The 57,671-nt window shown below is 44.7% G+C and carries 47 protein-coding genes, 1 tRNA gene and 3 pseudogenes (1 of these 51 only partly in view); 18 read left to right on the top strand and 33 right to left on the bottom strand.

Going from position 1 to position 57,671, the window contains the following annotated elements; genetic code table 11:
• Both CS022_RS14805 and CS022_RS14800 read left to right on the top strand, forming a co-directional pair.
• On the top strand, positions 1-3,502 hold the 3' portion of the coding sequence (locus tag CS022_RS14805; protein WP_129122945.1) for a Calx-beta domain-containing protein. Its footprint begins 1,346 nt before the window's first position; the window shows 3,502 of its 4,848 coding nt (coding positions 1,347-4,848); the start codon falls outside the window, past its left edge; its stop codon occupies positions 3,500-3,502.
• 29 nt (positions 3,503-3,531) lie between these two features.
• On the top strand, positions 3,532-3,873 hold the full coding sequence (locus CS022_RS14800; RefSeq protein ID WP_129122944.1) for a hypothetical protein: 342 nt from the start codon (positions 3,532-3,534) through the stop codon (positions 3,871-3,873).
• On the opposite strand, the gene CS022_RS14795 is transcribed toward CS022_RS14800, so the two are convergent.
• Entirely contained in the window at positions 3,870-4,334 is a 465-nt protein-coding gene (locus tag CS022_RS14795) for a GNAT family N-acetyltransferase (RefSeq protein ID WP_129122952.1), read from the bottom strand. The two genes, CS022_RS14800 and CS022_RS14795, sit on opposite strands and share 4 nt — an antisense overlap.
• Positions 4,335-4,506: 172 nt before the next feature.
• Here CS022_RS14795 and CS022_RS14790 point away from each other — a divergent pair, with 172 nt between their 5' ends.
• Positions 4,507-4,857: a DUF2750 domain-containing protein gene (locus CS022_RS14790; protein ID WP_129122943.1), complete on the top strand. Its 351-nt coding sequence runs from the start codon at positions 4,507-4,509 to the stop codon at positions 4,855-4,857.
• 144 nt (positions 4,858-5,001) lie between these two features.
• Here CS022_RS14790 and CS022_RS14785 read toward each other — a convergent pair.
• The 7 genes and pseudogenes from CS022_RS14785 to CS022_RS14765 form a co-directional block, all read right to left on the bottom strand.
• Positions 5,002-5,092 (bottom strand) — tRNA-Ser (locus CS022_RS14785).
• Between the two features lie 192 nt (positions 5,093-5,284).
• Positions 5,285-6,037: a phosphate ABC transporter ATP-binding protein PstB gene (gene pstB / locus CS022_RS14780; protein WP_235869529.1), complete on the bottom strand. Its 753-nt coding sequence runs from the start codon at positions 6,035-6,037 to the stop codon at positions 5,285-5,287.
• Positions 6,038-6,214: 177 nt separating this feature from the next.
• Entirely contained in the window at positions 6,215-7,468 is a 1,254-nt protein-coding gene (pstA, locus tag CS022_RS14775; protein WP_235869524.1) for a phosphate ABC transporter permease PstA, read from the bottom strand.
• The gene (locus CS022_RS28155) at positions 7,461-7,601 is read right to left on the bottom strand and encodes a hypothetical protein (protein WP_235869523.1); all 141 of its coding nucleotides are present in this window, start codon (positions 7,599-7,601) and stop codon (positions 7,461-7,463) included. The genes pstA and CS022_RS28155 overlap by 8 nt, the downstream gene beginning before the upstream one ends.
• A gap of 50 nt (positions 7,602-7,651) precedes the next feature.
• Positions 7,652-7,747 (bottom strand): hypothetical protein, encoded by a 96-nt coding sequence (locus CS022_RS28150; RefSeq protein WP_235869528.1) that lies wholly within the window; start codon positions 7,745-7,747, stop codon positions 7,652-7,654.
• A gap of 623 nt (positions 7,748-8,370) precedes the next feature.
• Positions 8,371-8,823: pseudogene (locus CS022_RS28145) on the bottom strand (phosphate ABC transporter permease family protein); the annotation flags it as partial.
• A 91-nt stretch (positions 8,824-8,914) separates the two neighbouring features.
• Entirely contained in the window at positions 8,915-9,955 is a 1,041-nt protein-coding gene (locus tag CS022_RS14765) for a substrate-binding domain-containing protein (RefSeq protein WP_129122942.1), read from the bottom strand.
• A 982-nt stretch (positions 9,956-10,937) separates the two neighbouring features.
• Here CS022_RS14765 and CS022_RS14760 point away from each other — a divergent pair.
• Complete coding sequence (locus tag CS022_RS14760) at positions 10,938-11,558, top strand: HAD-IA family hydrolase (RefSeq protein WP_129122941.1); 621 nt, start codon at positions 10,938-10,940, stop codon at positions 11,556-11,558.
• A gap of 36 nt (positions 11,559-11,594) precedes the next feature.
• On the opposite strand, the gene CS022_RS14755 is transcribed toward CS022_RS14760, so the two are convergent.
• Entirely contained in the window at positions 11,595-12,281 is a 687-nt protein-coding gene (locus CS022_RS14755; RefSeq protein ID WP_129122940.1) for a nitroreductase family protein, read from the bottom strand.
• A 333-nt stretch (positions 12,282-12,614) separates the two neighbouring features.
• Here CS022_RS14755 and CS022_RS28140 point away from each other — a divergent pair.
• The 5 genes and pseudogenes from CS022_RS28140 to CS022_RS14730 all read left to right on the top strand — a co-directional run.
• Positions 12,615-12,751 (top strand): annotated as a pseudogene (locus tag CS022_RS28140) (LysR family transcriptional regulator); the annotation flags it as partial.
• 15 nt (positions 12,752-12,766) lie between these two features.
• The gene (locus CS022_RS14745) at positions 12,767-13,471 is read left to right on the top strand and encodes a LysR family transcriptional regulator (protein WP_129122938.1); all 705 of its coding nucleotides are present in this window, start codon (positions 12,767-12,769) and stop codon (positions 13,469-13,471) included.
• A gap of 447 nt (positions 13,472-13,918) precedes the next feature.
• Complete coding sequence (locus CS022_RS14740; RefSeq protein ID WP_129122937.1) at positions 13,919-14,557, top strand: 2OG-Fe dioxygenase family protein; 639 nt, start codon at positions 13,919-13,921, stop codon at positions 14,555-14,557.
• Positions 14,532-15,776, top strand: a complete 1,245-nt coding sequence (locus CS022_RS14735) for a cysteine desulfurase-like protein (RefSeq protein ID WP_129122936.1) — start codon at positions 14,532-14,534, stop codon at positions 15,774-15,776. The genes CS022_RS14740 and CS022_RS14735 overlap by 26 nt, the downstream gene beginning before the upstream one ends.
• Before the next feature lie 375 nt (positions 15,777-16,151).
• Positions 16,152-17,018, top strand: coding sequence for a helix-turn-helix domain-containing protein (locus CS022_RS14730; RefSeq protein ID WP_129122935.1), 867 nt, complete (start codon positions 16,152-16,154; stop codon positions 17,016-17,018).
• Between the two features lie 46 nt (positions 17,019-17,064).
• Here CS022_RS14730 and CS022_RS14725 read toward each other — a convergent pair whose 3' ends face one another.
• From CS022_RS14725 to CS022_RS14715, 3 genes are read right to left on the bottom strand one after another with little or no spacing between them, the layout of a single operon-like run.
• On the bottom strand, positions 17,065-18,432 hold the full coding sequence (locus tag CS022_RS14725; RefSeq protein WP_129122934.1) for an MATE family efflux transporter: 1,368 nt from the start codon (positions 18,430-18,432) through the stop codon (positions 17,065-17,067).
• Positions 18,429-18,911 (bottom strand): hypothetical protein, encoded by a 483-nt coding sequence (locus CS022_RS14720; protein WP_129122933.1) that lies wholly within the window; start codon positions 18,909-18,911, stop codon positions 18,429-18,431. Before CS022_RS14720 ends, CS022_RS14725 begins: the two co-directional genes overlap by 4 nt.
• Positions 18,851-19,330 (bottom strand): Gfo/Idh/MocA family protein, encoded by a 480-nt coding sequence (locus CS022_RS14715; protein ID WP_129122932.1) that lies wholly within the window; start codon positions 19,328-19,330, stop codon positions 18,851-18,853. The genes CS022_RS14720 and CS022_RS14715 overlap by 61 nt, the downstream gene beginning before the upstream one ends.
• 970 nt (positions 19,331-20,300) lie before the next feature.
• Between CS022_RS14715 and CS022_RS14710 the strand changes: the two genes are divergently transcribed.
• Positions 20,301-21,569: an O-acetylhomoserine aminocarboxypropyltransferase/cysteine synthase family protein gene (locus CS022_RS14710; RefSeq protein ID WP_129122931.1), complete on the top strand. Its 1,269-nt coding sequence runs from the start codon at positions 20,301-20,303 to the stop codon at positions 21,567-21,569.
• A gap of 111 nt (positions 21,570-21,680) precedes the next feature.
• Here CS022_RS14710 and CS022_RS14705 read toward each other — a convergent pair whose 3' ends face one another.
• Together CS022_RS14705 and CS022_RS14700 are read right to left on the bottom strand one after the other, a co-directional pair.
• Complete coding sequence (locus CS022_RS14705) at positions 21,681-22,130, bottom strand: MAPEG family protein (RefSeq protein WP_129122930.1); 450 nt, start codon at positions 22,128-22,130, stop codon at positions 21,681-21,683.
• Between the two features lie 6 nt (positions 22,131-22,136).
• Entirely contained in the window at positions 22,137-22,613 is a 477-nt protein-coding gene (locus tag CS022_RS14700; protein ID WP_129122929.1) for an RDD family protein, read from the bottom strand.
• A 273-nt stretch (positions 22,614-22,886) separates the two neighbouring features.
• On the opposite strand from CS022_RS14700, the gene CS022_RS14695 reads away from it, so the two are divergent.
• Genes CS022_RS14695 through CS022_RS14690 form a run of 3 tightly spaced genes read left to right on the top strand, consistent with a single transcriptional unit; the run spans position 22,887 to position 25,722 of the window.
• Positions 22,887-23,903, top strand: coding sequence for a DUF1800 domain-containing protein (locus CS022_RS14695; RefSeq protein ID WP_201746292.1), 1,017 nt, complete (start codon positions 22,887-22,889; stop codon positions 23,901-23,903).
• Positions 23,904-23,941: 38 nt separating this feature from the next.
• Positions 23,942-24,418, top strand: a complete 477-nt coding sequence (locus CS022_RS25445; RefSeq protein WP_408057248.1) for a DUF1800 family protein — start codon at positions 23,942-23,944, stop codon at positions 24,416-24,418.
• Complete coding sequence (locus tag CS022_RS14690) at positions 24,415-25,722, top strand: DUF1501 domain-containing protein (protein WP_129122928.1); 1,308 nt, start codon at positions 24,415-24,417, stop codon at positions 25,720-25,722. Before CS022_RS25445 ends, CS022_RS14690 begins: the two co-directional genes overlap by 4 nt.
• 97 nt (positions 25,723-25,819) lie before the next feature.
• On the opposite strand, the gene CS022_RS14685 is transcribed toward CS022_RS14690, so the two are convergent.
• The 3 genes from CS022_RS14685 to CS022_RS14675 form a co-directional block, all read right to left on the bottom strand.
• Positions 25,820-26,281 (bottom strand): hypothetical protein, encoded by a 462-nt coding sequence (locus CS022_RS14685; protein ID WP_129122927.1) that lies wholly within the window; start codon positions 26,279-26,281, stop codon positions 25,820-25,822.
• Positions 26,282-26,539: 258 nt separating this feature from the next.
• Positions 26,540-27,475: an AEC family transporter gene (locus CS022_RS14680; protein WP_129122926.1), complete on the bottom strand. Its 936-nt coding sequence runs from the start codon at positions 27,473-27,475 to the stop codon at positions 26,540-26,542.
• Positions 27,476-27,608: 133 nt separating this feature from the next.
• The gene (locus CS022_RS14675; RefSeq protein WP_129122925.1) at positions 27,609-28,571 is read right to left on the bottom strand and encodes a nucleoside hydrolase; all 963 of its coding nucleotides are present in this window, start codon (positions 28,569-28,571) and stop codon (positions 27,609-27,611) included.
• A gap of 253 nt (positions 28,572-28,824) precedes the next feature.
• On the opposite strand from CS022_RS14675, the gene CS022_RS14670 reads away from it, so the two are divergent.
• Entirely contained in the window at positions 28,825-29,562 is a 738-nt protein-coding gene (locus tag CS022_RS14670) for an EAL domain-containing protein (protein ID WP_129122924.1), read from the top strand.
• A gap of 81 nt (positions 29,563-29,643) precedes the next feature.
• On the opposite strand, the gene CS022_RS14665 is transcribed toward CS022_RS14670, so the two are convergent.
• Entirely contained in the window at positions 29,644-30,828 is a 1,185-nt protein-coding gene (locus CS022_RS14665) for a sensor histidine kinase (protein ID WP_129122923.1), read from the bottom strand.
• Positions 30,825-31,499 (bottom strand): response regulator transcription factor, encoded by a 675-nt coding sequence (locus CS022_RS14660; RefSeq protein WP_129122922.1) that lies wholly within the window; start codon positions 31,497-31,499, stop codon positions 30,825-30,827. Before CS022_RS14660 ends, CS022_RS14665 begins: the two co-directional genes overlap by 4 nt.
• 370 nt (positions 31,500-31,869) lie before the next feature.
• Here CS022_RS14660 and CS022_RS14655 point away from each other — a divergent pair, with 370 nt between their 5' ends.
• From CS022_RS14655 to CS022_RS14645, 3 genes are all read left to right on the top strand, one after another.
• Positions 31,870-32,808: a Gfo/Idh/MocA family protein gene (locus CS022_RS14655; protein WP_161569649.1), complete on the top strand. Its 939-nt coding sequence runs from the start codon at positions 31,870-31,872 to the stop codon at positions 32,806-32,808.
• Between the two features lie 36 nt (positions 32,809-32,844).
• A complete protein-coding gene (locus CS022_RS14650; RefSeq protein WP_235869522.1) occupies positions 32,845-33,435 on the top strand; it encodes a glutathione S-transferase family protein in 591 nt (196 codons plus the stop codon).
• A 303-nt stretch (positions 33,436-33,738) separates the two neighbouring features.
• Positions 33,739-33,978, top strand: coding sequence for a hypothetical protein (locus CS022_RS14645; protein WP_129122920.1), 240 nt, complete (start codon positions 33,739-33,741; stop codon positions 33,976-33,978).
• 108 nt (positions 33,979-34,086) lie between these two features.
• On the opposite strand, the gene CS022_RS14640 is transcribed toward CS022_RS14645, so the two are convergent.
• A complete protein-coding gene (locus tag CS022_RS14640; protein WP_161569648.1) occupies positions 34,087-35,307 on the bottom strand; it encodes a transglycosylase SLT domain-containing protein in 1,221 nt (406 codons plus the stop codon).
• Between the two features lie 595 nt (positions 35,308-35,902).
• Here CS022_RS14640 and CS022_RS14635 point away from each other — a divergent pair.
• Positions 35,903-38,551, top strand: coding sequence for a PKD domain-containing protein (locus CS022_RS14635; RefSeq protein ID WP_129122918.1), 2,649 nt, complete (start codon positions 35,903-35,905; stop codon positions 38,549-38,551).
• Between the two features lie 43 nt (positions 38,552-38,594).
• On the opposite strand, the gene CS022_RS14630 is transcribed toward CS022_RS14635, so the two are convergent.
• The 13 genes and pseudogenes from CS022_RS14630 to CS022_RS24905 form a co-directional block, all read right to left on the bottom strand.
• Complete coding sequence (locus tag CS022_RS14630; RefSeq protein ID WP_129122917.1) at positions 38,595-39,233, bottom strand: hypothetical protein; 639 nt, start codon at positions 39,231-39,233, stop codon at positions 38,595-38,597.
• A gap of 168 nt (positions 39,234-39,401) precedes the next feature.
• Positions 39,402-41,345: an ATP-binding cassette domain-containing protein gene (locus CS022_RS14625; protein ID WP_129122916.1), complete on the bottom strand. Its 1,944-nt coding sequence runs from the start codon at positions 41,343-41,345 to the stop codon at positions 39,402-39,404.
• 88 nt (positions 41,346-41,433) lie between these two features.
• A complete protein-coding gene (locus CS022_RS14620) occupies positions 41,434-43,185 on the bottom strand; it encodes an EAL domain-containing protein (RefSeq protein WP_161569647.1) in 1,752 nt (583 codons plus the stop codon).
• Positions 43,186-43,235: 50 nt separating this feature from the next.
• Positions 43,236-43,691 carry a hypothetical protein gene (locus CS022_RS14615; RefSeq protein WP_129122914.1) on the bottom strand — a complete coding sequence of 152 codons (456 nt, stop codon included), beginning with the start codon at positions 43,689-43,691 and terminating at the stop codon, positions 43,236-43,238.
• The gene (locus CS022_RS14610) at positions 43,684-44,157 is read right to left on the bottom strand and encodes a hypothetical protein (protein WP_129122913.1); all 474 of its coding nucleotides are present in this window, start codon (positions 44,155-44,157) and stop codon (positions 43,684-43,686) included. The genes CS022_RS14615 and CS022_RS14610 overlap by 8 nt, the downstream gene beginning before the upstream one ends.
• 3 nt (positions 44,158-44,160) lie before the next feature.
• Positions 44,161-44,931 carry an HlyD family efflux transporter periplasmic adaptor subunit gene (locus tag CS022_RS14605; RefSeq protein ID WP_235869526.1) on the bottom strand — a complete coding sequence of 257 codons (771 nt, stop codon included), beginning with the start codon at positions 44,929-44,931 and terminating at the stop codon, positions 44,161-44,163.
• The gene (locus tag CS022_RS14600; RefSeq protein ID WP_129122911.1) at positions 44,874-45,398 is read right to left on the bottom strand and encodes a hypothetical protein; all 525 of its coding nucleotides are present in this window, start codon (positions 45,396-45,398) and stop codon (positions 44,874-44,876) included. Before CS022_RS14600 ends, CS022_RS14605 begins: the two co-directional genes overlap by 58 nt.
• Entirely contained in the window at positions 45,398-46,474 is a 1,077-nt protein-coding gene (locus CS022_RS14595) for a hypothetical protein (RefSeq protein ID WP_129122910.1), read from the bottom strand. Before CS022_RS14595 ends, CS022_RS14600 begins: the two co-directional genes overlap by 1 nt.
• A gap of 456 nt (positions 46,475-46,930) precedes the next feature.
• Positions 46,931-47,155: an Ig-like domain-containing protein gene (locus CS022_RS25440; RefSeq protein WP_235869521.1), complete on the bottom strand. Its 225-nt coding sequence runs from the start codon at positions 47,153-47,155 to the stop codon at positions 46,931-46,933.
• Positions 47,156-47,196: 41 nt separating this feature from the next.
• Positions 47,197-53,646, bottom strand: a complete 6,450-nt coding sequence (locus CS022_RS14585; RefSeq protein ID WP_129122908.1) for an Ig-like domain-containing protein — start codon at positions 53,644-53,646, stop codon at positions 47,197-47,199.
• Positions 53,647-53,664: 18 nt separating this feature from the next.
• Positions 53,665-53,829: pseudogene (locus CS022_RS28135) on the bottom strand (Ig-like domain-containing protein); the annotation flags it as partial.
• Positions 53,781-57,461 carry an Ig-like domain-containing protein gene (locus CS022_RS14580; RefSeq protein WP_129122907.1) on the bottom strand — a complete coding sequence of 1,227 codons (3,681 nt, stop codon included), beginning with the start codon at positions 57,459-57,461 and terminating at the stop codon, positions 53,781-53,783. The pseudogene CS022_RS28135 and the gene CS022_RS14580, both read right to left, overlap by 49 nt.
• Positions 57,462-57,472: 11 nt before the next feature.
• Positions 57,473-57,634: a hypothetical protein gene (locus CS022_RS24905; protein WP_161569645.1), complete on the bottom strand. Its 162-nt coding sequence runs from the start codon at positions 57,632-57,634 to the stop codon at positions 57,473-57,475.
• Between the last annotated feature and the right edge of the window lie 37 nt (positions 57,635-57,671).

The raw sequence follows: 57,671 nt of genomic DNA, 5'->3' as shown, positions 1-57,671 counted from the left end.
TGGCTCGGCGTTGGGCGGCAACGTTGACCATTATGAAACACTTTATGTGGATTTTAATGATGGCAATGGCTGGCAAAACAAAGGGAGCTTTGCTTCAGGCCAGTGGCTGAGTGTCCCCGCCAACACGTCAAGCTTTAGTGTAAAAGTAGGCAGTGTAGATAATTCAGTAAATGAAGCCACGGAGAGCTTCACCATCAGGGCAAATGCAGAGAACCAATCACCCGTTATTGGCACAGTCACCATCAACGATAACGATCCGATGAGTGTCACGAGTGTATCAAACTTCACGGTGGCCGAGGGCGGTTACGCAGAGCCTGTTACCGTTACACTCAGTACAACCTCGACACAGACAACACGCGTTGAAATTAATCTAGATAATGGATCTGCGACAACAGCGGACGGCGATTACTCCGACAGTGAATTTTGGGTTCGCTACCCGGCTGGCAGTTGGCAAAAATATACGGCCGATGTTGGAAGCGGATATATTATTGACGTCCCTGCCGGTTATTCATCTTTCGAACTCAGCTTAAAAACACTGAATAACAATGTTTTTGAAGGCAACGAGAACTTTTCAGTGTGGGCAAGAGTTGAGGGTGAATCTTGGACCGGGAGCAAGCACAAAGGCGTTATAACGCTCACCGATGATTCTGATAAACCCACTGTTTCGTCTGTATCCAGCACCACAGTCACCGAAGGTCAAGACGCCTCTGTTACCGTTACGCTCAGTAACACCTCAACCAGCGCAACATCAATATGGCTCGATGCCTGGAATGGCTCGGCGTTGGGCGGCAACGTTGACCATTATGAAACACTTTATGTGAATTTTAACGACGGCAATGGCTGGCAAAACAAAGGGAGCTTTGCTTCAGGTCAGTGGCTGAGTGTCCCCGCCAACACGTCAAGCTTTAGTGTAAAAGTAGGCACTGTAGATAATTCAGTAAATGAGACCACGGAGAGCTTCACCATCAGGGCAAATGCAGAGAACCAATCACCCGTCATTGGCACAGTCACCATTAATGATAATGACCCGATACATGTCAGCAACGTGTCAAACGTGTCTGTCACCGAGAATGGCTATGCCTACCCTGTTGTCACTCTCAATAGGTCTTCAGATCAAACAACACGCGTTCAGATTGATCTTGACTCGGCATCTGCCGCAGCAGGCAGTGATTTTTCTGAGAGTGAGTTCTGGGTGCGTTTTGGTAGTGGAAGTTGGCAACACCATACTGGCAACATCGGGAGCGGCTACACAATAGATGTACCCGCTGGCCATTCCTCGTTTGACCTAAGCTTCAAAACACATGACGACAACGTTTATGAAGGCAACGAAACCTTTTCAGTCTGGGCGCGTGTAGAGGGCGATAGCTGGAATTCATCGTCAGGTAAAGGCGTTGTGACTATCAGTGATAATGATTCAGCGCCCGTACTGACATCAAACCTCAGTAACATTAACGCATGGGAAGGACATACCCCCTTCCACACGTTCACAATGAGCAGTCAATCGGCCAACACAACTAATGTCACTCTTCAGTACCAAAACGGCACTGCAAGTGCGGGCTACGATTTCAACAGCCAACTCAAGTATCGTGTGAGTGGGACATCCTCCTGGTCTAACTATACGTCGTCCGGCATTAACCTTGCGGCTAATACAAATTCCTTTGATGTATTGGTAGAAACGTATGAAGACAGCCATTACGAAGGCGGAGAAAAATATACCCTCAAGGCGTCGACACAATACCAAAGTGGTTGGGCATCTGCTGGTGTCACCATCTTCGATAATGACGCCGTAACGCGAAATAGCGAGGGGCTCTGGGATCTCAATGGTGTCAAACAACTACAAATCAGAATGCAAAATCTCTGGAATGGCGGTTGGCCGAAAATGCAAAGTAGCCTTGGCTACTATGTGATGGACAACAATGGAAACATCATTGATGTCGAGGTCATGATTTCAAGAATTGCCGACTACAATAACGGCAGCAAAAACGTCACCGCCTACGTCAATAATGCGGCATCCATGGGGCTGTTTCTAATTCCAGATGGTGCCAACTTCGGTTACACCACAGGCGATGCATCAATTTCACTGACCAATGACGGCGCAAAAATAACCCAAGGCAATAAAACTCACTATGTTCTTCTTTCCGAAGGATACAAAAATCATGGTGGTTTTGATAATGAGTTGATTTCAGGCACAGAATCAAAGTGGGAAGATATACCCGGCGGGTGGTTTACAATGCCTTGGCCCTTACCAGCCCTTGGTCCTGATTACGCGGACGTTAGCCTGAATGTTGAGGTGAAAGCGTATGACTTTGTTACACCGATTGTCATCGACCTCGATGGGGACGGCATTCAGACCTTGTCATCAGATGTTTCACACATTCATTTTGATTTAAATGCCGATGGTGTATCCAGAATCACTGGCTGGGTCAGTAACAGTGACGCCTTTCTCGTGTGGGATAAAAACCGGGATGGTGTAATTAATGACGGCAGTGAAATGTTCGGTGAAGGAACCCTACTCAGCAATGGCGAAAGGGCGCAGGACGGTTTTCAGGCACTTCGAGAGCACGATGTAAATGCAGATGGAAAAATTGACATTACAGATGCAATCTTCCCGAAACTGAATGTCTGGGTTGATAAAAACACCAATGGATTAACAGACGTTGGAGAACTTATCTCTCTTGCTGAAGCGAACATTGCTTCTCTCAACCTCAACTTAGAAACTTCGAATACGGTAAATAACGATAACCTCATTAGTTTAATCGGCAGCTACACAACAATTGACGGGAAAGAATATGAGTATGCCGACGTTTGGTTCCGACAACGCATGCCGGAGATTTCCGCCTCAGAGACTGCTGACACTTCGTCGACAGATGACACTGCACAAACTGAATTCGCTTCCCCTGATCTACAAAAAAATGCGCCAGTAAGCGGGTTTGTGCCTGATGATTTCTTTGCCAAGACCGAGAAAGACATACAAAGCATTGATACTGTCATTAATGCAACGGAAAGCCCCCGCATGTGGCCATATCCAGCTTTGGAAGAAGAACAGCAAGCGCTGGCGATTTTAAATGGTGCAACGCAGTCACGCGTCACTCTCCCACCAACGACCAGCTACCTTGAACCGCAAACCGTTCAGATTGCACGCCCAATGTTTGAGGGAAAAGCATCGGCAGGAGCTGAGGTCTCTATTGAGCTGCTCGAACAACAGCTACACACTCATGCCGACGATAACGGCGACTGGGCATTTACCCTGCCAGCAGGTATTTCATTGGCTGAAGGCGGAAATGATTACACTCTGTCTATCCAGCAACGCGATGGTTCCAGCGACATTATGTATGGCCGAGTTATCTTCGATCGTGAAGATTTCACCAACACAAAAAGCAAGAAGACAGGTTTTGCTGCGCCCGTTCATAGCAAAGCACCGTCGTTAGACATACCTGAAAATGCCGAAGTCGTGAGTGACCCCTACCCACTCTTTTATGGCGATACTGAACCAGGAGCGTAGTACAACTCTTTATGGGTGACCGGAATTACATGACCCGTTCAGATGTGGATGGCGACTGGAACATTAAAATACCCTGGACAGAGCCTATACCACCGGGGAACCACGAATACAGTATTGAAATTACGCTTGGTGACGGCAGCACTGACAAGCGTTCAGGGATAATTTCTTTCTCAGACAATACGCCTGAGATTAATCTCAAAGAATCAGAATCATCGAGAAACGCGGCTGAAGCAGACATCACGAGAGTGGAAGAAAGCGACGGCCGCACATCTGACACAACAGAAATGGATACTGTTTACTTCTCAACCTCTGATACCTACCTCGACGCTATGCGTGAGCAAGAAAATTCACGCACGGATGATGGCTTCTAACTCACCTTTTCCATCACGAAATTGTTCAACGACACACCACGAACCTCTACCTCATTGTCTCTAACAACATGAAATCCCATTCGCTCAAAGAATGGTCTGGCAGTGATGCTTACAAGGGAATGAATGCGGTCAATACCCCGCGCTTCCGCCAATTCGAATATATGGTTCATCAATGCCTGACCAACCCCCTGCCTCTGAACTTGCCAGTGGCAAAAGAATTGGTCAATCAAACCGTCGTCCTGAAGATCAGAGTAACCCACAATCTCATTTTCAATGATCGCAACAAAAGGTTGGTTGTGTTTACACATCGCCATCAGTTTATCTGCGTCATAGCTTTCAACGGCCCATGCCTCAACTTGTTGTTGACTGTAGTGCTGAATACAAACATTGCGTACAGAGTGAAAAAACACCTCGCGAATTTTTATTTCTTCACCCTGTCGGTAGGGCCGGATTTGAATCACTGACATCTCGCTTTCCAAAACTTTACTCTCTCAGCCACAATAGCCGCACTCGCAGAAAAGGCTTATTAGCCACACCGCGGAAAGACTTTCTCGCTAAACATTGAAAATGTCATGAGTCTTCACGCCCTGCCAATGGTATCCTGTGCGGAAAGTTTACAAAGAGAAAAAAGAAATGACTAAATTAACGGCTGACATTCAGGCAAACCTTTTGTTATTTGTCGAAGAAACGCAAAAATCACGCGTCGTTTGGAGCCTTGAAAATGAAGAAGGCTGGTTGGCTTGTGATTCTACTGAATTTGAAAACAGTGAAGTCATGCCTTTTTGGTCTTCAAAAGAAGATGCGGCCTTCCATAATGTTGAGGAGTGGGCTGATTTCGAAGTAAAAGAAATACCGCTGGACGTGTTTATTGAAGACTGGCTGATCACACTTGACGAAGACGGTGTGCTGGTTGGCATTAACTGGAATAAAAACCTTGAAGGTAAAGAGTTGGAGCCGGGCGAAGTAGCTAAGCTTTACCTCTAAACCAATACTCAGCGTTACATGGATTATTTCAAAAAAGCCACCAGTAACTCGGTGGCTTTTTTAGTGCCGGGGTTCCGTTTTGTGTGGGTGGAACCAGAAAGCAGAAAGCAGAAAAGCCGCTGTAATCAGCGGCTTTTTCAAATGTGGCGGAGAGATAGGGATTTGAACCCTAGATACGCTATTAACGTATGCCGGTTTTCAAGACCGGTGCTTTCAACCACTCAGCCATCTCTCCGTAAGCGGGCAGAATATTAAAACCGACAGAGCAAGATGTAAAGCCCAAAATCGAATTCACCCTGCTGATTGACCACGCATTCGACACATTGGTTCGGTTACGCTCAATTATCCCCAAGAGTTACTGTTTGATGATCAAAAAAGCGCAGGGTTTTCGCCCTGCGCTTTCGATTCAATGATTTTGAGTCAAGAATTAACCGAAACGACCGCTGATGTAGTCGCGAGTCAGTTTGTGCTCTGGGTCATTGAAGACTTTCTCAGTGGTGTTGATTTCAACCAGATTACCCAAATGGAAGTAAGCGGTTCTGTCAGACACACGTGAAGCCTGAGACATTGAGTGAGTCACGATGACAATACTGAAGTTTTCTTTCAGCTCTTCAATCAGATCTTCGATGATACCCGTCGCAATTGGGTCGAGCGCGGAACAAGGCTCATCCATCAGGATAATTTCAGGCGCAATCGCAATAGTACGAGCAATACACAGACGCTGTTGCTGACCACCTGACAACCCTGTTGCTGGTTGATACATACGGTCTTTCACTTCGTCCCACAAACCTGCACGACGAAGAGACTGCTCTACCACACCTTCAAGGTCATCTTTGTTATCAACAAGACCGTGAATACGTGGGCCATAGGCAACGTTGTCAAAAATTGACTTAGGAAACGGGTTTGGGCGTTGGAATACCATACCCACTTGCGAGCGAAGCTCAACAATCTCAGTATCTTTGTCGTAGATATCGCGGCCGTCTAGCACGATTGAACCTTTGACCTCACAACCTGGAACCGTGTCGTTCATGCGGTTGAGGCAACGCAGGAATGTGGATTTACCACAACCTGAAGGACCAATCATCGCCAGTACTTGTTTTTCGCCGATATCGAGGTTGATATTACGAATAGCGGGCTTTGCACCGTATTCATAATTCACACCAACATCACGTGCCGTCATTCTTGGTGAATCTACAAACTGAACGCCGCATGTCTCTTTTGGCGCAGCGTGACTTTGCAGAATCTTGGTTGCATCTTTTGAACTTGGCAGACCGCTTCCACTCATTACTGTTGTTGTCATCTTTTTGCTCCTACCACCGGCGCTCTAAACGCTTACGTAAAATTACAGCTACTGCATTCATGAAGGCCAGAAAGGCCAATAAAACCATGATTGCGCCGGATGTGTTTTCAATGAATCCTTTCTCAGGCTATCTGCCCAGAGGTAAATTTGTACAGGAAGTGCTGTTGCAGCGTCTAACGGGCCACCGGGGACATCGACGATAAATGCAACCATGCCAATCATAATCAACGGAGCCGTCTCTCCTAACGCTTGCGCCATACCTATGATAGTACCTGTGAGCATTCCTGGCATCGCAAGTGGTAAAACGTGATGTAGAACCATTTGCATTTTCGATGCGCCAACTCCAAGTGCCGCATCACGCACTGAAGGTGGTACCGCTTTTATCGCTGCACGACTCGAAATGATGATGGTTGGCAAGGTCATAAGTGTGAGTACCAAACCACCCACTAACGGCGCCGAACGCGGCAAATCTGCAACGTTCAAGAAGACAGCAAGACCAAGCAAACCAAATACAATTGAAGGTACAGCAGCGAGGTTGTTGATATTAATTTCGATCAACTCCGTCGCACGGTTACGTGGAGCAAACTCTTCAAGATAAATCGCAGCAGCAACACCAATTGGGAAACTCAGTGCCAACGTCACCAACAAGGTGTAGAACGAACCCACAGTCGCCCCCCAAATGCCTGCAAGCTCTGGGTCACGGCTGTCACCGTTGGTGAAGAAGTGCTTGTTGAACACAGTTCGAACTCTATCGTCTTCAACTATTCTGTCAAACCAACCAATATGCTTATCTTTGAACTGGCGAGACGTTTCAGGAATATCGCGGCGAATATTGCCCTTGTTGAACTGGTTAAAGTTATCGCCCGCCTGCGCCCAATAGCTATAGGTCGTTCCAATCAGTTCAGGGTTGTTGATGACGGTATCCCTAAGGTCATATTCAGCACCGTTCGAGATGAACCTGTAAAGCTCTCGCTTATCTTTTCTGCCATCGACTGGAATAACCTCACGTAACGCATTACGAAGTGCTTTACGATAGCTACCCTGACCAAGTACTTGAGGGTCAACTTCTCCCTCTTTTAGGCCAAGAGTTTCAGCATCAAGCTGTACATCGAGTCGAATTTCAGTGGTATAAAACGCCGTATGACCTTTGAAAACGATCACCGTGATCATCACAAGCAAGAACGCAAACGCCATCAATATCGATGCGATACCATATGAACGAAAACGTGATTCTTTGTTTCTACGACGTTTAAGGCCCGCTTGGACCCTCTCCTTTTTGATCTTGGAGATCTCTAATAATTTATCAGTCATACTGCTCTCGATATTTCTTGACGATACGAAGTGCGACAAAGTTCAGCGCTAGAGTACCGACGAAGAGTGTCAATCCCAACGCAAATGCAGCGAGTGTTTTCGGACTGTCAAACTCTTGGTCGCCGACGAGCAAGGTTACGATTTGAACCGTGACTGTCGTAACCGACTCAAGTGGGTTAGCCGTCAGATTCGCCGACAGGCGACCGCCATAACAACGATCATGGTTTCGCCAATTGCGCGCGAAACTGCCAGTAGTAAGCCACCGACAATACCCGGCAGCGCCGCTGGAAGAACGACATTAATGATGGTTTCTGATTTTGTTGCACCAAGCCTAGAGAGCCATCACGAAGCGACTGAGGCACTGCAGTGATGACATCGTCTGACAGTGACGAGACGAAAGGTATGATCATCACACCCATTACAAGCCCGGCAGCAAGAGCACTTTCTGCCGATGCACTATCAAATCCAATGGCATGTGCAAAATCACGGATGAGCGGTGCAACAGTCAACGCGGCAAATACGCCGTAAACTACGGTCGGGACACCCGCGAGTATCTCAAGGACTGGCTTAACAACGTTTCTGACACGAGGAGACGAGTATTCAGAAAGATAAATAGCACTCATCAAGCCAACTGGGGCCGCAACCAACATCGCGATGAATGAAATCATCAGTGTGCCGGTAAATAATGGAACCGCACCAAAAGCGCCACTGGCGCCTTGCTGGTCACTGCGCAGAGCTATTTGCGGCGACCACTCAATACCGAAAATAAAATCGGTGATGGGAACCATCTGGAAGAAGCGTAACGCTTCAAAAAGTACCGAAAGAACAATACCCAGAGAGGTCAAAATTGCCAACGTTGAACATGCCAGCAAGAAGCCTTGTAACACGAACTCAACGTAGTGTTGAGCTTTAAAACGAGGACGAATGAATTTCCAACCTGCGGCACAGCCAGCTAGAGATAAAGAAACCAAAGCAACAGCCTTAATCAGGTTTCCGGTGTGGTTAAGCTGAGTGTAATGAGCCGCTGCATCTAGAAGAGCAGGATCTTCAGACTGGAGGATGCCTTTAGCGATATTTACAATTTGGCTAAATAGAAGATTGGTATTTCCCGTTGAGCTCTGGTGAGCTTCTGGCAGCTGTGCCAGCACCAAAGATTGAACCAAAGAAGGTTCGACGGCGTTCCAAATGAGAAAAAGGATTAAAGCGGGAACGGCTGCAAGAATAGCAGCGAAAGAACCGTAATAAGATGGACGCGAGTGAAAAGATTTCAATCCGCCCTGTGCGACTGCCAGCTCTTTGGAACGCTTACGCGCTACCAAAAATGCACTTATCGCTAAAAACAAAATTAACGCCATTAACGTCGACGCTTGCATACATACTCCGAAACAACAAGAGTGAATTGTACAAGGCCGGGTGCGCTTACCCGGCCTCTTAACCTAGCCTGAATTACAGGTTAGGAGTTAAATCTACAGCACTGTTACGAACAACTTTCCATTCGCGAGCTGCCAGTGGAATCAGACCACGGTCAGTCAGGTAGCCTTCATCACCGATTGCATCTTCAGATGTGAAAGAAGTAACGTACTCTTTCAGACCTGGAACAACGTTCTGGTGTGCTTTCTTCACGTAGAAGTAAAGAGAGCGAGACACTGGGTATGAGCCGTCACCGATAGCATTAAAGCTTGGTGCAACACCTGCAATCTTAGAGCCCTGCACTTTGTCAGAGTTTTGATCCAGGAAGCTGAAGCCGAAGATACCGAAAGCTTGTGGATTTGCATCAAGCTTCTGAACGATCAGGTTGTCGTTCTCACCTGCTTCGATGAACGCACCGTCTTCACGAATACCGTGACAAACTGCTTTGTACTTCTTCTTGTCTTGCTTCTTAAGAGCAGCAAGTTCTGGGTATTTCTTACAACCGCCTTCCATCGCAAGCTCTACGAATGCATCGCGAGTACCTGACGTTGGTGGTGGACCAAGAACTTCGATTTTAGTAGCAGGAAGAGATGGGTTTACATCTTTCCACGTTTTGTTTGGGTTAGGAATCAGGTTACCGTTCGCATCAGGAACAACTTTAGCCAGTGCAGTAAAGATGTCTTTCAGCTCAACATTGAATTGCTCGCTCTTCTTAGAGTTAGCGAATGCGATGCCGTCATAACCGATTTTGATTTCAACGATATCGTTTACGCCGTTCTTCGCACAAAGCTCAACTTCAGAGCTCTTGATTTTGCGAGAAGCGTTAGTGATATCTGGCGTGTTTTCGCCTACACCTGCACAAAACAGTTTAAGACCGCCGCCTGAACCCGTTGATTCAATTTTTGGAACAGCAAAAGACGATGTGCGGCCAAAGCGCTCAGCAACAACTGTAGCGAACGGGTAAACCGTCGATGAACCAACAATACTGATATAGTCACGAGATGCAGCGTGTGCATTACCCGCCATAAGTGCTGTCAGGCCAACAGTAGTCGCAGCCATCAGTGCCTTTAATTTCACATCAACCTCCAAGTCGATAGTTCTTTAGTAGATTCAAACAACCTTGTCTGTATCCATGTTTAGTCAATTTACGCCATACAAGTTAGAAATTTTCGGTTACACAAAACTGACTTTTTTATGAAGGTTTGATTACAGCGGGTCGCGTGATGAGTTTTTAGAGAGGAGCATCAGATTAAATCACAGCCTCACCGAAAGCGAAATTAGTTATAAATATCTGATTTTTATCAAATTAAAGACTGTTCATCTTACGAGGAACATTACTGACTGATCAATAGACAGATAAAAGCATCTATTATTCGCGCTATCAGTATAATGGACGTACTTCACATTTATTTTTCGAAAGTGTTACAGGTAACGATTAAGAAACTCCTTTTAACAAGAGGAGCTGGCAAGCTCTGAACGGAAACTAAAAAGATGCTGGGCTGTCGCGAAACGACGCTATTAACCTGCCTGAGGTATAAAGAAAGTAAACGTTGATATACCCTTGACTACCATCAGTCACGTACGTCCATGGTCTGCAAAGACAAAAGAGTAGTAGTAATCACAACATCACCGCTTTAAAAATAGTCAAAATAAGATAAATGCACTCTTATCGATACCTTTAGATAAACTAAGCGTCAATTTTTTATTTAATTAAAGCTGTTCTTTTTATTTGTGTCGTTATAAACGTCATTATTTTGGCGACTGTATCATTTATTCTCTTATTTGATAAAACATGAAGCAGATCCAATTAAATATCTATATTAATCAGCATATCTTCGAGCTATGCTAAATTTAACTCATGATACTTCTTAATTAAATATTGTAAAAAAAGACAATTCATATACTATCCGCCTCGGCTTACATTCAAAAACTCCGAGTACACAACAATCATTTAACGCATACGTTACATCAAGTTAAAAAATCAAAGAATACAGATTTTTTATTTATTCCAAGGCCATTTTTATTCAATTATTAAATCAATAACATTAAGGCTTGTTAGATGATTAAAACGATTTTTATAGATTTTGATGGTGTTATAAGGCATTGGGCTAACCATGACATCAAGTCAGCAGAAATGAAAAGTGGACTGCCAGAAGGGACTCTTTTTAAATATGCTTTTGATAATCAATTCTTATTGCCAGCGATAACAGGTAAGCAGTCCCATAGAGACTGGGTAATCAAGGTAGAAGACGCGATATCTCGCGACTTTGACAAAGACGCCGCAATCACACTTACTCAAGCATGGCTTAAAGCAGATTGCTTCGTTGATAGAGGGTTTCTGGACAAGGTGAGAAAGTCGATTCCTGAGGCGAAAATGGTTTTAGTGACGAATGCGACCGATAAACTTGATGAAGACCTTTCATCACATCACTTGCTCTACAGCTTTGACTTAGTCATTAACTCGGCCACCATCGGTATCGCTAAACCCGACCCCAGTTTTTTTCAACATGCATTGAAGCTAATGAAAACCGAGCCTGAATATGCTGTATTTATTGACGATCAGTTGAAAAATGTTAGGGAAGCAGAAAAACATGGTATGCATGGCATTCACCATACTGACAAAGTGCAAACACTTATTAATCTAAATACCCTTTCGCGCTGTAGTTTCGCGTATCATTAAAATATTGGTTGGCCATAATATGGCCAACCAATAAATTCATAAAAACGTTGCTATTTCCTCAAACTCTTTTTTCTTCGTAGCATGCTCAGGAATTGTAGCGCCCTCTTCAGGGTAACCCGCAATAATCAGCATATATGGACGGTCATTATCGTTATCATTATCTCTACCACATACTTTTTTGAGAAAGCTCATTGGTTTTGGTGTATGCGTTAATGTAACTAAACCTGCATTATGTAATGCCTGAATCAGGAAGCCTGTCGCGATCCCAACAGATTCATGTACGTAATAGTTGGTCTGCTCGTTATCATTCTCGATACCACCGCGTTTTTGTGAAAAAATAGCAATTAACCACGGGGCTTTCTCTAGATATGGTTTGTGTGCGTCAGTTCCAAGGGGTTTAAGCGCATCTAACCATTCTTCACCTGCCCTTCCCTCATAAAATGTTCTCTCTAATGCTTCTGCTTCTTCTCTTATTTGTGATTTGACTGACCTATCACTAATTGCAACAAAATGCCAAGGCTGATGATTGGCACCACTAGGCGCTGTTGCGGCTGCTTTAATACATTCTTCTATAATCTCTTTAGCAACAGGTTTGTCGGAAAAATCGCGAATTGTGTGTCTACGACGAATATTGAAGTAATGTGCTTTTGCTCGTGCCAGCATTTCATCTTCGGGGTATGACACATAATCCTCAAGTGGATAGTGATGTTCTGCCTGATTCATAAATTATCCTTATTTTACAGAGTGTTGAATACACTGCGCTTTATTCTCGCATTCTGGTAAACTCACAATAAGTTATTACTTTGAGTAATTAATAGGCAATATTCTAACTTTTAATTCAATACAGGAACACTTCGACAAAATCATATGTGCTATGTTTAAACCCACAATAAAAATGTGTAGTTCGTCGCAGGTAAGTTCAAATAAAACAAATTAAACCTATAAAACGTAAGTTTAGTTGCAGGAAGAGTAAAACTAGACAAGAGTTAACCTGAGCGATTACTCAAATAAATACAATTTAAATATAAATGACATTTAAGAAATTTTGAGTATGTTATGGAAAATAAGCTTTTAAGTTTTCGAATGCAATTGTTTGCATCAGTAATCCGAGCGGGTAGTTTTACTGTCGCAGCGGAACAATTGAACCTCACAAAATCAGGCCTAAGCAGCATATTACGGCTCTTGAGCAAGAACTCGGTGTGCAGTTAATGCACAGAACGACAAGGAAGCTCACCCTTTCGCATGCTGGTGAAATATTCTTCGACCGCTGTGTTGAACTCGAAAACCTTTTACGCATCGCCGTAGATGAATTAAACGAAACACAGTCAACGATATGTGGAAGCCTGACTTTAACAGCGCCTGAAGGGTTAGTCAGACCCGTTATTTCTCCCGTTGTCATTCAGTTAATGGCCAAGCATCCAGAGTTAACCATCGACCTTATTGTGTCAGACAAACAACTCGACCTCGTTCAGGGCAATATCGATGTCGCTATTCGAGCAGGCAAGTTAGTGGATAGTGCCAGTAAAGCCAGAAGGATTGGCGAAATAAACGAGCACTGGTACATAAACAAAAACATCGTATGTTCTGAATCTGTCGCTGAAATCGTATTACCATGGCAGAACAGCTCTTCTGAAAAACAACTTAAAGTCAGTACATTTCCAGCGGCTATTGAATTCGTGCTTCAAGGTGCAGGTATAGCACTTATACCTGACATCACAGTGTTGGATTTCATTGATGATGGCACCTTAGTGAAGGTAGAACATCCAGGTGAACCGGGTCTCAAGCAAGAGAGAATTCCTGTCTACGCAATGCACAACTACCAAAACCACACGCCTAGGAACGTTCAGTACGTCATCGCAGCAATAGAAGATGCCCTACAAAACTTGACAAAAAAGCTAGACAATATGTCCTAGTGTGTGAATCACCATAATGCACTCATCAGCCCGCCTCTGATCGCCTAGAGGCGGTCGGAGTAAAAGCAAAGTCAAACACAAAGTCTAAATATATAGTCCGAGTTAACGTTTTCTTTACGTCACATATCTACACTCTCGCCGCTGTTCCTAATCTACTTCAAACTATTTGAAAGTCATTTACGTGAATATTCATTAGATATGATTATCACATCAATTTTCAGCAGTGAACACCAACATGGATTAATTAATCAAAATAATACTTCAGTATAAGTAAATATAGTGGTTTATTGTTTCATTTTGTTCAGTGTTCACTTTTTAATATCAGCAGGTGATCGTTTATTCAACTATTCGCATTGAAATTTAAACAATAAGCAACATAATTGTCTAGGTTAACACTTAATTAACAGCAGAATCACACACGGAACACAGTGAACTGAGGACAAGAAAATGCACAATAAGTTTCTGATTGAAGCTTTTCAAACGCCTGATAACGTTGCCGAGGTCTTGGGCGGCTACTATGACGAACTGCCTAGTGATCCATATGTCGATAGTGATATTCGATTTCGTTCGTACGCTCATTTTCAAGCACATGAAGGTGGTTTAACAGAAAGGTTGCCACACAAACCATTCACGCAGTCTTCTCAGTTCAACCGTGTTGTCGGTGATATTGAGCGCCATTTCGAACCCATGAGTGATGAAATGGTACAAACAGCAGAGTTTCGTCACCTTGTAGACTCTTTTGTCGAGCGTACTGGTATCGATAAGGTTAATGGTCATTTCGATGTACACCAAATCCGCGTCACTTGCGATGAAGATGCAACAAGCGCGCCTGCACCAGAGGGAATTCATCAGGATGGATTTCGTTATGTCGGTATTTTCTGTGTGCAACGTAGAAATATTTCTGGCGGCTACACGCAAATATTTTCGTCGCCTGTCGATCAGCACCCGCACTTAAACACGGTACTGGAAGAAAATCAGTTCATCATTCTGAATGACAGCCGTTACTTCCACCATATTTCCGAAACACTCTCAAGTAAAGCAGGCGAAAAAGGAGTTAGAGATGTCTTCGTCTTCACTGCAGATTAAGCAAAAAATTGAAGAAATCAGAGCGGGATTTCCCGCTCTTCAGCAGTCTATAAATGGGTTCACCCCAGCCTATTTTGACGGTCCCGGCGGGACACAGTTACCTGCGACAGTGCAGGCTGCATTCTCAAATTATCTGGCTTCCGGCAATTCCAATTTAGGCGGACAATTCTCAGTCAGCCGTAATACAGTTGAATTGGTTAATAACGCTAGGGAACATGCAGCAGCCATGCTGAATGCCCCGTCCAGAGACGAAATTGTCTTCGGCGCAAATATGACGTCAATGACATTGCATTTCAGTCGTTCAATTGCTCGCACTTGGAAAGCGGGTGATGAAATCATTCTCAGCGATGCAGACCATGGTGCAAACCGCTCGTGCTGGGCGATGGCCGCGGAAGAAAGAGGCGTAACGGTTCATTACCTACCGGTAACAGGCAAGACATGTGAGCTAGACATTGCCAAGCTTGATGAATTGCTGTCGGACAAAACGCGTTTGGTTGCGGTCACAGCGGCAAGCAACCTGAGTGGCACTACCGTTGATATTGATACTGTTGTTAAGAAAGCTAAAGCCGCTGGCGCTGTGGCGTTTATTGATGCCGTTCATCTACTGCCCCACCAGCTGGTTGACGTGCAGGCACTAGGTGCTGACTTTGTTGCTGCCTCAGCGTATAAGTTTTTTGGTCCCCACCTAGGCCTAATATGGGGACATTCGGAGCTTCTTAACTCTTTGACACCTTATAAAGTAGAACCAGCACCAAACTATGCGCCGAACTGTTGGGAAACCGGAACGCTAAACTTTGAGGCGATTTCGGCATTCGTAGAGGCTGTCAAATATCTTGCATCGCTCGGCGAAGGTGAAGATTTACGTTCTCAGTTAGTCTCAGGTTACGAGCAGATCCATGCTTACGAAACCAGCCTCGCTGAGTACTTTCTGAATGCACTATCACAACATGACGACATTGAGCTTATCGGCCAACCTTCTGCTCAAGGCAGAACGGCAACGTTTGCTCTTCGTTTCGGTGATACGCCTCCCGCAGAGGTCGCAGCGCATCTAGGTGAACAGGAAATCTATGCATGGACAGGTCACCTATACGCTGACAGATTGACAGATGCTTTAAACATCACGGATAAAGGTGGCATTCTGCGTGTTGGCTTGATGCACTACAACACCACCGAAGAAATTGACCGTTTATTCGTAGCACTGGCAAAAATTGTCAGTTAAATTCATAAAAAATGAGGGGGTATCCGTCCCCTCATTCATCATCATGCGCTTAGTTTACCCCGCTAAAACTGCTGCAATATCTTAAAACTTCATAAAAATCGAATTATTCACCTCAAAAACATTCCTCACTGAGAACCGATCAATAACGAATAAGTCAATTCAACTCTGTTAACACCCTTTTGGTAAAATCTAGGGTGATAATTACTATTAAACAGAATCATACATGATGTTTTCAAATTTATGAGAGGTGATTCTGTCAATCGAAAGGCATTACATTGACCAGAGTACTTTGAAAAGACAATTCAGAGACTAACTGACAGAATATTCTATAACTACTTGATAGCGAATTTATTCATTTGATTTAAAGGGTAAAGATTGGACTATTTTTGTTTTGAACAAATTAACTCTTTAAAAGAGCCATTAGCAATAACGTTTGACGACGAAAACTTTGCTTATCAGATAGGGAGAAACCTTTTAAAGTACAGAAAAATTGCTGATATTAATCAGCAGGTCATGGCGGAAGCTTTTGGTGTATCGATTGCACAATATAGGAAGTACGAAAAAGGTGAAGATTGTCCCAAAATGCATTCAGTTGCAAGATGGTCAATCATCACTGGCTCGCCAAATACACTCCTTCTTAGTGATACTGACTATGCTCAATATGTGAGTATCCCCGAAAAAGTATGGGAGCTCGTCCCATTCTTATGTGCCTTATCTCATTCGAGTGATTTAGTTTTCAACTCTTTATTTTCATTGAGCCGAGAAATTGTAGACGTAGCATCTGAACAAGAGGTATTTTTCGGTGATGTACCTGATTTAAGCAATATACTTATTGACATTGAGTCGAACTATTATGTGAAAGTTGCTAAAAACATGAAGCTAATTCGTGATTGCCTTGAACTATCGCAAGATTCATTATCTGAGCTTTTAGGTATATCTCTCTCAGCATATCAGCAATATGAAAAGCAAATTAACTCCCCAAGAATATCTTTTTCTTTCTTTGCGCGTTCTCATTCAATTTTGCAGCTGAATAGTCGCTGGGCGACGACAGGAAAAACTGAATTTTCTAAATTTAATCTTAGAAGGAATCATCGAATTTCCCTAATGTTACCAATAATTAATTCCTCTTCACGTCATCAAAAGGTTTCGATACAGGAAATATTTAAGTCCGTATCACAGTCATTAATTAATGAACAGCTAGATAGCGAAATTTCAAAGTATGAATCATTGAAAAGTAATTGAAAATAGGCTGAGTTTACAAAAAATCAATAATCTCAGCCTGCGTATATCAAACGGCTAATGGTGAAGCATGTCGCCATACTCCATGTTTCCACCTTAAACTGCACACAATACAGCGTAAGTATTCATCGACTAAAAGTGCAAGCCAAACACCAACTAGCCCATAGTCAAATACAACTGAAAACAAGAAGACAAGTGGTAGACACACTAACCACATACTGGCGATAGATAGCGTTACCGGGTATTTTGCATCTCCTGATACCACAAGGCTGTTTACAATCACCATATTCACAGCGCCAGCAGGGTGACGAAGTAGGTCAATAAAAAGCAAAGTTGAGCCTAGCACCCATATATCTCTGTCCTGAGTGAATATTTGGAAAGCGAAGTCAGAGCTTAACCATATAATTAAGATCATGGCTGCACTTCCCAATATACTGAGTCTAATACTTTGGCGAATTTGTTCACCTATTCTTGTAAAATCACCAGCACCTAAAAGATGAGAGACAATAATTCTATTTCCAACGCCTATTGCTTGCGAGTATATAACTGGTATAAGTATCAAGTTCAATGTATATATTCTTGTTGATATAGCTAGAGTACCAAGTGAAATAACAGTTACAGTGATAAAAAAACGATTAAATTCATATGACATCGGCTCCATTGTTGCAGGGATACCTATTTTCATTGATTGACTTAAATACTGTTTCATTTCCAAAAATGAACCATGAAAATTAAATTTCACTTTTTTATTTAAATGAACAAAGTAAATAACAATAGATAGACCAACCAAGTAAGATAAAGCAGATGCAAGCGCTACATACTGTACACCATCAAAGCCAAAATCTAACCAACCAAAAATAAAAATTGAGTTTAAAATAATATTTAATATATTAGCAATGAGTGTGGAGTACATATTCAGATTTGTCCATCCATTGATATTTAGGATACTTCCATAACCAATTTGAATAGACTTTATGAGTAGTGCTGGTGCAAAAATCAACAAATATGAACTTGTTAATATGTTCATATCGTCATTAAGCCCCATCCACTTTCCAATATCTTGGTGAAGTAATAAGTAAACTAACGTCACGCATAAGCCAATTGAAAAGTTGAAGATAATAGTAAAATAATAATTTGCCGCTAGCCTTTTATACATATTTGCGCCAAGCATCTGACCTAAAACGCCAGTCGTCCCAATCGATAGAGAGTGTAAAATGACAATTGGGATTACGATAACTGGCATAAGAGTACCAATTGCCGCTGCTGAAGAATCAGAGATGCTATTTAAAAATAGAACGTCAGTAAATGTTATTAGATATGTAAGAAGAACTTCGATAAAGATTGGCCATGTTATCTTTACTAGACCTTTCTCTATAACGATATTACTTGATGAGTTTTGCGTTTTGTTTTTTTTCATTTTTCTACTTTTTTAACTAAATATTCACAAACATAATGTGTATTCAAATCTCTGTTTTTTATCTTAGAATCAACTTTGCCTACTTTGATAGATCTTATCCATTCTTCAATCATTGCATAAAATCCTTTTGCGTATAAAATATCGGACCACTCAGGCAAATTAAGCATACTTGAACTTTCATTTTCATGGACCACGCCATTAAAAAAGTCACTGAACTGATAAGTTTTATTTGCAGTTGAAAACTCTAAGGTTTCAATCGTTTTACCATATTCTCTATTCATACTCCCACTAAACAAGCAGTATCTGCTTTCCCATGAGATATTAACTTTCGATAGCATCCCCATATTTGACAGGTAATTTACATGTATAGAGTCAGGTGATGTGTCACCTAATATATTTAGTGAATCTACTACATGTATCATATCATTAAAGATAAAATCTCTTGGTGACGAAGGATGTTTGTATCTATTTTTTTCCATTGAAAATCTTGAATCCTTTCACTATTAAGGTACTTACTCCACAGGGGACTATACCGACGATTAAAACCAATGAATAAAGGCGTAGACTTTTTCTCCGCAATATTATGTAAATTTTCATATTCTGAATATAACATTGCAGCTGGTTTATCAACAAATACTGCTATGCCAATGTTTAGGAAATAGTGTGCGATTTCAAAATGCGATTGACTTGTTGTATGAATCATTACAGCATCTATGTTCATATCTTTAAGTTTTTTATAATCAATAACAATCTGGTTTATCTTGAATTCTTCCGCTACTAACTTGACAAGCTCTTCTTTTCTTCCGCATAGAATTAACTCCATTTCAGGAGTGCGCGACAATATAGGTAAATATGCTTTACGAGCAATATCTCCTATTCCAATTAAAGCTATCTTCATAAGTAGAATTTCAACTTAAGTAAATTAGTATTTATCTCTTAATTTTAAATAATTAATATACACTTCAATGTTGTGGCACTTACCAATCAGAGACATTTACATCGTATTTGAAAGATTGCTTTCCTAACATGGGAAAACATAACAACTTACAGTAATTTTTTTACTATGATTCAACATGTTTTTTCTTATTGTTTAATCGTATCTCGAATATATAGATTCGTGAGGTTTACCCAATACGTGACGCTTGAGGTTTTATGCCTGTGTTTTGCTTAAAGTCGTTGAGAAATATGCTGGGCCTTCAAAGCCAATACAACAGGCTATCTGATCAATATGTGCCTGCGTGTAGATGAGCCTGCGGTTTGCCTCATCCAGTAGCTTCACCAGAGCATTTTCCTCGCGCAATAATTTTCACTTGGAGCCGACAGATTCGGGCCTAAATAGAAATACCCGTCTCACGATCATATTTGCTCATTAGCTATTTTTAACTGATGCTTTTTAGTCGGCCGATAGGCTGAAAAGCTGATCTGAAGGAAAATCACGTCCCCATTATCATCAGGCAAGAGCATAAATCTGCCGACTATATCGTGAGGTTTGAGTACCGAATTATTCGTGCTCACGAAAATCTCACTGATGCCGCGATTAATTCTTACACTGACTTTTATTGTGGGATACCAATTAGTTAGTCACCACAACGCGAAGTGTCTGGCGACTTTGACAAAGACGATCGAAATGACAGAATTTCATGCGCTGCACTCATTCTTGCTACGTACAACAGTTGTTAACTCTGCCACAATCTGGTGCACAAACTTTGAGCTTTGACGCGTTGCTCGTATCTGTTATCTGCCATAGTAAACCAGCCTTGTGGACGACGACGAGAGACATAATGGTCCATTTAAGAAGGGGCAATATAACAAGTGCTCATGGTTCGAACGCGTTTGTTGAAAATAATCACTAGGGATGGAAACAATCTATGAAAGACGAAACACTTGCGATACATCACGGATATACCACGGATCCAACAACCAAAAGTGTTGCCACGCCAATTTATCAAACCGTAGCTTATGAATTCGACAATGCTCAGCATGGTGCGGATTTATTTAACCTCGAAGTTCCCGGCAATATCTATACACGCATCATGAACCCAACCAATGATGTGTTAGAACAACGGATGGCTGCGTTAGAGGGTGGTATCGCATCGTTAGTCGTTAGTGCCGGTAGTGCTGCGATCAATTATGCCATCCTTACTCTCGCTCAAGCTGGTGACAATATCGTCTCTACACCGCAACTCTATGGCGGTACTTATACGCTGTTTGCCCACATGCTGCCTAATCAGGGCATCGAAGTAAGATTTGCAAAAGATGACAGCCCTGAAAGCCTCGCCGAGCTGATCGATGAGAATACCAAAGCCGTGTATTGCGAAAGCATCGGTAACCCAGCAGGTAACATTGTCGATATCGCCGGAATCGCTGACCTTGCCCACGCACAAGGCGTTCCTGTCATCGTTGATAATACCGTTGCGACACCAGTGTTATGTAAGCCAATCCAACACGGTGCAGATATCGTGGTTCACTCGTTGACCAAGTATATCGGTGGCCACGGTACCACCCTGGGGGGTGTGATTGTTGATTCGGGCACATTCCCTTGGGATCAGCATAAAGAACGCTTCCCAGTCCTTAATCAGCCAGAGCCTTCTTATCACGGCGTTGTTTACACAGAAGCGTTTGGTCCAGCTGCCTTTATTGGACGCGCGCGCACTGTGCCGCTGCGTAACACTGGTGCAGCGCTCTCACCCATGAATGCTTTCATGTTAATGCAAGGTCTTGAAACTCTTCCACTTCGTATGGAAAGACATGTCGAAAATGCAGTTAAAGTGGCCCAGTATCTCGAATCTAACGACAAGGTTAGTTGGGTAAGCTATGCAGGTCTTGAATCGTCTGAGTACTACCCTCTGGCAGAGAAGTACATGGGCGGTAAACCCTCTGCCATTCTTTCGTTTGGTCTTAAAGACGGCTACGACGCAGGCGTTCGCTTCTTTGATGCCCTTCAAATGATCAAACGACTGGTAAACATTGGGGATGCGAAATCACTGGCATGTCACCCAGCATCAACTACACACCGCCAGTTAACACCAGAAGAACAAGCTCAAGCAGGTGTCACACCAGAGATGATTCGGATATCGGTGGGTATTGAGCACATTGATGACATTATTGCTGATATCGAGCAAGCACTGAACGCTTAAGGCGTTTATTTAGCTCAACGGTCACCACCTCCATAGGAGGTGGTTTAAAACTGATAATGAAAAGAAGCCCAGTTGGACTTCTTTTTTTATCTTGGTGGTGGAAACGACTCATCAAAGTAAGGGCGCTGACAACATCACCACAGCAACATGAACAACCATGAACCATAACACCAAGCTAGAAAAAATGTAGAACGTAAATCTCAGATGTACATTATTAACAGTACAGTGGATCAAACTATGTATTCCCCTAAGACAGACATACGCCCACGCCGCTATTGAAAGTACCTCATCAACCAAACCCGACTGAATCGCCATTACGCTTATCACGTAGAAAAGCACAGGCAACTCAAAGAGGTTTTTAAGATTATCTGAAGGATATGAAACCTCTTCAGGCATTAGTTCAACCAGCGCAGAAGATTTCCCCAATTTCGCGTAGTCAACATGATGCGTCATAATGTAGGACAAACGGCGGATATACATGTAAACCCATACGACAAAGGTCAGTGAAATCATCGCTAATACCTGAAGCCATAATGTCGTTGTCAGTAACTCTTGCAACACTACTCATCACCCCTCAAAAATCGATAAGTTGTCTTTATTTTTATTGGAATAAATCACCAGCGTGCCAGCTAATTTGTCGTGCCAGCCTTGCTTACGTTGATCAATAGCTATCCAGAATAATCCCAGCCCAAACGGCACCGACGCGATAATGTAACCCAAATATCGAACAACATATTGTGTTGTTGTCGGCCTTAGCCCCGTTTGTGCATCAACGATTTTGGCCGAAAGCACCATTTTTCCAGGAGTTGCCGCGCGGTAAGACCAAAAGAGGATCGTGACGATAAAAGGTAGAACAACCCTCACGAACATATCCGTACTCCCCAGAAAAATTTTTTCAGAATGCAGGTATTGTTCTCCATAGACCGAGTAAAGGATCGGTACCGTCACAATCGCCATCAACACACCGTCGATGAGCGATGCAACCACACGTGGGAAAAAACCTACATAGTGATGCTGATGTTGATTATCTGATTCTTCGTCCATTTAGACTACCAGCAGGCTCAGTAAATAATTGTGCAGATACCAATAATAATACCTGCTATCAAGCATTTGTGATGACTCAATATTTGTTCATCACTCAGAGTCTCAGCATCACACTGAAGGAAAATAAGCATTAAATCGCGAGTAAGCGTTCATAAATAGGTGTAAATATGCGTAAAGAGACTTTCCACGTCGACCAAAAGCTCTTTATTGTTAGTCCCTGTTTAGGAGCAGATACCACGTATTTTCACCACCGACTATGCAAACGGGGTAAGAATGGCAGTAATGAGTGACATCGACAACTCACCCAAACGGATTCACAGACTTCTGTGTCAGGCAACCTTTGGGGCAAACAAGAAAGACCTAGAAGCAGTGAAAGTCATCGGCTTCAGGCAGTGGTATGAGAACCAAAGTAAGGTCAAGCCAAGTCTACACCTCCCCTTATCCATTGAGTTCACACCGGACTTTGAAAAAAAGAACAGAGTGAGAGGCACAGCAAGACTTGGCGCTTGGTGGAGAAACAGTCTGGAAGGTGAAGATCAGGTCAGACAAAGAATGGCCTTTGCTCTGAGCCAGATTTTCGTCGTCTCTGAGAACGGAGCCAGTAACCATCAACTCTTGGCGAGTTACTACGATTTACTCGTAAAACATGCCCTAGAGAACTTCCGGGATCTTTTTTACGACGTGACGCTACATATTGCCATGGGTCGTTTCCTGACATTGCGCGGCAGTCGGAAAGCCAACATCAAAAAGAATACCTTCCCAGACGAAAACTATGCCCGCGAATGTATGCAGCTTTTCACGCTGGGTTTATGGCTGTTGAATGATGACGGCACACCAAAATTGGATCAATCAGGCCGAAAGATCCCTGCCTACACACAGGAAGATGTCGAAGAGTTGTCGCGAGTTCTCACGGGTTGGAGTGGCGGAAGCAGCACCTCTCCCATGGTCTCGAAGAGCAGACACCACGATAAAGGGGAAAAGACAGTATTGGGGGCAATTTTCAAACCCAAACAATCCGCTGAACAAGACCTGTCACAAGCCGTGGACTTGCTGTTCAATCATCCAAATACGCCACCATTTATCGCTAACCTTCTGATAAAACGCTTCGTGGCCAGTAACCCTAGACCTGAGTTTATCCAGCGTGTCGCCACGGTATTTAAAAATAACGGTAAAGGTGTAAGAGGTGATCTCAAAGCAACGCTGTTCGCCATTCTCACCGATCCAGATGCAGTGAACGGCGTTGCGCCGGCAACGACGAAGCAGCAAGGCATCGCCACTTTGGTAAGTTAAAAGAGCCGATCATTGCCATTGCCAATCAAGCCCGGGCATTGGGCATGCGCTCGCAAAGAAAAGTCTGGCGAGACATCAGCACCGCAAAAAAGCTAGGCCAAGCTCCCTTAGCTGCACCGTCTGTGTTTAATTTCTACACACCTGATTTTGCACCACAGGGCGAGATTTCAGACATAGGACTCACCGCACCCGAATTCAAACTAACGACCTCAAATTATTTGTTGCAAATCCAAAACCTTATCTGGCAAATGAGTGGAGCGACTGGCGGGGGCAGGAAGAAATTGTGGGCTTACGATGCTTCTGATTTTCTTAAAGCGCAGAAGACGTCGACAGATTTGGTTGCACTGGTGGACGAGCGATTTTTTGGTCAGACAATGTCCGATGCGCTTCGACAACGACTGATAAAGCTCTTAGACAACTCCCTTAATAGAAAGCCCGCGCTAAGCAGAGTTCGCGGCACCCTATATGTGGCTCTGACATCCCCAGAGTTTTTTGCTGAGGAGGCTATCGTATGAAGACAAGCAGAAGACAATTCCTGAAAACATCAGCAGCATTGACCGCAGCATCGAGCGTCACGCCGTCAATCAGCATAGCCTCTGAGCCGCAGGATCACAAAGCATTAGTTATCGTCTTTCTTTTTGGCGGCAACGATGCTTATAACACTTTGATTCCTCTCTCACAGGCAGGGTATGAGACCTATAAAAAGGTTCGTCCCTCGTTGGCCTTGAGTAGAAATGATGTGATAGATACAGGCCTTCGAACAGAGAACGGTGAGCCACTTGGTATTCACAAGGCAATGGAAAAGCTTGTGCCTTTCTTCAAGCGCGGAGAAGCTTCAGCCATCATTAATAGCGGCCAGCTTATCGAACCTACCAAGGCATCAGACATCAAAGCCAAACGCGTGACACTTCCTGACTTTTTGATGGCACACAACACCCAGCAGGCAATGTGGCAAACAGGCGCAAGTAACCTTGGGCTCTCCCTTGGCTGGGCGGGTCGAGTCATGGATTCACTTAATCCTACAAGTGATCTATCACCGCTATTTTCCGTCAAAGGTGATTCGCTTCTAACCCGAGGAGATCGCCTGCCTCAGACCATCGTCAGTAAGAGCGGTGTCGGTGAATATGAAGCATGGCACCAGTCAGCACTTCGAGATGGCTACTTCGAACACTTTTCTGATGCGGGTTACAGTAATCTGTATTCGGAAAACTATGCGAGAAAAATGCGTGACAGTGTATTGGAGAACGAAAGCCTCAGGGAAATTCTCCAGAAACACACAGTGAAAGGCAACTACCCACAGAGCGATTTGGGTGGCCAATTAGCCATGGTAGAAAGGCTGATTGATGCACGCCACTCTCTCAAACAACCCAGACAGGTATTTTTTGTGGGCATGGGGGGATTTGATACCCATCATGACCAGCGAGAAAAGCATCCCATACTGCTTAAGCAGGTCAGCGAAGCGTTAGCCAGTTTCCAAGAGTCACTTGTTAAACTCGGCATCTCAGATCAAGTCATCACCCTGACGATGTCGGATTTTGGCCGACGAGCTCAGGCTAACGAGACTGGCACAGACCACGGTTGGGGTGGACATCAGTTTATATTGGGCGGCGCGGTCAAGGGGGGAAAAGCATTTGGTCGATGGCCAGATCTCTCTCAAGGCAGTGAGAGTGACTACAAAAACGGCAGGATAATTCCCGGTATTGCATCGGATCAAGTAAACGCGGACCTCTGTAGTTGGCTGGGTGTGAGCAGCACCATCATTCAGGACATTTTCCCGAACCTCATCAACTTCAGAGATACACCGCTGTCGATTATATGATCGTTGATTTCCCATCTCATCCGTTAATGGTTTTTAAGAGGCAAAAAAAGCGCTTATAAGCTATCTTGATAAGCGCTTTTCTAAATGAAAACTAGGTTCAAAAGCGGTCTGCACCACTTTGGCTGATACCGCCGCCCGTTGCAGCATTGTATTCACGCTGCAAAATAGACGTATCGCTTCTGACGCTTGACGATTTCCCTTCAGTTCCGCCTGTCGAACCATTGAACGTCTTGGTCGAACTGGATATCTGCGGCTTTGCTGATTTTGAGGCGACTGCCGCAATGACGGTCGGCTGTGTTGCCGCTCGTTGTGCGAAATTAACGTGCCTTATCGGCTGCTGCTGCGGTTGCTGGGGTTGTTGCTGAGCCTGTTGCGGCTGAGGTGCAGGCTGCCTTGGCTGATTGTTATTAAGCAGAAAATCGTAACCTTTTCCGTTAAAAACATTGCCGTGCCATCCACCAATACCTTGACTCGCTGACGTTCCAGCGTTTACAAAACCCGTAGGGCTTACGCTACCGCCCAGGGCCATTGTTTGTGGTCCCAAGCCCCCTAAATTCATATCAACTCTCCTCACCATCTGACACAGTTACCAGTAATGTGTGTTTACTGGGCTGCATTGAATTAAAAAAGACAAACGCTAAAAAGTACGTTTAGTCTTTTTACTTTAAAGGTGAGTGACCTGGAGAAGGAGATAGTTCCATATTGATAGACAAAATTTAAATCGGCCTCCATTTTTCCTTATTATTTAGTAGCTTCTAATCAATGTATTGTCCTAATTTTTGGTACTTTAGGAAAAATCCGTCAGGGAATGCAAAATCTACTGGTTAGTCAACAGCCATAAACACAACGGGACACTGAGAATACTGAATACCGTAGAGAACAAAATCGATGTAGCTACTTCAGGCATAATCCTCTGATAGCGCTGAGAAAAAATATATGCATTCACACCAATCGGCATAGAAGCCATCACAGTTGCGGTAACCGTCCATGTTTCACTCAAACCAAATACATACGTGCTGAATAGATACACCAGCAGAGGTAGCATCAGGTTTTTAAACACCACCAGAAGCAACGGAACCCTTGAGCTAAATGTTAACGGAAATTGACTGATCGACGCGCCCAAGACGAACAACGTCAGAGGTATCGCCGCTTCAGAGAACAGGGAAAGCGAAGCACTCAGCAAATCGGGCAGTGAGAATGGCAAAACATTGACCAAAAGACCGCTGAAGATGGCAAGTGTAATTGGGTTTTTCAGTATCTCACTAAAAATTCGCACAACCGATAGAAGCACTTTTTTACGGTCAAAACGTCCACGTTCAGCAAAGAAAAACCCAAGTAAATAGATGGTTAGCGCATGAACTGATATCAACATGAACAGGGGAAGCATTGCGTCATCCCCCAGCGTATAGTGGATAACAGGTATACCAATAACAACCGCATTTGAAAACGTTGCAGAAAAGCCCAGTACACTCTGTGTTTCGCACTCATCGCTAAATAGATACCTCGCGATAAACGCTGTTAACGAGAAAACAATGAATACTGACAGGTAATAAGAGAGTAATAGGCTCCATTCAATATTATCCGGCACGGCGAGCGTCGACATTTTAGTAAACAACATCACCGGAATAGCCATTGAGAAGGTAAATTTAGAAAGTGACTGAATATCTGAGCGGGATAACTTTCCTGATTTTGCGGTCAGGAAACCAAAAAGTGACACCAGAAAAACAGGTAAAATAGAAACAACAACTAACATCTTCTAACCCAGAAATTTATATCGAACAGCCGATTTGCGTACCTCTAATAAAGGAAATGGCTAAGATTGATTGATAACTCAGCCGTTCATCTTACAAGAATGAGAGGCAATGGTTTAAAACGAAGTTGAGACGCTAGGCGTGGTCACCAATTAGCGTATCAGAGAAATGGTTTAAAACCGCCTCGCTATCAACGCTGATCGCCACAGACTGACTTGGTCTTTGTTCCCACGCATCATTTGAAAAGACTCTACTTTCTGTTTTCTGGATCGTCATCCCCTCAGCGCCTCCCTCTTCTACAACTACAATCGGTCCTTCTCTGAGTTCAAATAACTCGGGCCGAGACACGTAAACCAACGCAGCGGGGTCGTGTAAGTAACAGGCTTTTCGTTTTAACTCAGTTTCGTAAAAGCCAAGATAAAACTGACTGACATCATAAATAAAGCGCCCTTTTTCACCTGCATGATCTCGAAGTGTTTCGATATAGTGCTCTTCACACGCTATCTCGTGTGTCACATCAAGACCGATAACAACCACTGGCCAGTTTGCAGCAAAAACAATATTTGCAGCATGAGGGTCGTCATGAACATTTGCCTCCGCAACAGGCGAAACATTACCTCTATGCCCGTTTTCACCAAAAGCACCGCCCATAATCACAACGTTCTTAACCAGTGAGACGGCTTCGGGTGCATTCTGAACAAGCAGCGCGAGATTAGTAAGAGGCCCCACAGCCACCAACGTGATTTCACCCGGGTTAGCAGTAATTTTTTTGGCCATGTACTGCCAAGCCGTTTCTTCTTCAGCGACTGATTTTGGTGCGTCTGCAACGACACTGCCAAGACCATGCTCACCATGCACAATAACTGTCGGTCCATTCGGGGTCTTTATCAGTGGAGCAGCGGCACCGCATGCAACATCAAAAGAAGCATTGAATTTATCCTTGATGAACAGAGCATTTCGGGTTGTGTCTTCAATTGTGGCGTTACCGAAGACTGTGGTAATGCCCATTAACTTAAGATGTTTGTTCGCCAACACATACATGATTGCCATTGCATCGTCGATACCCGGATCCGTGTCCAGAATAATTGTTTCAGCCATCCTTGCCTCATTCATCCAGCCATCTCAATCAATGGTGTCTGGTTGCATCGTTAGTATTGTCACGATGTTACAACATTCACCTTTTTACGACCCGAGTTTCGAGGCGTTGAGAAAGTCGAATGTGATCGCACGCATCCTACCTTACCTTGAGCTTTATTTTGCTTAACTTTGATTACTGTTCATCCAGCTCGTACGACATTAACGTGTACCCCTAAAACAAGTCAGTCAAAGAACAGACAAATAAGAGAAAGCAATGAATACAGATACGGCCCAGAGGCCAGCCATCAAGACAAAAAGTTCCCCTTCCCTTACCTTCTGCCTGCAGCCCATTATTGATATTAAAACGTTAAAAACGCATGCACTTGAACTGTTAACACGTGTCAAACTCCAATCTGGAGAATGCCTAAACAGCGAACCTTTCTTTGCAAATCTAAACGAAGTCAGCCTGCAAACCATCATCCGAGACCAGATCACCGCACTCAACGAACAAGCTGATATCTACAACTCAGCAAATTTGACAATTTCTATCAATATTCCGATGCGTTACTTTGTGCAACCTAAGTACATGGAAGAAGTCATCAACATGGCGCGTTTCCCACTGGCGATAGAAGTGACAGAAATCGATACGTTCACTGGCCAACACCTGCAATTCTGGGATTCAGCGGCACTGCTAAAAGAACATGGCTACCAGATTTGGCTGGACGACTATCTGCCCTCCCCGGTCAATGATCTAGTGCTCAATCTTATTCGCTGGGATGCCATCAAAATCGACCAGCGCTTTCTCTACAGCAACATCGACAAACCCGATGCAATGAAAGCACTGCTTGAAACAGTAATATTGCATTGCAAAGACATCGTCACGGAAGGCATTGAAACAAGCTATATGCACTGCCAGCTCAAAGCGTACGACATTTACGCGCAAGGGTTTTACTACGCAAGACCACTAGACATGGACATGAGCTTCACAAACTATGCGTTGAGAAACCAGTAAAGCCCCACAAAGCTTATAGCGAGAAACCATATTGTGCAGGGAGCTCCCATTCCTTGTGCTGAAAGCTTCGCAAAGAGAAATCTACTTGTTTATGACCACCAAAACCTCACCACCAGCCTCTGTATTACTGATAACAACCTGACCGGATAACAGCATGGTTAGCTCATAAATCAAAACTAAACCGATGCCAAATCCATCGGCATTTTTAATTAAAGACGTATCTTTATTTCTGAATGTTGCGACCACATCGTCAGGAAAACCCGGACCATCATCGTTGATTCGAATAACGTCATGATGAGGATAAGACTTGAAGGAAACATCAACACAGCTTTTGGTATAGCGAAAAGCATTAGACAAACTGTTTTGCAAAAGTATGGTAACCAGCTTCTTGTCAGAAATGAGGGTCTGATTACAGTTCACAAACCGATAGCACTTGTCTTCTGGAATCAGCGCTAAAGAGTCGATAAGCACCGATTCAAACGTAAACTGCTCTTTGTGCAACTCTACCTCGTTATTCAGGATCTTATAAAGATGGAGGCTACTTTCACATATTAGGTTAAGGTTAGAGACCTGCCCTGACAGCTTATTGCGCAGAAACTTACTGTCACCCTCATGTTGCGACAAAATATCTGTGGTTAACTGAATTGCAGCTAACGGCGTTCTGATGTCATGAGGTAAAGAACCGAAGATCAGTTTCTTCTTGCGCTGCAACCGTAAAATCGAATCTGCCATTGCATGTTGATTGGCAATCAGAGATTTCACCGGCTCAGGTCCGTGCAAACGAACCCTACGTCTCAGGTCTCCGCACGACAACGCACTTGAAAGCTCCTCAAGCCGACCTAACCCGCGAGACCACGAAAATAAGATTCCCCCCATCACCAGCAAGGTACAGCCAAGTTGTAGTAAGAGATCAACCGTCCAAATCCTAAATGCATAGGCTCTGCTGACAAAAACATACGGGTCGTCTTTTTCCAGCTTCATCGCCACGGGCGTGCCTCCATCCGAGAACCCTTGCATTGGCGGATAGGCTGAGATTTTCTCTACATCTGTATCAATCAGACAAATGAATGAATCTGAGCACGTTTCGCCATCTTTGCATGAGTATGAAATCTCTTCAGCAGAATTTAAGACACCTGGTTTGCATATTGAGGGCGTATCTGGTGAGAATTCCTCAACCCAAAGGGTTAAGTAAGCTTCAGAAACTGCTTTTGCGAAAATAAAGCCAAGAAGAACAGAAAGTGTGATTTGTAAAAAAAATGTTCTCATTGTTTTTCAATATCTCGGGTTAAATAAAATCCTCTACTTCGCTTATTTTTTATTAACTCCTGACCAACAAAATATTTACTTATTTTCTTTCTTAACGAGGACAAACGCATATATATCGATTTATCATCAGCATTTGCTTCGTAACCATGAATATCAAAGAATAAATCGTGTACTGACTTTGGTTCATCGCTTTGAGCAAGTATCTCCAAAATTTCAAACTCGGAGGGTAATAAATGAACGGTTATATCTTGATAAAGAAGTTGGCTCTCTTTCATCGAAAGGATAAGTTTTTCTTGTAATTTCACAGTGGGAGAAATAAGTCGTTTAATTCTTTCTTTCAGCACATTAGCTCTGATTGGCTTTCTAATGTAATCATCAGCGCCAAGAACCAATGCGTTTGTCTCTGAAAGCTCGCTATCATTAGCAGTCATCATGATAACCGGGGTAAGAATCGATGCATCCCTTAAAGAAGTCAGTATTTCAAACCCCGTATGAACAGGTAACTGAATATCAAGCAATATAAGACGGGGCGTTTTTTCTATAACCAGATTCAACGCATTTTCACCAGAGTTATGACGAAAAACTGAATAGTTTTCAACCGTACTTAAAAAGTAGGTCAACATATCACCAAGTTCTTTATCATCTTCAATGATAAGAATATCTATACACATATTTTTTATTCTTTATAAATAGAGAATCTTGAGTGATTTATGAACAAAACCAGCATCAACATTTAATTTAAATTATTATTATATATTAACAATATAACAACAGAGTGAATCGTAAGATATGATTCAATTGAATATCATCGCTATTTTACATTTTTGATGATGTTATCAAAGGCGAAATGTCTATTTTTCTGACTTCAATCATCCAGAAAGTTTAAAAGGCCATGCATTTAATTATTGATATGTGCCGTATTTACTCAGGCCTATCCGGGACAGTATGTGTTTGAACAGGTAGCATACGTTTCAAACTACACTATTAATGAAACGTGCAACTTGTTGAACATTAACAGCACAAACACAACTGGAGCGAACTGTGACCATTTCGGTTGGAATCATTGGTTTTGGAACCATTGGCCAAAGGATTTACCAAGCACTATCAAAACATTCTTCATTTCACGTTTCGTGTGTCTACGATTCCGATTTAGAAAAACTGAAAGCGCTCGATAGCGGCACGGACGCACTCTCATCACCCGATGAAATGTTTACTCGCAGTGATGTTGATCTTGTCTATGTTGGCACGCCACCAGCAAGCCATATCGATTATTGCTACAAAGCAATCGAGGCGAAGAAGGCTATCTGGGTTGAAAAACCGCTCGCTGTCGACATAGAAGCAGCAGAAAAACTGGTTGAAGATGTCGAGAAAAGCGGCCTACCTGCTGTCGTAAACCTCCCCGGAGCAGCCAGTCCCTCACTTGATACGCTAAAGCTACTGCTCTCAGATATCCCCCAGGAAGAGATCGAAAATGTTGAGATGCAAATTCACTTCAGCCAGTGGCCGCGTAAATGGCAGGAAAATGCCAGTAGTTGGCTCAGCTTAAAAGAGCAAGGTGGCTTTCTGCGCGAAGTCGTTACGCATTTCTTTTTTATGCACCAGCGATTGCTTGGCTCCATGACGCTTGAAAACGCAGAGGTGAACTACCCCGACGACAGATCGTCTGAAACCTTTGTCAATGCTGACTACCTCTCGGGCAATATCCCGGTCAGGTTGGAAGCATCAAGTGATGTCGTCGCCGAAGATTACCTCGAATGGAAACTTACGGGAAAACATAAATCTATTCGTGAACTGAATTGGCGGATGATCGAAGTTAAAGAGGGCGACACGTGGAAAGAAGTCACCGTCAATGGCGAGCACCAATACCTAAGCGAACTAATCAAACTCATGGCTGGCGAAAAGAACAAATTGGCGACGCTCCGTGAAGCACTTGAAGTACAAAAAATGATAGAGAGGACTTTGGCGGAAGGCGACACTTAACTTCATCCCTATCTAAACGCGCTATGAGGCACTTTCATGTATACGCTGTTTTACTTTCCACGAAATGCCAGCTTTGCGCCGCACATGTTATTGGCACACCTCGGTGTGCCCTATCAACTTGAATTAGTCGATAGAAAATCGGCGGCACAAAAGTCTGATGCTTACCTCGCTCTGAATCCAACAGGACGAATTCCTACCTTGGTAGACGATCAGACTGTGCTGTTTGAGAGTGCAGCAATCTGTTTATACCTCAGTGAAAAACATCCAGAGAGTCATTTGATACCATCACTGGGCACGACTGAGCGCGCCACCTTTCATCAGTGGCTGTTTTATCTCACCGCCAGTTTGCAACCAGAACTAATGATGTATTTTTATCCCGAGCGTCATACAGAGTCAGACGGCGATTCGCAAGCAATCAAACGCGCGCAGGAGGAACGACTGACGGAGATGTTTGCCTTGCTGGATAAAACATTGGCTAACTCAGCGTTTCTTTGCGGCAACACACTGACAGCCTGCGACTACTTTTTGTTCATGCTTGCGCATTGGGGAAGCGGTTTGTCTGCGCCACCCTTGTCGTTCCCAAACCTCAGGCGCTTTCTTGCCAGATGGCCAATCAACCTGCAGTAAAAACGGTGTGCGACAAAGAAGGAACATCACTTAAGATGTATATTAATCAATAAGGTACATGTTCCACACTTTGGATTTAAATCACAAAAACGTTGCATGACATGACAATGAATTGTGATAAATTATGATTTTAGTCAGCCAGTTAACATCCATTTTTGATCTGATTGGCTATGAGAAAACTACCCAATGTTATTCCTTACGCCGCTGTGAATATATATTTTGTTTACGCCAATGTTTGCCTAACCAGTCATGGTGATATGACTAGGCAGATTTGTAGTCGGCATGTAAAAAAGGAAAATGACAATGGAAAGCTTCTGCGAAACGTGTAATGCATACACTAAGCATACTCAGCACTTTCAAGAGAAAAAAGACCGTTACCCAAACACATTTTGGGGTGGTGTTAAGAAAGTGATATGGGAAACATTCATAATTGGTGGTTCCACTGACATGTTGGTGAAAAAGCTAGATGAACTCGATTTAGTGGTCACTTGCAAAACATGTGGCACTAAAAAGATTGAAAATCAGGGTCGAGATGGCGAATAAGCGTGAAAGAATTTTTGCAGAATCGCGGCACGAAGCCGCGGTTCATAAATCAACTAACCCGAAGCCAATAAACGCTCTATTTCCTCAAAAATTGACATGCACACCTTGTCATTTCAGAGGCGGGTCAAGCCGCATTGCTTTCGTCGCTGCCATCACTCTGATTACAAACTGCTGCGCTTCTTTATAAGGCAGGTCTCTGACAAGCTGCCTGAACACCTGCTTACGACTCAACATATTTATCTTTCTATTGAACCCTTCAATATCTCCCTGCGGATGTTCAAAGACCTTCAACAACTGGTCTAAACCGATTTTGTAAGCGGTAACAGCACATAATAAGCGGCTATCTCTGTCCTTTATGTCGGAAAAAGTTGTGTTGACCAACGCCGATAGATAGTTTGTGCCGTAGAAAATGTTGACGGCAGCAACATACAAGGCATCGGCGGTGGGCAATGTCGCCCGACGAAAAACCAGTTCAGAGACAATAAGCCCTGCACTGTGCGGCGACACCTGCATAATCCCGTAGGCAGCGCCCGCGTATTTAGAGACCGGGTTAAACCCCGTCTCTACCTGAGAAATTGCCAGCAAAAAACCTAATTCAACATTGGTCAAATCAGCATGAAATCGAAAATGGTCAAGATATAACGCATATTCTCTAGACCAGAAATACGGCGGAAACACAACTTTATGTCGCTGAATAGCTTCGTATTTACTGACCTGTGTATCATTAAGCTGCATTGCCAAGCGTCTCTTACGCTCTTTAATGTTTGCTTCAATTTTCCTCTGAGTACTTTGCTTATTGTGCCGGCTCAGCAGTAAGTTTCTATCAACAGCACTCAACTGTTGTTCTCGATGGCTGTCGATTTCAGCGAAGAGGATCGCAGGCTTAATAGCTTTTTGTTGCTCGATGACTCCCTCAGACAGGCTGAACAGTGTGATTAACCCGTGACGAAGCAGGAATCGATAATTCCAATCTCCGATAGATTCAGGAAGCAAGTATCCGCTTATATCAGCGAGGCGGTTATTTGCATCAGATTTCAGCAGCTCAAATTCAATGTGGCGAGAAACATAGTCGACAATAAGTCGAAAATTATGCTGCTTCCCATAAAAAACATAGCGCTCAGGGGAAGACTGTATGGGTTGCATCCAAACCCTGAGTAGTTCCTCTCTTCGTGTATCAAAACCACTTAGGTAGAGAGACTGTGTGTTTTTCCTTTGGTAGAAATCTTGTTGAGAAAACTCTGAACTACTGCTGCGTGCAATAGAGAGAATATCAATGGTAGGCACGTTGTCCGTCGCATAAAAGGCCAACGCAGTGAGTGAATAACTCATCACGCATCCTATCAAAACAAGAAAATGAGCCTGTTTTTGCATTTCAGACAAAGTAAATTTATTAATACTTGCAGTGTAGTGCAGTCAGGAAAAGTCGAAGTCCAGCATCAACGACTTATGATGGTTTCATTCAATGAGATGTGCAAAATGTGAAGACACATCACTGCTATCAAACTCAACGCTTAGATCAAGAAAGACTGTTAATTCCCATTGAATGATGGCAGACGGAGAGCCCGCACCAACAGAAATAAACCATTGAATAAATTACACTTAACTGAAATTGATAATGTTATCATTTCACATTCTTGTATCTCTTCTTTTGTTTTTATCAATACAGTGTTTTATCTCGTTGATAAACCATTCATTTAGCAAATAATAGCGCCCAATGCTGAGCTCAAACCTGACGATTATGCCCCCTGCCGGAGGGCGTCAGCAAAATCAAAAAGAGCACAAAGCAAAAGGCCTGACCTTGAGCCGTTGTAATGGAAACATAAGCCCAAAAGACATGGTTTCCCCAAAAGAAAGGAATCATTCAGTGCCGTGATTATTCTGCTCAACGCACTGTGTTTACTATATCAACAAAGGAAAACACACCATGAGACTGGAAAAACAGGATGTGAGTTTCAGTATCAACAATGTCACCAAGCAACTTTGTCTGGCTCTGGGCCTGATTGCAGCGACACCGCACGTCGCCATCGCCAACCAAGATCAAAGTACCCTAGCGACACCACTTACGCTGGGAACACCCGATGCCTTCATTCAAAGTGTCGGAATCGCGCCGTCAGCTCTGTCAAGGAGTGCTTTGTCGAGTAAGCCCCTTAGTCTTGCAGGTGCGGAACTAACACTACCAGACAGTCAGGGGAAATTACTGACTGCTGTCACTGAAAACCTTTTCGTAGAAGCAGATGGCACCCTGTCTATTGATGGTGAAATCGCCTCGATTCCGGGTTCGCGGTTTATTCTTCAGGGAAACAAGGACGCCGTTTATGGCTGGGTCATCCTGAATGACAACGACGCTTACGAATACCGTACAGAGAATGGTGAAGTCTCGGTATCTGCAATTGCCAAAACCGATGTCTTGCCAGATTGTCACTTCGGCAACCACTCACACCGTGATGTACCGGCTGGCGCGCAATTTTCGCTCCCCGCTGCGGAGGATGCGCCCCCTCATATCGGTGATTACAATGGCGAGCATGTTGGTAAACTGCAAAGCCGACCAGGCTCTCAGTATGTCCTGCTGATAGACACACGAAATGTGATGGCAAATGGCGAACCCTATGATGTGTCAAAAGAGTTCATCTGGACCACATGGCAGATTGTCGCTGCCAGCTTTTCCATGCTGGACATCAACGTCACGACGGACAGAGACATATATAACCGCGCTGCGCCAAGTAAACGTGGTGGCGGTACCATGTATCGTCAGACAGGTCGCTCTTCGTGCGCGTTCGCGTTTGGCACATCCACCTTCTGTACTCTTTACCGAGAAGATGATGCGTACGGGCAAGGCCGTATCGCCGCCCATGAGTTTGGCCATCTGTTCCACCTTAGCCATGACGGCGGCCAGCCGGGTGGCGAATACCATGAAGGCATCGCAGATTACCAGTGGGTGCCTGTTATGGGTAACATCTGGTTTGGTACCAACTGGCGCGACCCACTTTATCAATGGAGTAAAGGTGAATATAACGGCGCATCCAACCGTGAAGATGACTTCGCCATTCTTCAACGCTTTGTTCCTTTCAAGTCCGATGATATATCAGGTACTAAGCCACTCGATATCTCTGCCTCAGGTGCCGTACTGGCAGAGAACAATAGCGGCCAGATTGAAAGAAATACAGATTCAGATACCTTCACTTTCACCATTGGCGAAAACGGAGGTCGGGTAAATCTGTCGATTGATCGCGCTGAGCATATTGGTGGTGGCTTGCTGGATGTTTCCGCTGTTATTCGTAACAGTGCAGGTCAGACAGTGGCTCAGTCAAACAACCCTGTTGACCGCAGTGCCTCCTTCAATGAAAGCCTCAACGCAGGTGACTACTCACTGGTCATTTCAGGCGGTGCTGAGGGCACACCACAACACGGCTTCTCCAAATATTCATCGCTGGGATACTACACAATCAGTGGAACCCTCTCCGGTAAAGGAACGGGCGAGAACCAGGCACCGGATGCTGACTTCACCACGCAGAAGTCCGGTCTCTCTGTCAACTTCATCAATGCGTCGACTGACGATAAAGGGGTTGTCAGCTACTCTTGGCGTTTTGGTGATCAGACAACCTCTAACATCAAAGACCCTCTTCATGCTTACGCAGAATCAGGCACCTACACAGTGACGCTCAGCGTTGCAGATCAGGAAGGACTATCTGACACCATCAGTAAGTCCGTAACTGTCGTATCAGGCACTGACAACACGGCACCTGACGCGCAGTTCAACGTAACAACCGACAAGCTGACGGCAAGATTCACCAGCACCGCAACTGACGATAAAGCAGTAACCTCTCACCAATGGCAGTTTGGCGACGGTGCCGAGTCATTTGACGTGAATCCTGTTCACACGTATGCATCGGCCGGACGTTATAACGTAAGCCTGACAGTGCTAGATCAAGAAGGACTAGAAGATTCAGTAACCTCAACCGTCACAGTCCAAGATGACGCAACGACGTGTGATGTAAAGGCCTGGAGTGCAACAACTTCCTATAGCAAAGGTGACCGTGTCTCGTTCAAAGGGCATATCTATGAGGCGGTATGGTGGTCGACTGGCGCTGCGCCCGATGTATACAGCAATGTCTGGAATAAAGTCGGAGATTGTTCAGGGGATGGTGGCAATGGTGATAACCAAACACCTAACGCCGCTTTTGCAAAAACGGTTTCCGGTTTGAGTGTGTCTTTTACCAATCAATCCACCGATGATAAACCTATCGCCAGCTACGCATGGGACTTCGGAGATGGCAGCGCGTCCACACAAGCCTCACCGAGTCACACGTTCGCAACATCAGGTACTTACACAGTGTCTTTAACCGTCACTGATGAAGAAGGCCTAACCGATACCGCGAGCGAAACATTCAGTGTCAGTGGCGGTTCTGACAATAACTGTTCGTCGCCTGTCTGGGACGAAAGTGCGGTCTACCTAACGGGTGATAAAGTGCAGCACAACAACGCTGAGTATGAAGCCAAATGGTGGACACAGGGAGAAAACCCTTCGTCAACCGGACAATGGGGTGTTTGGAAGAAACTAGGAGATTGCTCATAATCGCTGTGTAAACAAAAAAGCGCCCGAGCCTTTCGGGCGCTTTTTACTGACTACTGGCGATATCCACAAGCAACTGCAATTCAACCGCCACTTGCCGAAAGAGAGGATCCAAGAGCTCGCCAGGTGAACGACCGCCGACGGCGCGTTTTTGTTTGCAAGTATCTTCCTCGCTCCTCACTCTGAAGTCACGATTCATGATCACAGCGTCGTCACTGACCGAGGTAATTCGGAAATTTAACACCGCAATTGACGAAATCTTATCACACGATAGTTGGTAGCTACTGAGTCCCTGACAACTCTCCACACCGTTAGAGTCACACTGCACAGATTGCTTGGTATAAGGGTGAGATTGGCTGTTTTGATACAAATCGACATCAAACCACAAGGTTGTTTTTTTTTGTTCTTTTTCTTCGTTAGACGTTGAATCGCTGTAGACAAAAAAAGGGATGTCAGTGACCGTTATTGATTCAATAGATGTAATAAATTGTTGTGTCTGTTGAGGGTGAAGATTATTTCGACGCAGTGAAAATACACGTTGCTCAATGTCGGAAGGAAAAACAACGGAAGTGATTGGCACTTTGGCGGAATCAGGACCTGAATAAGCATTCTGTTTCGGGCCGGACTCGCAGCCAGTCAACATGAAGACGACGAAAACACACCAACGTGGAAAACTGACACCCATTTCTTCTACCTGTCACCCGTGGTTATCGCTCAGGTGATAACGGTTTTGCATCGGTCCTGATCAAAGAAGGTCAGATTACGCGATAACACGCTCGAAACTGCGCCTAAAATACGAGAATCAACGTAAATTGGAGGCGCAAGAAGCCACGTAAGTATCTCAACGTGCCACCTACACCACCTTCACAATGGAGTTCTTAATGTTCGTCATGCCACCGTCACGGATCTCGAAAAGATTATCGAGCTGATTAAGAATTTGTCTGTCATGACTGACGATAAACACGATCGCGTGGCTAAGTTCTGTTTTCAAGAACACGATCAACTGAGCAATGTCGACGACAGACATGTTGATGAACGCTTCGTCCAACACCACCACTTCTTTCGATTTATTCAATGTCATCATCAGTAGAAGCTTACGTTTTTGTCCTGTAGACATAGGAATCGTCGTGATGTCTCGGACAAAGACAAACTCGTAATCAATCATCGCATCAGGGAAAATGCTGCTACACACCTTGGCAATCTGGCCAGTATCTCTCACCCCACGGACATAGAAGTTGGAATACAGTGAGCCTTTCAGAAAGTCTGACGATGGGTCTAAATACGCAACGCGTTTGCCAAATACATTTGGGTCGATATCTCTGACATTATAGAAATCATTGAAAACGATACTGCCAGAATAATTATGGTGGTTTCGCAGAATCGTCTGCATCAATGTTGATTTACCCGAGCCTACGTTACCGTAGAATCCATAAATATTACCTTTGGTGAACTTCGCGCTGATGTCCTGCACCAGCGTTTTCTCATCGGTCATGATCGCGACATTGTTTAGGCTGATGCGGTTAATCTTGTCTAACTGCATTCCTTTTGAAAACAGCTTGTCGTCGAAGGACTCAAACACATCTTTCAGCGCCGTATTCATGTGATACGTCGACACCAAAATAAAGAACGACTTAGTCACCAAACTAACGACGGATGACGCAACCCGCCCGTTAAGGATCAAACAGGCAATCAGTACGTTGAAAATTTCAGGGTTTGATTTCGATGAAAAGAAGATCACAGTGAACAGCACAGTACTGGCGAGGAACGTTGTAACTCTGACGAGTTCATCCCAGTTGAAATTAAAACTGGTGATGCCGTGATCAGAATGGTACGACTTTTTGCAGGACTGCTCGAAGCTGTCCAATGTGGCCGCACCATCCAGAAAACGTAAATGAGTGTTGTTTTTGTAGTATGAAATCCGCTCAGCCAACAAGTCTTGCTGCGCGGCCTCAAGCTCAATGTACATGGTGTAATTGCGGTAACGCATGTAGGTTGCCGCTAACATCACGCCAAAATAAAACAGCACAAGGCCAAACGCATAAAAACCAATGAAGGCAAAGAGGATCCCGACAACCAGACAAATACTGACAAAGTCGACAATAACACCCGAGATATTCTCCCAAATCGTCTTCCTGTTTGATTCTATGGTCCGAACTTTCATCAAGGCGCTGCCCGTGGGTAAATACGGCACAATACTGAGCATGTAACGCTCTATTTTCAGCGCATTTTCGTCAATACGATTAAGGTGGCGATGTTTGATGACCTTTTTCATCCCATAATCAACGCCCCAGAGAAGCAGAAAGGCCATGGTGACATAGAACAAAGTAGTGACCATGTCATTGAAGATAAGGCGGGTGTTAAACAAGTTTGAATAAAAAGCAGGAATGATCACAAAGGGCACGGTGGCCAGCAGGAAAAAATTCACTTTTGGATAGAGAGCATAAATGACTTCGACAAAGCCCTTGCCAGACATCTTCTTGGGGTAGTCCTGAATATAAACAATCTCTTTCGCGATCAGTGTTTCAGGGTCAACCTTACCCACGCCCTCGCTGACATAGGTATTCCCGGTCCGATAAACATACATCGAGTCGTAACCCAGCGTGACAAAGGCTTCAGGGAGATCTTCTACATTTGACACCAGTTTTCTGTGAAGATGGTACTCGAACAAAGGATCAGAGAAGTTGTCATTGATATCAGAAAGGAATGCATCAACGTTCTCGCTATCCAGACGCGAGAAAAGGTCCCAGTCAAATCGGGCGTGCGTACTTCTGACTAACTGTTCAATATTCGATTTCATAGACACTTGCCTTTTTCAACCTCAGAAACACCAAAAACGATAGAGATAAGGCGTAGCATCGAAAAATGCACGACGCCTAAAGCAAAAATCAGTTTCTGATGTATTCGAGAATGAACTCTTCCGGTGACTTAGGTCGTCCAAAGTAGTAACCCTGGAACATGCTACAACCTTCACGTTTGAGCAACTCCATCTGTTCTTTGGTCTCTATGCCTTCAGCAGACACACTGAGATCCATTTCGTTGGCAATAACCATGATGGAGCGGATGATTGAGGTGACGCCGGATAAATCCTGCGTCATACCATCTGTGATAGTTCGGCTGACTTTCACCCGGTCAATATCCATGTTTCTCAGGTTGCCGAGCGACGTGAAGCCTGTACCAAAGTTGTCAAGATAGACACTGACACCCAGACGGTGCAATTGCATCATCTTGTCATTGACTGCTTCAGGGTTATCCATGATGGTTTGTTCGGTGATTTCAAAGGCGAGCAATTTCGGCGGGATCTTGGCTTTCTCCAGCTCAGAGGTCAGCTCGGCCATGAACAACGGGAAGAGCAGGCGTTCGCTGCTGCAGTTAATCGAAAGCTGCCACGAGTCTTGCCATTTTCCATCGAAGTACCACTTAGAGAGCTGGCGAATCGCGTTGACCATTACCCAACGGTCGACATCATTTAACAAGTCAGCCTCTCTTGCAGCATCAAGCAAGTCACGAGTTAACACCGAACCACGCACCGGGTCCTCCCAGCGTAAGAAGGTTTCTGCCCCCTTCACTTCTCCATTGCCATGGAAAACAGGTTGGAACATCAAGGTAAATACATTCTGGCGGAGCGCATCTTTCAGTGCGTCTTCAATCGGTACCGCAACCGCGAGGCGAATATCGCCAAGGATCTCAGCAACCTTGCTCAGCTCTCTGAGGTTTCGGTTGATCACTTCTGTCATTTGGTTGCTGGTTTTCTCAATGACTGCCGATGTCATATTCTGACTCTCAGCCACTACCTCGTTCATTTTCTCCACCGAGGAAGACACCGTATCCAGCGCCGTCGACACTTGGGTGAAATCATCCGACAGCTGGTCGGCATTTTTCTTCATCGAGACCTGAATACCCTCAAGACCTGTCGACTGCTCCTGACGCATCTGCTTGATTTGCTCAGACATCAGCTCAACGAGCTGATTGTTGCGATAAAGTATTTTGTTCAGTTGATCAACGACGGTTGAGCCGGAGCTTTTCTGCATCAGCAGGAATAAATCTGACCACACCTTTTCTTTGCTGGAGATCATCTCGAGCGATTCACGCAGCGCATCTTTGATCACTATGATGCTTTCTTCCGAGTCTTTATTAACCACAATATTGGTGGTTGATGAACCCGAGCCGCCTGCCGCCGTCGCACGGTAACCTTCTTTCTCATTGCTGGGGCCATGAGTCAGAAAGTACGAGCTGAAGAAGTTAGTACTGAAGAGAATCGCAACTGAGGCGCTGACACCCAAAATAGACGTCAGGAAGGCCAGTGACATTGCATCCATGGCTGAGCTGATCGCGCCGAGCAGTGATGCCATTTTGGTCGAAAAATCACCTTCGACACCCATACCTGAGGCGATACCTTCAATCATCAAGGCAAGGCCAACAAAGGTACCAATCAGACCGAAAGACACACAGAGCGATGAACAGAGGTTAACCTGTCCCTTGTAGTATTCGAGCGAGAAGCGTCGGTTATCTGTCAGGTGATACGCCATTACCGCAAAAAATAATATCAGCGGATAGGCAAACGCAATGATGATCAATATGGTGATTTCAGGAGACAATTCAAGCGACTGCATGACGAATGAACGCGTCGTATCCACCATGTATACCCCAAGTGGGATACAAATGTAGAATAAGATTCCTAGAAAGTGCATCAATTTATCTCCCAGCTTAATGTCGACAGAAGCTTGTCAGACTGTTCAATCTTTGTTTTCACATCTATTTCGTCGGGCAAATCCATAAACCCAAGAAAGCGCAGCATGTTCACCACACTTTTCTTCTCAGCATCTGAGCTGGTCACGGTGATTTCTACCGTCTGACCGGACAACATCTGGCTGCGGATTTGCGTGATTAACTGTTCATCCATTTTGAAATTGAGCAAGTAAGTCAGCGTGTTATTGTCGAGGTCGATGTTTATCAACTCACGAAATACAATAGGGTTGGGTGCAGGCTCACTCTCTTCGATAGGTTTGTCGTTAATGACAATCAGTTTGGCTTTTTCCTGCACAGTCATTGCCGTTTGGACGAGGAAAAAAATAGAAACCAGCACCATTACAATCAGTGCTGATGCCAACGCATCGACGAAGGGGGCTAGGCTGTCATCATCCATTCTCGTCCTCCTTCACTGTCTCGGGTTGCTCAGTCTCTTCTGAGCCCGGCAACACACGTTCACCGAGATTTATGTCGATGAAACACGTGTTAATTTGTCCTTTTTCCTCTATGACCATGATGTTGTCGATCGGCATCGAGCTGGAAAAATATTGGTTCAAGGTGACGTAATTGAAGGTCGGTATCACCGTCATCTCACGCTCGCTGGTATTAAACCCATAGTTACAGCCTGTCTGGTATGAGCCGACCTTTTCTGTCAGTCCCACATCATCGACGGTGAGAATGACTTCTCTCAGCAGCTTTTCGTCAATGTAATAGCCTTTCATCACATAGCGATATTTGCTCTCGTTGATCTTTATCAGGCCATGAGTAGGGAAAATCGACTCGATATAACCCACCAACGCACTGATGGTGACCAAAATAATGATCGCGAGCGAGGCGGATAAGGCAGAAACAAATCCAATCATGGCTTACCACACATCAAATCGAATATCGCTGGGAAGCACACTGAGGATAAAGCCAAACACGCTGACTTCATCGTCAATAACGAAGACTTGCACATCCATACCCAGATTCAATGAGAGATCAACAAACTCCTGGTCAGGTTCGATAGTGACGCGGTAATAGCGTTTGCCCGATTGGTTTTGTTCTTCGTAGGCTAAGGAGTCGGAACTGAGTTCAGATATTCTGCCTGAGAACACTTTGTTGAAGCCCGGCGAGTTGATCTTCAGCTTGACATCACGGCCAACGTTAAGGAAGTGACGATATTTGGTATCAAACTTGGCGGAGACTTCCTGCGAGGCCCCCTCTTTCTTGAGCACAAAGAGTGAACTGCCTTCCTGCACAAAGGTACCGACAGACAAGCCCTCAGTCATTTCAAGCACAGTGCCATCAATGGGAGAGCGGATGAGCGATTTTTGTTTCTTCTCTGACAGCAGACTCAGCTCATTTTCTTTTTGAATGATCTCCATCTGCAAAGTATCGAGCTTTTCATCGATGGTCAGTAGGCGCTCAGATCGACGCATTTGGAAAACCATAAGCTTATCGCTGAGCTTCTTTTGGTTTTCAAGGTTACTGATGTCAAAACTGACGATTTCGCTATTAAGGTCTGAAAGCTCGGTTTTCAAATCATAAAACCGAAGTGTTGATCCGTTTGCTTTGCGGTGGATGGCTTGCTTGGTCGCTAATATCTTTCGCTTATTAAGTAACTCTTCTGCTTTTTTCTGGCGTTCAATCGCCATATCAAGCAAGTATTTTTTCTCTTGCAGATAATCTTCGTAGAAGCTGAGAATATAGAGCCACCCGCGCCATAGGAAGTTTCATCACCACTACAACCTCTCTTCAATTGCTCAATTTTTGAATCACTGAATCGGTCACTGAGCAAAAAGCAGCGTTCATCTTCCAGTTCCTGAAAGATACGTTTGTCGATATTCAGCTCTTGGGTGATTTGGTCAAGTTGGTACTCGTCGGCCATATTGCGGTAACGAAGCAGCGGCTCGCCCGTGCGAATTTCGGTGCCCTGAGATGACACAATTTCAACGATGTAGCTACTTTCCGGTGCTTTTAAATTGACGTTACTTTCTTTGATGCCCGTCAAGCCTGTGCCAGGCGCGACCACTTCAATCTTTTTAACAAACAAAATATAAAGAAATACTGACACGACGAGCAGCAAGAGAACGTAACCAAATTCTTTTCTCTTTGTTAGCATCAGAACGCCCTCTCAGACTTCATTTCGAGGAGTTTATAGATGATGTCATACTGCTCGAGTTCTATATTCATCAGCGAAATATAAGACTGATTCAGTGATGTCAGGCTATCAACAATATCGATACTTTTTACTTTATCGAGTACGATTTCTTTTTTCTGTTTGATGATGAGGTCTTTACTTAGCTTGATTTGCTTATTTATCGAACTGCGTTTCTTAACCAAGGTTTCAAAGCGGTATGTTAACGCTTCCGACTCTGCTGACATTTCCTCAACGCGTTTAAATAGCTTTTCTCTCTCAGCCTCGAATAAATAAAGTGCTGAACGTTTATCACTTTCTAAGGCGTGATCAAATACATCAAGCTCAAACTTTATAGACACATAAGAATTACCTGTATCACCTGTATTCACACCTGATGAAGGGCTACCAGACAATAACGATACAGCGTTCTCATTATTTAGCATTATTTTGAATCTTTCACGCCCAGCTTCGCTCGAAAGTTTCGTTGCTTCCAACGATTTAATATTACTTAAAATGCCAAAGTTTTTATCCACCAGCATTTCATCTGTCAGAACACTTGGTGTGGTTTCGAGAAGCGGTAGTATATTACTGTATTCGAGGCCTATTTTTTTATACGCAACGTTAGGGTCGCCCTCGACCATAAAACCAGTTTCACTTTTTAAATCGCGGAAATAATTATCGATCTTAGACGTAATACCGAATACCGTTTGATTAAACCGAGATTTCTTTAATCGTGCATCCACTTCATCAGATTGCGTTCCGACCCCCTCTCTTGAGGCCCTTAGTTGCTGCTGGTAATGAACCTCAATCTCTCTGCCTATCTGTTTTGCTTGTCGCTCATACAGTCTTGTCCGTTCAATTTTTGTCAGGAAGTTCAGTACGATATAGTACACTTCCATCTCTTTACTCATCAGGGTGAAATCAGAAGAAAGGACATTATTTCCCGCGGCATCTTGTCTGTTCTGTGTTTGGCTTCCGTAGATTTTTGAGTTAACGGTGAGTTTTACATCAGCCGTTGTTCTCGGATCTTTGATCGGCTCGCCATAGTTCTCTTTCACTTCACCAGATAGGAGGACTTTAGGGTAATAGTAATTCCGTTCTTTATTTGAAAGTTCAGAATTGGATAACAACTCTTTCTGTATCGCTCGATATTCTCTAGATGAATATAATGCTTGTTCAAAAACATCATTAAACGATACTCCGTACTTTATTGACCTATTTACGTCATGAGAAATTTCAAACGCATGGCATACGGAGAAGCTTTGCATTGCAGTCAGAAAAAATAAGCAAAGTGAATTCTGAGCCTTCATAATCAGCCATCTTATATCCGGTTAATATTTCAGACGAAACCTATTCCGAATGGAATAATTCAGATTCCGACACCGAAGATTTCATCCTGAAAGCGTGTCATTCATCCCTGGTGAGGCTTGTTGATATTGTTATCACCCTCACATTTTAAGTATAAGGTTGTTTTTAATACCTTATAAAATAAATTTTTATCTTTATACCGACTATTATCCGATATTGTAATCGTTCATCGATGTATTGCCTGCCACATCCTCTATGGAAATAGTAATACCATCTCCAGCTTGATAGCCTGGGTTATCAATTTGCCAAGAGCCATCATCCTGTATTGTTGCGGTACCCAGCTCTTCACCGTCTCTGGAAACCGTCACTGTGCCACCGATGTCATTACCGCTATAGCCACTGCCTCCCATGCTGTCATCTCCCTCTTGCAAGCTCTCAGCATTGTCGAGGAATATTGCTGGTGGCGTAGTATCTATCTCGAAGCTGCCTGTTTTCTCTGTGGTGATGCTTTCAGTCTTCCCACCGACATCTTTCTCGTAGCTGATTGAGAGCGTGTAGTTGTAGCTATTTTCACTGAGACCGGCTGACTGCGGTACATCAAGCTGGAAGCTGCCATCAAAATTATCAGCAGTTCCTGTTGCCACTTCCGTTCCATCGATTGTAAGGCTGACGGTGGCGCCGGCTCTACCTCACCCTCAAATGTCGGCGTGGTGCTATTAGTTATAAAATCGGCAGTATTGCTGTCTTCTTGAGCACTTATCGATACGGCGTCGTCATCGTTGATGGTCGCGGCTTTGTCAGCCATTACCCAACTGCCATCATCATCAACAGCAGCATTCAGCGTGATACTCTTATTCCCTTCAAGCTTGCCGTCTTGTTGGGTAAAGAGGTTAAATGTTGCTTGTTCTGCAGATTCAGGAATTGTCCACTCGACATCGCCAATATCAGTGAACGACACAGTATCGGTGAACGATTGTCCATTCAGCATGTAGGTAACTTCGAGTCTCTCAACATCATTACTGTCAAAGCCATCTGTGCCAGTAAATTGAAGACTCAAGCTATGCGTACCGGCATGCTGGCCATCAAACTCGACCGTCCAGCTGAGTGCATCTTTGCTTCCTTCAGTTACCGAGTCGTTTGCGGTGGAGATGCTTTGCACATTAAGGTTTGAATAGGTAATGGCATGCGGGTAGACAGTCACTTTCTCGTTACCCGCAACGTCGATGTGTTTTATCTGTATGGCATCTTTTTCGTAGCTACCCTGTGCTGATAGCGCAAATTGATTTCCAGTTCCTGAATGCCAATTGTTACCGCCATCAGTGCTGTATTGCCAGCTACCGCCAGCTTCCACTGACGATACGGTAAACACGCCATCTCTTGTGTTGAAATCAGAGTCTGCTGAATCTACTGAGGCAATATCTAAAGAAAGTGCCGTTATCGATTTATCAATCGACATCTCAGATAACAATTTAAGAGATACATTGCCAGCGGGGTCGGTAATACGCACCTGAATCTGACTTGCGCCATAGTTACCTTCCGCCAATTCAAAGCTGTTCCCTTCCCCTGTTACCCAATCGCCATAGCCAAACAATAGGTTATATTCCCATGTTTCTCCCTCGCCAAAATTATCCAGAGTGATAGTGCCTGATTTAGAGATGTTATCGCTGTCGCTTGCCCCGAGGTCATTCAGACTGACTGTCGCAGCAGGTAAAGTGAGGTCAAAGGTCAATGCCGGAAGTTCAGTGACAGCCACATTTTGCGCCATATCGGTCTGGCGTATCTGAATATCACCTGCTTCGTAGTTGCCTTGAGACACATCGAATGATGCCCCAACACCAAGTTCCCACGTTATACCGCCGTCTATTGAGTATTCCCAGACAGCCATCGCTTCCAAGCCCGCGATTGAGATGGTGCTATTCGAGGTCACTCCGTCAGTCGTATCTGACCCCGTGTCCTCGATACTGTAGGTGAGCTGCTCGACCTGCATATCAACTTTGAGATCAAACGCTTTGGTCGTCACGTTGCCCGCTTTGTCTGTGGCAATTAATGCTAAGTTGTTGACCACGCCTTCCGTTAAATTCAATGACGAAAGATCGAGCTCCCATGCGTTTTCGCTCGGCGTGATGGTCACTTCTGTTGGTGACTCTGAGCCGTACCCAATGACAAGTACTAACGTTGCCCCTGGCTCTATGTCTCCACTCAATGTCCCCGAGTTGGTATTCAATAGAACATCATTGCCCTCATCAAGATCACCACTCGCGCCGTAGTCGAATGCAGGCGCAAAAGTATCGATAGCAATCAGGTTATTGTGTGAGAAGTCCATGTTGTGCCACTTGTCCGACACATCAAGATGCATGGTATACACGCCATCTTGAAACTCTCTCGGAAAGTCCACTTCCCAATTGCCGTCGTCATCAACTAACGCGGTCAGTGTGGTGGATACGCCGTTACCGGATAAACGCACAACGACTGTCAGCCCTGGCGTGCACTCACCTTTAAGGACAGGGGTTCCTTCAAGGTTGCCGTGATGGAGCCCACCCTCTTTGTTGAAGCCTTCAAGCTGCCACGAAAATGGCATGTTATAGTTCTTAATGCTCAACTGAACGTCTTGCTCGGTTTTGTTACCCGCGGCATCGATTTGAATCACCGTCACAGTGTGGGTGTCAGCCTGTGATTCAGAACCGCCACTTAGTGAACCCGGCACATGAAGCGTGAATGCGCCACCTACGCGGTCCGAGCTGGTTGACGTCGTACCATCTTCCGTTTTTATCCAGACCCGAACCGTATCGCTATCAGTTTTTATTCTTAGGTCAGGGTTTTTCATATTGGTGTAGTAAACGCCATCATCAGCGCCAGTGTGGTGGTGTCCCCACTGGTTGTATCCGACAGTGATCCCGGATGCCGTTGCGATAGTGGTATCTACGGTATAGTTGATCGTCTGGGTGGTCTCATTACCTGCAACATCTGTCGCTTGGACTTCGAGAGAGTAATTACCATCGACATAGGTATAGCCGTCCGGCATTTTCCAGTTGAAGGAGGTTGAATCGGCGACAAATGTTTCCTGTTTAATGATGTTGTTGTTACTGTCGCGGAGGATAAAAGTCAGTTCGTTGTCTTTTTCAGTGGTAATGCTAATGTTCGGGTTATCTATGTTAGTCTTGTAGTCACCTTGCAGATAGGTGTCATCTGCTAAATCGAGTTCAAGAGAGATACCTGAATCAACGATGATCTCGCCTTCCTGTGTCGTAATGTTACCCGCGACATCAATGGCCTGAACGGTGAACGGATATTTAAGGTCTGGCAGTTTATCTGTTTTCAGCGACCACTGGCCGTTAGAGCCCACGTCGGCATAGTACTCTTGCCCACCAATCACGACCAGCACCTTATCGCCGCTGTCACCCGTACCTGTGAAGGTCAATATGCCCTCCTGAGTTGCTGCTTTGTATTCCGCTTCACTGATAATGGCACTGTTATCAGTGTCCTCAACGATATTCCACGTCAGTGACGGCGCACTGGTTTTCACCTCGATATCGTAGGTCACAGGTGATACCGTTTCATTGCCAGCTCTGTCAGACATTGTCGCCTGAATCGAATAGCCTCCGTCCGTTAGCCCCTGCATCTGATAAGACCACGTACCGTCTTTGCTGACGTAAGTATCATTCTCAAGCACGATATTATCGTTTTCGTCCCTGACAATAAGGTGTATCTTGGCTTCGGCTTCACCTTGCCCAGCTATAATTGGGTTGGTCCGGCTGGTGATACCATCATTGTTTGCGTTACTAAACAACTCTGTATCGCCCGTTTCAGCAGACTGATCTAACCCCACAGTGAGGTTACCGATAGTCGTATCCAAGGTGATGTTGGTAACATTGAATGTCTCTTCGTTGCCTGCGAGATCACTGACTGTGAAGACAACGCGGTAAACACCATCATTCAAGGTTTGTGGGAAGTTGATGTTATACGAACCGGAGTTACTTGCGGTATCTTCCAGCGTATCGAGCAGCGTATCACCGGGGCCATAAAGCTTAGCTATAACCTTATTTTTTGGGTCAGTCAGACCAGAAAATTCAAGTTGGGTATTGTTAGTGATCAGGTCGTTAGCACTGACGCCATCCTGCCCCTCATCAAGCGAGTATTCGAATTTAATATCCGTTTTGATGCGAAGAATACCGCCGATCTCCGCCTTGTTATTGGCCAGATCAGTAGCAACAATTTTATAGTTGTACGTCCCAGCTTCCTGGTTTGGTAATTCAATCGTCCAATTACCATATTCATCAACCAGATCAACGGCGCCCGTCCCTTTTTTGAAGATATAATGCTTCGAAGTGCCGAGATCGATGTAGATAGATTCGTAGGTGCCTGTTACCGTGCCTTTGAATATTGGATTGGCATTTTTGGTAATACCGTCGTCAGCAATGTTACTGTCGTTTTCGAGATTTGCCGTGATGATTGGTGCCTCTCGGTCAATCTCAAAGGAGCCAACCCCCGCAGCGCCGTCGGTAATCTCTCCACCATCATAGCCAGCAACGTTACCCGCCTTATCGACACTTTTAACTGTATACGTATGTTCGCCATTACCCAACGCGGTAACAAAGACACTGTAATAGCCAGTGCTTTCGTTAGCATAAGCAATGTATTTTTCACCACCCACTTCCACGGTGACCGTCGAACCGGGATCAGATTGCCCGGAAATTTTCACTGGATTGGCGTAAGTAATGTCCAAACCATCCGACGTATCGTTTTCCAATTCAAACGTCAGGTTGTTTGCCGTGTCTATGGTCAGCGGCATTGTCACAGTCTGATTGTAATCACCTTTGACAGCATTCACTTCAATGGCATAGCCATTGTCGGATAGCGTAGGCAAATCAAAATCCCAGAGGCCTGTTCTGTCTGCCGTCGTGGTTAATGTATGAACAACATTATTCCCATTATCTTTATCGATGACTTTTATCGTGATAGTGGCTTCCGGGCTGGCGACACCATGAATTCTGGGAGAGGTCACAGATGTAATTGGATTAGCTTGGTCGTCGACAGCGCCCGTATTGTCGTTGATATCCAGATTAACAGTGAGATCTAGATTCTCGGGCAGTACGGTGAATGAGCCTGTCCTCTCAGATTCATTTCCTGCTATATCTGTGACGACAACCCTGTAGTCATAGACTTGGAAATCGAGGGTTTCGGTTGTGAGGGTAAAATTACCATCTGCATTACTTTTCACGGTGATCGGGTCTTCACCATCGACCAGATACAATTTCACCGTACAGTTTGGTTCGCTGGTTAAGCCGCTAAATGTCAGCTCACGGTCTTTGGTGATCGAGTCACCGTCTGGGTCATGGCTGCTGTCCAATCTAAAGTCGAAGGTCGCAGCCACCGTATCTATCGTAAGGTTTCCTGTCTCACTCTCACTGGTATTGCCATATGGGTCTGTGGCGTGTATCGTCCATGTGTAATCTTGATCAGACAGCTCAACATCTGTCTGGTATTCCCAGTTACCTTCGTCATCAGCAGTCGTTTCGAACTCATATTTTTGGTTGTCTGTCCCGCCAGTCAGTACGATAAATACCGTAGCATTCTTGTCTGTGGTTCCAGTAAATGTCGGTGTCTTGTCAAAGGTAATACCGTCTTTGTTAGATTCTCCGGTATCCGTTCCTAAGTATTTGGCCGTCAGGTCACAAGAACGGTCAATAACCAGTGTTTGCACTTTGGTAAACACGTTACCTGCAAGGTCCTCAACCTCAAACCTCAGCGTATGGTTACCTTCAGGAAGATTGTTGTTCAATTCAATAGTGAACTGACCGTTAGTGAGGGTGTCCTGTTTGATAATTTCAGAACCATTGATTGTCAGCTTAACACTCGATACTCCAGACTCACCGGCAACCTGGCCTTTGATGGAAAAGTCCGCCGCATCTTCTTTTGACGTCCAGTCGGTCAGTTGTTGATTCGATCCATCTTCGGCATACAAAGATGAGAATGATGGCGCCTCGGTATCCAACGTAAACTGGCCGTCAGTTTCAACAGACGTATTACCTGCTCTGTCCTGCGCGACGACGGTATAATCGTAGGTCTTATCTTCCGTCAGCTTCGAAGCGAGCTGATAAGACCAATCACCACTTTCATCGGTTTGAATAACTTTTACAACCTCATCAGCCTGCCCCGGATTGAGGGTGAAGGTGACTTTTGCGTGTGGCTCCGCGTTGCCTGAGAATCTCGGCTGATCAGCGTTGGTGATGGTGTCAGCGGTATCGCTTCCTGTGTCAAACCCAGCAGATAAACCGGCCGTGGGTTTTTCTGGGTTTGTTCTGTCTACGGTATAGGTTTGCTCGACAATTTCTGTGTTGCCTGCTTTGTCTGTCGCCGTCACTTTAAACAGGTAGGTTCCCTCAGGTATCTCTGGCGCAATATGCCAAGATGTCGACTCTTGCGAATAACTCCAATTTCCGAACACTACGCTTGTTGCTGTGTTCGTAACAACAACGTTAACGGTTGCTCCTTGCTCTTGTGTAAACTCAATTTTCGGATGTGAAGCATTGGTATAACCATCCTGTTCAGGATCGGATTCTGTTGATAGTTTGACAGTGAGATGTGTCGCGGTATCAATGGTGAGTGTATTCGTCTCAACCGTCGAGTTACCCGCAGCATCGGTGACTTTTACGGTGTAATTAACCACCCCATCACTGTCAATCTCGTCAAACATATATGTCCACTTGTCACCATCACGAGTAGCGAGGTAAGTCTGGTTGCCAACCGTAATCTCCACCCTGCTATCTTGTTCTGCTGTGCCCTCAATCGTTGGCCGGGTGACATTGGTCAACTGGTCTCCAGCTTCGCCTGAATCACTGTCGCTATCAAGCCCTGCAACAGTGGCCTCAGGCACTTGAAGGTCAATGGTAACATCCAGAGTCTGACTAGCCGTATTACCCACCGCATCCTCGAGTTCAACGGTGATGGTATGAGCGCCATGTGGTATGTCGCTGACGAATTCGAGGCTCCAGTTGCCGTTATCAGCAACAGTACCTGACTTGGTTATTGTATTGCCGTTGTGGACATACGAAATTGTTACTGCTGCACCCGGGTCACCCGTACCGTTGAACTCAGGCCGTGCCAGTTTTGTGATATTGTCCGTTGCGAGAGAATCATCATCCAGCCTGCGGTATCCGAGGCATCAGCCAGATTGAGAGTCACCGCAGCCTGAGTGTCAACAATCACTTTGAAGTTCTCGACAGTACTATTTCCTGCTTTGTCGACGGCTTTCACGCTGTAGTTATAAGTACCATCTGTCGAGACAAGATCGACCGCATTGATACTCCAGGTGCCTTCCGCACTATCAACGGCGGCAGGATAATCTTTACCGTTAAAGGTGACTGTTACAGTATTGATATCATTGTCAACTGTACCGTTAAAGGCTGGACCTTTACTGTTAATGGTATTCGTCGGTTCATCAATATTGATACCTGAGCCCTGCGCACCCGGGGTGATGTCTGACGTGACTGTTGGTGCAACCGTGTCAATGCTTAGAGATTGATTAAGCTCTTTGACGTTGCCGTAAATATCAGTGGCAATAACCTTGTAGTCATGGCTTTGATTGGCAGCCAACGCATTGAATGGCCCCACTTCCCACGTTGAGCCTGTCACTGTCGCGTCGTACGTTTGGCCATCGATTTCAACCTTCACACGACACCCAGCCTCAACACTTCCGGATAATTTAGGGTTAACAGAATTGGTAAGCTGATCGTCCTTAACGCCAGTATCAATATCGTCATGCAAACTGGCTGTCAACGTTGTTGGTGCTGTGGTTTCAATTTCCACCTGCCCGGTCAAGCTAGTGCTGTTACCCGCTGCATCGGTTGCTACCACAGAATATTCATAGGTATCATCTTCGAGGTTGGGGACAGTAACAGACCATGCTCCTGTGGTTTCGTTTGCGGTAACAGGGATATCTTGACCATCTATCGTCAGCATAATGCTAGCACCCGGGTCTGAGACACCCGAGAAAGTAGGTGTAGGTATATTGGTTAATCCATCATCACTTTCAAAGCCACCATCAAAATCTTCATCAAGCCGGCCGTCCAATGCAATGGTGGTATCGACCATTGCTTTGTCTTTTGTTGCATCAGAGCGGTTTCCTGCCGCGTCTTTGATGATGACAGAGGCGACTTGTTCTTGACCATTTTCAACAGAATCAATGTCGATCACGACTTTCTTCGAGACAAGGTCTGACGCTTTAACTTTATACTCCACATTGCTGTTGATACTGATGATGTCACCCGCGACGACATCACTGCCAAAGGTGACCTCTACCTGTGCTTTGCTGTCGTATTCGTTGGCGTTGATATACTCATCATCTCCGCGGTCGAGTATTTTCACGCGTGGTGCAGCAGGTGGCGTTGTGTCCAACGACAATTCAGCTCTTTGCTCCGTGCTGTTCCCTGCATCATCAGAAATCGCAACCACAACCTCGACAGGGCCATCATTAAACTCATCAGTCAGATCAACGTTGCGAATAAACCAGTTACCGTCTGTCTGGTAGGCCTCACCTTCAACACGTTTACCGCCCTGAACATAATTGACAGTCATTTCCGTGATATCGTCATCAACACCAGCGACGCCGATTTGAACATCTCCGACTTCGTACATATTGACGGTCTCAAACTCATCACTGATCACGACGGCGAACGCCTCACCCGTATCGACGTGTGTATCCAGATCAAATTGGGTAGTGACGGTTTTCGTATTGCCCGCCGCATCTGTCACCGTCGCCTTCACATCAACGTTGCCATCAGCAAGGTTATTCAACGCAAACTCAGGAATTGACCAAACACCGTTGTTTTCAGAGACAGTGACATCCTGAACTTTTCCATTTTTATCTGTTAGCTGAACAACCACTGTATCGGCGTCTTTATCAATGCCGACAAGATTGATCTTAACGTTAGATTCTTCTTCAGCATTAACCGTCCCATCCGTTGATGACATCTCAACAGCAAAGTTGTTATCAGCATCAGCCGTTTTATCGAGAGTCATTTCTCTCTCTATTTCAGTGCTGTTGCCTGCATCATCTTGAATTGCGGCTTTGATGGTTATCTGGCCATCTTTCAGTTCGCTAATATCCGTTGGTTCAATGGTCCAGGTACTGCCTGATTTGTTGACCTCTGCATTGACAGTATTGCCATCTGTGTCAGTGAAGGTAATGTCGAACACCGTGATATCGTCATCAAGTCCGTCAACAGTCAGTTCAACATGACCAGACTCAACAAGATTCGCCAGCCTGTCACCGAGTATTGCAGCGATATCGAAGTCATTGTTTTCATCAATAACGGTATCTATTTCGAGCGTATCACTTGCTGTCGCAGTGTTGTTAGCATTATCGGTAACCACAGTAGTGACACTGACTGGGCCTTGAGCAAGCGAACTCAACGACTGGGCATCAATCACCCACTCTCCGTTTTCCAGTGCTGCCGCTGTGGTCACTGTTGTGCCATCATTGTCTTCGAAAGTGACGACGACAGACTTGGTATCATGGGTGTCGACACCTGATAAGGTCACGGTTACATCATTGACTTCACTCAGGTTGGTAACATCAAACTGGGCATCAACCACCACACTTAAATCATCATTTTCGTCCGCCGTTGTATCTAAAGTCAGGGACTTGGTGACTTCTTTGGTGTTACCAGCGAGGTCGGTAAGTAAAGTGCTAATAGTGATCGGGCCGTCGCTGAATTCGGTGAGATTTGGCGCAGGGTCAAATACCCAGCTGGTTTCTCCCTGCTTAGTCGGTGACAGGGTTATTTCTTTGTTGTTTTTATCCGTAAAGGTCACAGAGATGGTGTCGACATCCTTATCTGCGCCAACAAAACTAATATCAATACTGCTTTTCTGCTCGTCATTGGTAATGAGGTAATCACTGCCAATCACGACGTCAAAAGCCACACCCTCGTCAGCAACTGTGTCCAAAACAAGTGACTCTGTTGCCTGTGCTGTGTTGCCTGCTTCATCAGTCACCGTTGCCGTGATCTCGATATTACCGTCGTCAAGATCACTCAGGTCAGCATTAATGAACCAGGTGCCATCGGTGCCTTTGGTGAGTGTGCCCTCAACAGAGTCTTTACCGTCTGAGAAGACCGCAGTTACTGTTGTCACGTCAGCATCAACGCCAGTCAGAGTAATATCAACAGATGTGGATTCCTGCTCGCTGGTCAGATTGAGGTAATTAGGGATGTTGAGAGTGAGGTTCCCATCGGCATCTGCCATGGTGTCTCGCTTGACACTGTCTTTAGCCACGGTAGACACGTTGCCAAATTGGTCAGTAATGGTGACTGAGACGTTAAGCGTTTCGCCTTCTGCGGGGGAATCCAATTGCTTAATGAACTCGCCACTGTCGATATGTGCCTGAGTAAGCGTGGTATCTTCGCCGTTGATCGTAATAATGTCATTGGCGACCGCGTCAGATGGCAAATCAACACTGATTTGCACTTTGTCTTTGTATTCCGACCCTTTGAGGAAACCGTCACCATTGGTGTCTTCAACAATGCTGACACTGTCTGGCGCAAACACAGTTTTATCGAGCTCGAGGGTATTAGTGACTTCCTTGGTGTTACCCGCATTGTCCGTCACCAACGCCTTGACGGTGACAGTTCCATCAGAAAGACTGGAAATATCGAAGGGGTTTGCTTCCCAGTTGGAACCATTTTTTGTCAGGTTAACCGCTTGGGTTTCGCCGAGATTGTCATCAACGAAGACCACGACAACAGACGCTAAGTCTCATCCAATCCGTTGAGGACGATCTGAACGTTGGTCGCTTCTGCTTTGTTTGTTTCTCTATCTGACGCCACCATATCAACAGTCAAGTCTTCACTGACATCGGCAGTGGTATCCAGCTTGAGATTGTCATTAAGCTGCTTAACTGTTCCCCGCATCGTCCGTCACCACCGCTGAGACCGTCACCGTTCCGTC

It is taken from the genome of Veronia nyctiphanis (genome assembly GCF_004116385.1).
GTDB lineage: Bacteria > Pseudomonadota > Gammaproteobacteria > Enterobacterales > Vibrionaceae > Veronia > Veronia nyctiphanis.
This window is presented reverse-complemented; position numbering and strand designations above follow the sequence as displayed.

Bases quoted from the DNA above. Each gene is read 5' to 3' on its own strand.
- CS022_RS14620 (WP_161569647.1), bottom strand. From the start codon at position 43,185: ATGGTGGATACGACGCGTTCATTCGTCATGCAGTCGCTTGAATTGTCT.
- CS022_RS14700 (WP_129122929.1), bottom strand. From the start codon at position 22,613: ATGGACGAAGAATCAGATAATCAACATCAGCATCACTATGTAGGTTTT.
- pstB (WP_235869529.1), bottom strand. From the start codon at position 6,037: ATGACGGCACGTGATGTTGGTGTGAATTATGAATACGGTGCAAAGCCC.
- CS022_RS14800 (WP_129122944.1), top strand. From the start codon at position 3,532: ATGACCCGTTCAGATGTGGATGGCGACTGGAACATTAAAATACCCTGG.
- CS022_RS14745 (WP_129122938.1), top strand. From the start codon at position 12,767: ATGCACAGAACGACAAGGAAGCTCACCCTTTCGCATGCTGGTGAAATA.
- CS022_RS14605 (WP_235869526.1), bottom strand. From the start codon at position 44,931: ATGGCGATTGAACGCCAGAAAAAAGCAGAAGAGTTACTTAATAAGCGA.
- CS022_RS14710 (WP_129122931.1), top strand. From the start codon at position 20,301: ATGAAAGACGAAACACTTGCGATACATCACGGATATACCACGGATCCA.
- CS022_RS14645 (WP_129122920.1), top strand. From the start codon at position 33,739: ATGGAAAGCTTCTGCGAAACGTGTAATGCATACACTAAGCATACTCAG.
- CS022_RS14790 (WP_129122943.1), top strand. From the start codon at position 4,507: ATGACTAAATTAACGGCTGACATTCAGGCAAACCTTTTGTTATTTGTC.
- CS022_RS14735 (WP_129122936.1), top strand. From the start codon at position 14,532: ATGTCTTCGTCTTCACTGCAGATTAAGCAAAAAATTGAAGAAATCAGA.
- CS022_RS14610 (WP_129122913.1), bottom strand. From the start codon at position 44,157: ATGATTGGATTTGTTTCTGCCTTATCCGCCTCGCTCGCGATCATTATT.
- CS022_RS14715 (WP_129122932.1), bottom strand. From the start codon at position 19,330: ATGAAGATAGCTTTAATTGGAATAGGAGATATTGCTCGTAAAGCATAT.
- CS022_RS14665 (WP_129122923.1), bottom strand. From the start codon at position 30,828: ATGAGAACATTTTTTTTACAAATCACACTTTCTGTTCTTCTTGGCTTT.
- CS022_RS14635 (WP_129122918.1), top strand. From the start codon at position 35,903: ATGAGACTGGAAAAACAGGATGTGAGTTTCAGTATCAACAATGTCACC.
- CS022_RS14725 (WP_129122934.1), bottom strand. From the start codon at position 18,432: ATGAAAAAAAACAAAACGCAAAACTCATCAAGTAATATCGTTATAGAG.
- CS022_RS24905 (WP_161569645.1), bottom strand. From the start codon at position 57,634: ATGCGGGGAACAGTTAAGCAGCTTAATGACAATCTCAAGCTGGATACC.
- CS022_RS14690 (WP_129122928.1), top strand. From the start codon at position 24,415: ATGAAGACAAGCAGAAGACAATTCCTGAAAACATCAGCAGCATTGACC.
- CS022_RS14600 (WP_129122911.1), bottom strand. From the start codon at position 45,398: ATGCTAACAAAGAGAAAAGAATTTGGTTACGTTCTCTTGCTGCTCGTC.
- CS022_RS14625 (WP_129122916.1), bottom strand. From the start codon at position 41,345: ATGAAATCGAATATTGAACAGTTAGTCAGAAGTACGCACGCCCGATTT.
- CS022_RS14670 (WP_129122924.1), top strand. From the start codon at position 28,825: ATGAATACAGATACGGCCCAGAGGCCAGCCATCAAGACAAAAAGTTCC.
- CS022_RS14720 (WP_129122933.1), bottom strand. From the start codon at position 18,911: ATGGAAAAAAATAGATACAAACATCCTTCGTCACCAAGAGATTTTATC.
- CS022_RS14675 (WP_129122925.1), bottom strand. From the start codon at position 28,571: ATGGCTGAAACAATTATTCTGGACACGGATCCGGGTATCGACGATGCA.
- CS022_RS14685 (WP_129122927.1), bottom strand. From the start codon at position 26,281: ATGAATTTAGGGGGCTTGGGACCACAAACAATGGCCCTGGGCGGTAGC.
- CS022_RS14740 (WP_129122937.1), top strand. From the start codon at position 13,919: ATGCACAATAAGTTTCTGATTGAAGCTTTTCAAACGCCTGATAACGTT.
- CS022_RS14615 (WP_129122914.1), bottom strand. From the start codon at position 43,691: ATGGATGATGACAGCCTAGCCCCCTTCGTCGATGCGTTGGCATCAGCA.
- CS022_RS14695 (WP_201746292.1), top strand. From the start codon at position 22,887: ATGGCAGTAATGAGTGACATCGACAACTCACCCAAACGGATTCACAGA.
- CS022_RS14640 (WP_161569648.1), bottom strand. From the start codon at position 35,307: ATGAGTTATTCACTCACTGCGTTGGCCTTTTATGCGACGGACAACGTG.
- CS022_RS14660 (WP_129122922.1), bottom strand. From the start codon at position 31,499: ATGTGTATAGATATTCTTATCATTGAAGATGATAAAGAACTTGGTGAT.
- CS022_RS14755 (WP_129122940.1), bottom strand. From the start codon at position 12,281: ATGAATCAGGCAGAACATCACTATCCACTTGAGGATTATGTGTCATAC.
- CS022_RS14650 (WP_235869522.1), top strand. From the start codon at position 32,845: ATGTATACGCTGTTTTACTTTCCACGAAATGCCAGCTTTGCGCCGCAC.
- CS022_RS14760 (WP_129122941.1), top strand. From the start codon at position 10,938: ATGATTAAAACGATTTTTATAGATTTTGATGGTGTTATAAGGCATTGG.
- CS022_RS14630 (WP_129122917.1), bottom strand. From the start codon at position 39,233: ATGGGTGTCAGTTTTCCACGTTGGTGTGTTTTCGTCGTCTTCATGTTG.
- CS022_RS14680 (WP_129122926.1), bottom strand. From the start codon at position 27,475: ATGTTAGTTGTTGTTTCTATTTTACCTGTTTTTCTGGTGTCACTTTTT.
- pstA (WP_235869524.1), bottom strand. From the start codon at position 7,468: ATGACTGATAAATTATTAGAGATCTCCAAGATCAAAAAGGAGAGGGTC.